Source organism: Campylobacter sp. 2014D-0258 (assembly GCF_008000495.1).
GTDB lineage: Bacteria > Campylobacterota > Campylobacteria > Campylobacterales > Campylobacteraceae > Campylobacter_D > Campylobacter_D jejuni.
This window is the reverse complement of record NZ_VOAR01000025.1, coordinates 287,948-339,145: the sequence shown is the minus strand read 5'-3', so window position 1 is coordinate 339,145 and position 51,198 is coordinate 287,948. Positions and strand designations below refer to the sequence as shown.

The following is a 51,198-nucleotide window of genomic DNA, read 5'->3' as shown; positions in this document are numbered from 1 at the left end:
ACATAATCGGGCTTAATATTATGCTTAGCTAAAATAGGATAAGAAGAATCCGCACAAAAAATCGTAGCTTTACTAGCATACTTTTTTAATAAAGGAAGTTGTTTAGTAAGAGATGGTCCTGTAGAAACAATGATAGCTGTATCACTTATACCCTTTCTTTTAGAAAGTAATTCTTTATAACTAGGATGGGTAATCATTTGAGGAAGATTATAAACAAATTGTTCTATGCCTTGAAGAGCATCAAGAGGATCATTACCATAAGAAACAATAGAATTTTTAAAATTTTCTGCTAATTTTTTATTCAATCCTAAAATATCTTCATGAAATCTTTCATAATAATGACTCATCAGTTCTAAAAAATAAATTCTAGAAAATTGAAAGAAAGGTTTGCTAGAGCAAAAATTAGAAAAAAATTCTATATCCAAAGAACTTGTATTCAAAATCATCAATCTTGCACTTTGTAATTCACTTGAAAAATCTAAGATATGAAATATCACCCAAATGATTTCTATATCTTTTTCAAAAACAACAATATGTTGATGATTTTTATTTTGCAATAAAGCTTTAAATAAAATTCCATTTCCAAAACCATAAAAATACAATACAGGATAAAGTAGGTATTTGTCATTATAGGTGTTTAGCATAGTTTGCAATTCTTTAATGGGATCTTGATAAAGTAAATTTTCATTATACCCCCCCCCATTATTTTTTATACTTGTATCTTTTAAATTGATATCTAGATTATCTTTACCTAAGATAAGTTCAAATTTACTTGATTTAATTTCTTTTAAACTTTCTTTTAAAAGAATATTACTTAAAGCCTCAATGTTTTTGTTAAAGAGTTCTTTTTGAGTAGGGGTGAAGGTCATTGGAAATCTCCTTGTTTTAAAGCATCGCCAAATTCTATATCTTTGCTAGCTTTTTTTCCTAAAAGTTCTTGATAAAATTTAGGGTGTAGTCCAAAAGAAGGACGCACGGATTTTACATTTTCTTCGCTGAAAATTTCACCTTTTTTGATATCCTTACTTGCATATAAGCTTCTTGCAAAAACACGGTTTTTAAGAGCTTTTTCATCTAAGTCTAACTTACCATCACCTAAAGCACTTTCAGCCTGTCTTACTGCATCTATCATAGCTTTAAATTCATCAAAATCAAGACTAAATTTACTGTCTTCGCTTTCTATGTTTTTGTCTAACATAAAATGCTTTTCTATCACTCTAGCTCCAAGTGCTACTGCCATAACAGGGGCTAAAAAACCAAAGCTATGATCACTTAGTCCCACTTCAACATTAAATTTTTCTTTTAAACTTGCTATGCCTTTTAAATTCATATCTTCTATGGCAGTAGGATAAGCTGAAGTGCATTTTAAAAAGATTAAATCAGGATTTTTTTCTTCTTTAAAAATTTCACAGATTTTAAAAAGTTCTTCTTCTGTAGCAATGCCCGTTGAAACGATGGTAGGTTTGTTTTCTTTGGCGATTAAACGCACGAAATTTTCATCATTGGCTTCAAAAGAGGCGATTTTATAGGCGATGGGATCAAAGCGTTTTAGAAATTCTAAATCTTCTTTGGCAAAAGGACTTGAAAAACAAAGTATTCCTTCATTTTGTGCGGTTTCAAAGATTTGAGAATGCCATTCATAGGGGGTTTTTGCGCTTTCGTAAAGCTCATAAAGTTTTCTTTTATCCCAAAGCCCACCCTTAATAATAAAATCTTCTTTGTTGCTATTTAGAGTCATGCTATCTGGAGTGTAAGTTTGAATTTTTATCGCATCAGCACCTGCTTCTTTGGCAGCTTTTATACTTTGAAGTGCCATCTCAAGACTTCCTGTGTGATTGGCGCTAAGTTCTGCTATGATAAAAACCTTTTTATCGGTGTTAAAATTTCCTATTTGCATGTTTTTCTTTCTTTGGTAAATTTCCTGACTAAAATGATATATAATTATATTATATATTTCTTCAATTTATATATTTATATTATATAAATATTACGACTTTGTTATGATTTTGCTTGGTTTCATTCAAAAAATGTCATATGGATTTAAATTATAGAATTCATTCATTTTTTAATTTTTATATAATATAAATATATAAAATCATAAAATAAAATTTAATTATAACGATATATATTTAAGACTAATTAAAGGAAATTTATGAGATTTTGTAAAAAATGTGTGATGCCAGATACAAAACCTGATTTACATTTTGATGAAGAAGGAATTTGCGATGCTTGTCGCTCTCAAGAAGCTAAAAATCAAAATATTAATTGGCAAGAAAGAGAAAAAGAATTTTTTGAGCTTATAAAAAAATACAAAAAACATCCTGTTTATGATTGTGTTATCGGAGTAAGTGGCGGAAAAGATTCTACTTTTCAAGTGGTTAAAATGCTTGAACTTGGACTTAATCCTTTGTGTGTGTGTTTTGAGCCTAGCGTACCTACGAAAATAGGGCGCAAAAATTTAGACAATTTAAATCATCTTGGCGTGGATTTGATCCATATCAAGCGTGATCCAAAAGTTTATCAAAAACTTGCCCGTGAAGCTTTTATAAGAACAGGGGATAATGAGTGGCAAAACCATTTGGGAATTTTTACTTCTGTTCCACGCATAGCGGTAAATTTTGGAGTGCCTTTGATCATCTGGGGAGAAAGTCCGCAGATAGAGTATGGCGGTCCTGCGAGTAGTAAAAATAAAAATATTTTAGGCAGAGAGTGGCTTGAAGAATTTGGCGGGCTTTTAGGAAATCGTGCTTCTGATATGCTTGGGGTAAATGGTATCACTGAAAAAGATTTGTTTTTATATACTTATCCAAGTGATGAAGAACTTCAAAGAGTAGGGGTTACTGGGCTATTTTTAGGGTATTATTTTAAATGGGATTATAAAAAAATTCTTGAAATTTCTAAAAAATATGGTTTTTTAACTCTAGATCATCCTGTTGAGACTACTTATGAAAATTTTGAAAATTTAGATTGTTATTCTAATCATGTGCATGATTATTTAAAATACTGCAAATACGGCTTTGGTAGAGCAACGGATAATGCTTGTTTGGATATTCGTTTAGGTTATATCAGCCGTGAAGAAGGGGTGCGTTTGGTACAAAAATACGATGGCAAGCCCCCTAAAAAGGCTATTAAAAAATACCTTGAATTCAGTGGTTTTAGCGAGGAAGAATTTCAAAAAATAGTAGATTCTTTTACCAATAAAAAAATTTTTAAACGTGATGAAAATGGTAAATTTATAAGAGATTATGATGGTTCTTTGGTAAGAAAAGACGAGTGTGTTTTAAAATGATAGCGCTCATTGATTACAAGGCGGGAAATTTAAACTCTGTTGCTAAGGCTTTTGAAAAAATAGGAGCTATAAATTTCATAGCTAAAAATCCAAAAGATTTGCAAAAAGCAGATAAATTGCTTTTACCTGGAGTGGGATCTTTTAAAGAAGCGATGAAAAATTTAAAAGAATTTGGTTTTATAGAAGCTTTAAAAGAGCAAGTTTTAGTACAAAAAAAACCTATTTTAGGCATTTGTTTGGGAATGCAGCTTTTTTTAGAAAGGGGCTATGAAGGTGGAGTTTGCGAAGGACTTGGTTTTATAGAAGGTGAAGTAGTCAAATTTGAAGAGGATTTAAATTTAAAAATCCCACATATGGGTTGGAATGAGCTTGAAATTTTAAAACAAGTTCCTTTGTATCAAGGCATAGATAATAAGAGTGATTTTTATTTTGTGCATTCTTTTTATGTGAAATGCAAAGATGAGTTTGTAAGTGCTAAAGCACAATACGGACATAAATTTGTTGCATCTTTACAAAAAGATCATATTTTTGCTACACAATTTCACCCCGAAAAAAGTCAAAATTTAGGCTTAAAACTTTTAGAAAATTTTATAAGGCTTTAAATGTTAAAAACTAGAATTATCCCTTGTGTTTTGTTAAAAAACGGACAACTTGTTAAAAGTATAGAATTTAAAGATTTTCGCACTATAGGGCATTTAACTTCAACAATGAGAATTTATAATGCACGCAATGTTGATGAGCTTATTATCTTAGATATAGATGCTTCAAAAAGTGGAGAAATAGATTTTGAAAGTATAGAAGATCTTGCTAAAGAATGTTTTATGCCTTTAACTATAGGTGGCGGGATAAAAACCCTTGAAGATATACAAAAGATTTTAAATTTAGGTGCGGATAAAATTTCTATCAATTCTAAGGCCTTAGAAGATATGGATTTTATAAGTAAAGCGGCTAATCGTTTTGGTTCTCAATGTATAGTTTGTTCTATAGATGTTAAAAGAAAAGGAGGGCAATTTTGTGTTTATGACAGGGGAAATTTACTTGAAAAAAGTCCTTTAGAACTTGCTTTAGAATATGAAAAAAAAGGAGCTGGAGAGCTTCTTTTAACCTCTGTGGATTTTGAAGGAAAAGCAAAGGGTTATGATTTAGAACTTTTAAAGATCTTTCAAAATAAACTTAAAATTCCTCTTATTATCAATGGAGGACTTAGCAATCCAAGTGATGGAGTTGAGGCTTTAAATTTAGGTGCTGATGCTTTAGCGGGTGCTTATATTTTTCATTTTTCTAAGTATACCCCTAAAGATGTAAAAGAAGAATTAGCTAGGCAAGGCTTTGCAGTCAGATTGCTTTAGGCAAATATGGTAAAAATCTTTATCTTCATCATAAATAGTAAAATGATTTTGTTGATATAATTTTAAAGCTTTGCGATTGTCTTTGAAAACATAAGCTTTAAGAGTATTTACTTTTAAGTTTTCAAAAGCGTATTTTATAATTTCATTCATTAAAATTTGTCCTACGCCTTTTAAATTAGGTTTTGCGTAAAGTCCAAATTCGCAAGATTTAGTTGTGATATTGACAAAATCAATTACGCCGATAATCTGTTCATCTTGAAAAACTAAAAAATATTTTTTGCTAGAATCTTGATGTAATTTTTTTAAAAATCTTAAATGTTCTTCAAAATCAATATATTTTGTTTTCATAAATTGATTGATATCGGGGTGATTGCGCCATTTAAAAATCAGCTCTATTTCTTGAGAATTAAGTTCTGTGAAATTTTTAAGTTTTATCAATACTTATACTCCACTTCATACCCTTTTTTAGCAAGCCAAGTTGCTGTAGATTCTTGATTTTTAACATAACAAATAGCTTTGAAATTTGCCTTTAAAAGCAAGGCTTCATTGACTAAAGAACTTGCACTAATGATGAGTTTATTGCTTTCATTCATCAATTTTGCAATATTTTCATGATCGATAAATAATCTAATATTGTTATGTAATTTTGCAAATTTTTGCAATTTTTTAAGATTAGGATTAGAAGAGCTGGTTGCAATGCTGATGATTTTTGTTTTAGGTAATTCGCTAGCAATTTGTAAAGAAAGGTTTTTTATATCAGTTCCACCCATGCAAATGAAAAAATCATATTTTTTTTCTCTATTTTCTTTGGCCTCTTGATAAAATTCTTCCCTGATTAAAGCATAAGAAAAACCACATCTTACTTCGCATTTAAAAGGCACTAAACCTTCATAATCACTTGCTTTTGCATAGGCATTGACATTGAGTAAAATATCACAATGATGAGGCTTTATTTCATCATCAAAGCTTAGAATTTTCACCCCTGTTTCAAGCTTGATCAGTTTTTCATCATCTACGCTGATGCCATAGTGATCAATGATAAGAAGTTCAAATTTTTCTTCTTTGATGAGATTGATAAGCTCGTAGATACTTTCGCTACTAAGCTCATAAACAGGATAAGGAATTTCATCGATCAAGGAGCCTTCTAAAGGCAAGCAAGCAAAACTTACATCGCTATATTGTTTAGCTAAGACTAGATCGCGTTTAATGTGTCCAAAGCCTATTTGACTGGAGCTATCGCTTCTAAAAAGCACTTTCATGATTTACCTTATAAAGTATTTTTGCAAATTCCAAATCTTGTATGGTGTCTATATCGCAAACTAAATTTCTTGGCAATACAAACACGCTAGAATGAGGTTTAAATATAAAATCTTCCTCAAGCCAAGCTTTGCTTGTACCAAAATAAAAAGCTCCTGCATCATGATAAGCTTTTGTTAGATCTTGTGAACGACTTTTATAATGTTTTTCATCAAACATATAAACTTGATTGTTTTCATTTAGATAAAATGCCCTTTGTATAGGATACTCAAACCCAGTAGCAGCAAATAAAAACTTGCTTTGATTTTGTATAAATTTTTCATAGGCTTGTTTTAAAATGTCTTTATTTAACAAAGGAGCAGTAGCATAAAGGCAGCAGACATGATCATAAATTTGATTTTGGCTTTGTAAAATTTCTATGGCATTTTGCACTACAGCAGTGCTTGAAGCATAATCATCGCTTAAATTTTTATCACGCACAAAAGGAGCTTTTGCACCGTATTTTAAGGCTACTTCTATGATTTCTTCATCATCGCTTGAAAGCACCACTTCATCAAAAATACCTGAATTTAAAGCATTTTCTATGCTATAAGAGATTAAAGGTTTACCTAGAAAATCAATGATATTTTTTCTAGGAATTCTTTTTGATCCACCACGAGCAGGGATTATGCAAAGATTTTTCATAGTTAAGCCTTGTTTTTGTGTTTTATTTTACTAAAATTTAAGTATAATTGTCTTTAAAATACAATAAAAGGCTTAAAATTGCTTATAAATCAAACCTTTGAAATTGATTCTTGTGATGATGTAGAATTAAATATAAAAAGAACTAGCAAACTTGAATACCGCATTAGCTATGATGATGAAAAAGATCTCAAAGCCATAGTTTTTATAGCGGGTGGTTTTGGAGCTAATGCAAATATTTCTTTTTTAGATTTTGATAGGGAATATATTGCTAAAAATTTTGATGTTGTAGTGGTACATGTTTTTTATCATTGTTTTTGTGCAAGACAAAGTATTGATCAAAAGTATAATCCAAAGCTTATTCCCAATCAAGATGATCTAGAGCGTGTAAATGGCATTTTAAAAAATATTAATTTAGGACATTTATTGATTAATAAAGATAATTTTGAACAAATTATTCCTCTTATAGAGCAAAAAGTTAATGAAATGAAACAAGCAGGTTTGGTTGATGAAAGCCAAAAAATAGAACTTTCTTGTGATTTTATCCCACCCAATGGAGATTATCAAAACTATGGCATTATGGCAGCTATTGATCATATCAATGCTTTAAAAGATTTAGTTAAACGCTTTCCAAAATTTGCAGATTTACCAAAAATTTATGGGGGGGGGGTCTTATGGAGGATACCTATCTTTACTCATAGCAAAAATAGCTCCTTGGTATGTGGATGGTGTGATTGATAATTCAGGTGTTTGCTTGCCATTTTTGGCGTGCATTTTAGGAAGAGAAATGAATCAAGGGGAATTTTATTTCGAAGGAAGTGGTTATAGACTTTATTGTTTTGTATATAAATACTGGAATAGAAATATGAATTCTTCTTATTATTTTGGTGATGAAAATTATTTAATCAGAGCAGTTTTAAATTCAAACCATCTTCAAATTCAATCAAATTTAAATAAAAATACCATTTTTGTAAGCTATCATAGTATACAAGATATGGGTGCGCCAGTGCAAAATAAAATAGAACTTTATAAGTGTTATCAGGAATTAGGATATGATGCAACTTTACATTTAATAAAGGATGAAAATGATATAGATGGTAGATTTGTAAAAAGTTTAGAGCATGGACTTAGAATGACTGATAGGGCTTTATTTAGAAAAGAACTTCCTTTAATGCTTGAAAAACTACAAGGAAGAAAATCTTTTATGCAAGAAAATTCTATCTCTTATCCTTGTGGGAATAAAGTATTTGTGTTTAAGGATTTAGAAGATAAATTTGAGTTAGAGATGATAAATTAAAATAAAGATAAAGGATATAAAATGACAGCATATTTACATATAGGAACTACTAATACAGGAAATCAAGAAAAACAAGGCTTCTTGATGCAAAACGAAGAAAAGCTTTTGCAAAAAGCTTATATTTACCCAAAAAGTCTTAGAGTGGCAAATAGGCATTGGGCTTTGGTGGATATGGTTTTAGAATTGGTTCAAAAAGAAGATATTTTAAAAAAAGAGAGTGTTTTAAGTCATATCACAAATGAAAGACTTCTTAGAGCTATAGAAAATTTTAAAAATGAAAGTGCTTTACATAAAGATAAAAAATTTATTTTTTCAGCTGAGGGTATAGTTTGGGATTTTTCTACCAAAAAACATGTAGAAATTTTAGAAAAGATTATGAGAGAGTTAGGTTTTACTCAAATTTATATTATTGTGTATTTTAGAGATACTTTGGGTTATTTAAACTCACATTGTTCTCAAGATCATAAAAACAATATGGGGTATTATTCTGCTGATTTTGCTCCGCAAGATCATCCTAGAAAATATATTTTTGACTATGAATGGATTTGCAAAACTCATGCTGAGGTATTTGGAGAAGAAAATTTGATAGTAAGACTTCTAAGGGAGGATTATGTAGGAGGGACTTTACTTAAGGATTTTGTTTATCATTTAGGACTTGAATGGGATGAAAGTTTTGTTTTAAAACAAACCAAAAATGAAAGTTTTAATCTTTTAGGAATGGAGCTTATGTCAAGATTAAACCAAAAAGATTTAAAGCAGGATAATCTTAATTCTTTGCTTTTTATGGCAAGAAGAAAATTTGAAGGCAGTAAAGAAAAAAGATTAAAATTTGCAGTACAAAAAGATATTGCTAAAGCTTATGTGGATTATTTTGCTTCTTCGCTTGAATGGGTAAAAAACAAATATTTCCCGCATAAAAATTCTCTTTTTACTCCTGTGAATTGGGAAGAATACGAACAAAATTATACTTTAACTCATACACTAAGTAAAGACTGGGATGATGTGGCGGATTTTATAGCGCAAATTATTGTTTCTAAAAATGAAATCATCAGCTCTTTAAAAGAGCAACTCGAACTTGCAAGGAAAGATTAGTCTTTCATTGCAATTTCAAGCATTTTTTTGATATTTTCAAAGCTTTCAAAATTTTCAGGTGTGATAAATTCTGCTTTTAAGGGTTTTTTATAAAATTTTTCTATTTCAGCAACCAAAGCCATGATATCGATACTATCGATAAAATCTTCACTTACTAGATTTTCCATACTCTCATTGATATCTGTTCTTTCTATATTGATAAAAAATTGTTTGATTTCTTGCATTTTTTCTCCTTTGGTTTTTTGAAATTATAAAATATTTATTTAAACAAGTTCTTTTAAAACTTTCCTATCAATTTTACCATTTTGATTGAGTTTAAATTTGTCAATTTTGATAAAATTTTTTGGGATCATATAAGAAGGTAATTTATCTTTTAAAAAAGCTTTAAAATTAATTTCATCTTTACTTTCATAAAAACAAATAATATCTTCTTTAAAAATACAAGCACTGTTTTTTACACTTGCATGAGAATTTATCACGCTTTCTATTTCTCCAAGTTCTATCCTATGTCCCATATATTTGATCTGATTATCTGCTCTTCCATAGCATAAAAGTTCGCCAAATTCATTATAAGAAACAATATCTCCTGTTTTATAGAGTAAATCCAAATAATTATCATGCAAAGGATTTTGTATAAAAGCTTGTTTGGTTTTTTCTTTGTCATTATAATACCCTAAAGACAAAGAAGTTCCACGCACGAAAAGTTCCCCTTTAACATCTATTTGTTTAGGATTTATGAAATTCATATTTTCATCAAAAACTAAAAGTTCTGTGTTTTTACATGCTTTACCTATAGGTAGAAGTTCTTCATCTTTAAAAGTGCGATTGATGATATAAAAAGAACACACATCAGTGATTTCTGTTGGACCATAAAGGTTGGCAAATAAAGCATTGGGTAAGTGTTTACGCCAAATATTTAGCTGTTTATTAGGCATGATTTCACCACAAAAAAGTATCTTTTTTAAGGTGTTTAAACTAAAATTATTCAAAGCTTCAGTATTTGCAAAATAAATCAGCACCGAAGGTACCCAAAATATAGTGCTTACTTTTTCTTTTTCAAGGCATTCTAAAATTTTATTTGGAAAGGCAAAAAGATGATTAGGTAAAAGATGTAAAGTCGCTCCTGATTTTACACTTGAAAAAATATCTAAAATGCTATTGTCAAAATAAAATGGCGCTTGATTGGCTAAAATTTCATTCTCATCAAATTTAAAAGTCTCACATACCCAAAAAGTATAATCAATCACACTCTTATGAGCTATACTTACTCCTTTAGGAATGCCTGTGCTCCCGCTAGTAAAGAAAACATAAAGTAAATTAGTATCTATGTGTTTTTCTTTTGCATTTTTTAGCAAACTTTCATCTATATTAAAACTTTCAAAGTCTTGTGTATAAAGCGTAGGCAAATCTAAATTAAAATTTAAATCCTTTGAAGTGATAAAAAGTTTAGGTTTTAAAACCTCTATGACTTTTTCTACTCTTTCTTTAGGACTTTTTTCATCTAAAAGGGTATAAAAATTTCCACTTAATGCCACTCCAAAAAATGAAATCAAACAATCAATCCCTTTAGGCAAGATGATTAAAACAGGAGCTTGAGTAGGATTATCATTTCCTAAAGTTTTTAAAATTTCACTGGCTAGTTTTTTGGAAAAAAGATCAAAGTCTTTATAAGTGATTTTTTTTCTTTCCTTGGCAAAAGGTTCTACAAAAGCAGTTTTTTCGCTAAATTTGATTAAACTTTTTTCTAAAAAATTGTAGATATGGGTTGTCATGGTTTGCCTTTTTAGTTTTTTGTAATATAATATCGATAAATTAATAAAAAAGGCCTTTATATGCTCATAAACCAAACCTTTGAAATCGATTCTTGTGATGATGTAGAACTAGATATTAAAAGAACTAGTAAGCTTGAATACCGTATAAGTTATGATGATGAAAAAGATATCAAAGCTATAGTTTTTATAGTGGGTGGTTTTGGAGCTAATGCAAATATTTCTTTTTTAGATTTTGATAGAGAATATATCGCTAAAAAATTTGATGTAGCGACAGTAAATGTTTTTTATCATTGTTTTTGTCATAGAAGATCAAATGTTGAGAAATACAGTGCATATAAATTTTTTCAAGATGAAGATATTGAAAATATTAAAAATTTATTAAATCAGTTTCAATTTTCTTATAATGAAATAAATAATGATAATGCACTTTTTTTAGCAAATTCTTTAGTAAAACATGTAGAAAATTTAAAAATGCAAAATAAACTCGATTATAACTTTAAGTTAAATTTTACCTCCACTATTATCCCACCTAATGGAGACTATCAAAACTATGGCATTATGGCAGCTATTGATCATATCAATGCTTTAAAAGATTTAGTTAAACGCTTTCCAAAATTTGCAGATTTACCAAAAATTTATGGGGGGGGGGTCTTATGGAGGATACCTATCTTTACTCATAGCAAAAATAGCTCCTTGGTATGTGGATGGCGTGATTGATAATTCGGGTTCGGCTGTTCCACCGCTTAATTATATTATTGGTAGAGAGTTGGAATTTAAAAGCAAAGATACTAATGGGGATATGTATATGCAGGGCGATCATTTTTTTGTGAGTTGTTTTCTAAAAACCCACTGGACGCGTAAAGAAAATTCACCTTATTTTTTTAATAATGAAAATTATTTTATTAGAACATTGTTAAATAAGGATCATTTGATTTTGCAAAGTCAAAAAAATAAAAATATTATTTATGTGAGTTATCATAGCGATAAAGATCCTCTAACGCCTGCCAATTTTAAACAACAAACCATGCAAATATTAAAAATTTTAGGTTACGATGTAAGCTTAAATTTGATAGATGAAAATAAAATTGATGGAAAATTTATTAAAAATTTAGATCATGGTTGTGGTATACCTGATAAAGCCTTATTTAGAAAAGAACTTCCTTTAATGCTTGAAAAACTACAAGGAAGAAAATCTTTCATGCAAGAAAATTCCATCTCTTATCCTTGTGGAAATAAAGTGTTTATATTTAAAGATGTGGGTGACAAATTTGAATTAGTGATAAAAAAAGATTAAAACCTTAAAGGTTTTAATCAAGCTTTGCTAAATTGATTAAATCACTTACTTTTTGACAATTTTTCAAGTCCTCGGCTGTGATTTTTAAAGTAAAAAGATTTTTATAAAGCACCATCACAGATACAAAAGCCAAACTATCCCACTCGTCTATATCATCAAGTAGCATATCTTCATTTAAGTCTTCATCTCTATGCATAGCTTCTTTAAGCTCTTCTAAAAATTCAGTTTTTGTCATTATTTCTCCTTTGTGTAAATTAAAATATCTTTTGTGTATAAATCTTTGAAATTCAACACCGCACTTCCCCAGCTAAGCCCTGCACCAAAAGCACTTAAACTCGCTTTAAATTCTTTTGGAGTATCTAGTTCGCAAAGTAGGGCAGGTAGTGAACAAGCGCTTAAATTAGCGTATTTTTCCATGATAAAATTAGGAACTTTATCATCATTAAGTTTTAATTCTTCTTTGATGCAATCAACCAAATACGCATTGGATTGATGAAAAAGATGAAAAGCAATGTCTTTTTCATCTACTTTAGAAAATTCTAAAATTTCTTTAAAGCTTTTAGGTTCGCATTCTAAAGCCATATTAAAAATATTTGCTCCGTCCATATAAAGATTTTCTAATTGTCTAAACTCCTCAGTTTGCATGAGTGAATCATCGTTGAAAATATCTGCTTTAGGTATTCTCATCGCACCTTTTGGAATGATGAGTTTATCAAAATATTTTCCATCGCTTCCAAGCTCAAAAAAAGCTTCGTTAAAATCCGTTTTTTCAATTAAAGTTGCACTTACTCCATCACCAAAAATAGGAGCTAAATTCATATTTTTAGGGTGGATGAATTTGCTTAAAGTATCTCCACAAATGAGTAAAATTTTACCTAAGCCACTTTGTATTAAAGAATGAGCGACAAATAAGCCGTATAAATACCCTGCACAAGCTTGCCCTAAATCAAAAGCTACAGTTTTGGAGCTTAAATTTAAAAGTTGGTGTAAATAACAAGCCGTAGAAGGCATGAAAAAATCAGGACTTTGAGTTACTACGATGAGTGCATCAAGGCTATTTTTATCTATATTTAAACCTTGTAAAAGTGTATTGGCTGCGTGTTTTCCAAGATCGCTTACGCAAGTGTTTTCATCGCAAATATAACGCGTGTTTAAACCTATGGCTTTTTTCATTCTTTTAAGGGTTTTGATATCGTTTGAAAAAACGCTTTCTAACTCATCATCAATGCAAATTTTATGTTCAGGTACGCTTACGCAAATGCCTGAAATTTTAGCTTTATCAAATCTAGTTTTCATGGATTATAAGTCCTTTGAAGTTTAAATTTTGAAATGGAATAAGGGCTGAGTTTTTTTCAAATTCTTTGGAAATTTGTTCTAAAAAGCTCAAAAATGGCATATTTCTTTCGCCTTTTTGATAGTAAAGCCTTGCATTATTGTTTTTAAGATCAAAGAAATGTAAAGCTAGTTCAAAGGCTTTAAAAAACATTCTAGTTTCAAGTTTTCTACCTAAAGCCCTACAAGAAATGCAAAGATCATCGATAAATAAATTTCCTTCTTTACAAGAAAAAACAAAAATGGCGATAATCCCACTATCGCTTAATTTATCACTCATACTCACACTTACAATGAGTTCTTTTTGCATGTGTTGTGCGACTTTTTCTTGATTTAAGCGTGTGTAATTAGCGATAAATTGATTGGTTTTGCCTAAAAGTTCGCTAATGCGAGGGATATTTTGTAGATCATTTTTGCTAAAATTTAAGCTGATTTCAAGATTTTGAAAATATTCTTCATCGCTTAAGCTTTTAAGCTCTTCTCTTAAAGCATTGGCTGCTATATCTTTGGCACGAATTTGATCTTCTTTGGTATTTGAAAGTTTTAAAAGATTAGGAAAAAGTTTGATTTTATAAAGTATATTTTCATCGCATAAAAGTGTTTTAACGCCTGTAAATTTGGTATTTTCAAGCTCGGCGATATTATCATCTATAAAAAGCATAGCGTTAGTATTTATATTAAATTTTTTAGCAATTTTTAAGATATTTTCACCCTTTGGCTCCCAATTAATCATTCTAGCATCAAAATCATCCCATTGTAAGATGAAATCTTTCCTTATTTCAAAAAGTTTTTTTGCGTCTTTTTCTTCATTTTTTGAAGCTAGGGCAAGTAAAAACCCTTGTTTTTTAAAAGTTTTAATTTTTTCTTGTAAGGTTTTGTGCAAAGGACTTAAATTAAGATTATCTATACCCTCTTCACCTAAAATTCCTTGATACAAGGTATTATCAAGATCAAGTACAAGAGCTTTAAGAGCGGGTTTTACGAGTGCAGGGATGAGACTGAGTCCTAAAATTTGTGCTAAAAAAATCAAGGCTTTATTATTAAGCTTAGAGCCTGTAAGTTCTTCTTTAGCTAAGTCTAAAATATCTTCTTCATCAAAATACTCTTTTATGAGTTTTTCTATGTTAAAAATTTCACAATTTAAAATTTTTTTATCTGTTTTAAATTCTCCTAAACTAAGAACTAAAATAGGGTTTTGTGAAATTTTTCTTAGTTCTAAAAGTCTTTCTTCTATAAAATTTTGCACATTATTTTTATAGCGGGTTAAATCTAGCCATAAAAGTTCTAAACTAGCTTCTTTAAAGTTATCAAAACTCAAGCTATCATCATAAGAGCTGAAATTAAACTCAGCTCTTAAATTAGCAAAATGTAAAAAAGGAGCAATGATACTTTGCACTCCTTCAAAAGCATGATTTCTATGGACATTAATAAGAAGATCTTGACTTTTACCAAAGTCTAACTCTTTGGCGAATTTTATAAGCTCATTGCGTTTTAAATGGGGTGAAAAAAGATTCATTTTAGCTCCTTGTTTAATAACATAGAGACGATAAGTTCGTCTGTTTCTTTTAAATCTTGTGGAATAAAACTTAGGGTTTGATTAGTTTTTGCTCTTGGAAATCTTGGTATTTTAATTTCTATATTTTTTGTTTTTTTAAGATATTTCATATAGATTTCCATGGCTGCTTTGGCTATACTATATTCTTTCATATCCAAGGGTAAATCTTCTACAAAAGAAGAAGAAGAAGAAGAAGAAGAAATTGGATTTGTAAAGCTTAAAATTTTTTCTAAACCAAAAATATAATAATCTAAAAAATCAAATAACATTTTGCGGTCAAGTTTGTTGTTTTGTGTTGAAATTTTTGGCGTTGCAAAATAATAAATATGAGTTGGATTAAATTTTTTAATTTTTTCTATGGAAATTTTACTAGGCTTTAGGACATTGTATTGTAAAAAATCGCAATTTGGAATATCTTCTTGTATATTTTTAGTGTGATAAGTGGCTAAAATTTTTGCTCCCCCTAATGCTAAAATTTTAGCACAAGCATTTCCAAGACCACTACTAGCTCCTATGACCAATGCCTTTTGTTCTTTAAAATTTTTATTTTCTGATATATTTGGATATTTTAAAACAAGACTTTTATAGTTTAAATTTTTTACAAGTTGCGGACGAATAAAAGCTTTAATAGAGCCTTTACAAGGGCTTATAAAGTCTATTAAATAGCACTCTATGGAGTGATGTTTTTCGTAGTTATAGATCAATTGCTTGTTTTCAATACTATCATTTGAAAAATTTAAATTTAAACTAGAATAAATGCTATGAAGACCCGGAATTTTCATACCTACTATACGCGTACTAGCGAGTAGTATAGCTATATTTTGTGGATTTAAATAATTTGCACATAATGGAAAAAGCTGTTTAAACAAAATAGTGTTATACTTTAACTCTTCTTTTGCATTTTTTTCTTTTGATAGAGGATTTGAAATGGCATCGTATTTATTAAACAAATTACTTTCATAAGGATTGTGTAATTTTAATTCTTCTTGAAATTCAAAATCAATTTTGCTCAAAATTTTATTTTTATTTATAATTTCATATTTTTTTAAAAAATTATTTTTGGATTTTATAGATTTTAGCTTAAAGTCTTCATTTTTGAAAAGTGGATTAATGAAATTAGCTTTGATTTTTTGAATTTTAATATTTTTTTGATTTTTTTTAAAAAAGTTTTCCAGCGTTAGAAAAACTTGATAAATTCCATAGATAACTTGATCGCCATAATAAGAATTTTTGGCAAATTTTTGATCCAAATGCAAAGGGTTGAAATCACCGCTTAATTTTGAAAAAAGTTCTAATTTTTTTTGAGAAATACTATTCATTTTTTAACTTTTTAATTTCTTTTAAAAGCATATTTTGTGAGTTTAATTCTGTAAGTTTTTCTTTATCAAATTTGATTTCAAATTCTTCTTCTAGGCTCATAATGATATCAATATGAGCTAAAGAATTCCATTCGGGACAATTATTCATACTTAAATTTGTATGTTCGTTAACTTCAATTTCTAGTATATTTTTTAAAATTTCATAAAATTGCTTTTCCATTTTTTTAATCCTTTCTTACTAAAATATATTTATCTGTATTTAAAGCTTGTGTGATAATTTTTTTAAAATCATTTGTATCTATTGCTGAAATACTTGTTCCACCAAATGGCTTCTTTTTAAGAGAGCCGCTTTCTTCTAAAAGTTTAGCAATGGTTGAAAGATTTAGTTCAGAGGGTTTGTCTAAGCATCTTACATAGTAATTTATTTTTTTTTCGTATTTTTGATTATTTTCATCTATTATATATCCTTGAAATGTTTTGAAATAGCGATAATCAACTCCAATTTGTTCTTCAATGTAGTGAATAAAGGTGTGTGCCCAGTCGGCACCTAGGTAGACTATTTTTGCATTATTTTTTGTAAGAATATCGTAACCAGAATTTTTTCCAAAGCAAGAATTACTTTCTACTTGAAATAAGTTGGCTTTAAGTCCGTATGCCGCAAAAGAAAAAATAGGATCATTACTCCGGGTAACTTCGGGTAGTTTACGAAAAAAATTATTTAATAATCCTACGGTGCATTTAGATTTATTTTTATCATAAATTTCATTTTTGCAAAAACTATAAGAAAATGTTGGCATAACCAAGGTGCCATTGTTTGTTAGAATTTCTAAAAAACATTCTATCAAAGCTTTTAAATATTCATTTTTTTTCAATAAAGGTATGCCTAAGTTAAAAATTTCCGTATGAACACAAATCATATCCCCGGCTTTTATTCCTATATCTATAAGACAGTTTTTAAAATCTTCTTTGGTTAAAATATTTGAATTATGCTCTATTAGTTTTTTGTTGATGTTTGATCCTTAATTTTTTGATATAATTTCATTTTATCAAGTAATATTATAACAAAATAAAAGGTAGTTTTAACTTATGAAATCCAATATACAACAAATATTTGATCATATTGAAAAATCAAATCCTATTCATGCGAAATATTTAAAAAAGGTAAATTTAAATGAAGAAGAGAAAGTAGAGTTTGAAAATTTGATTCGTTTTTATTTAAATCAAGGTTTTAGTATAAATAAACAAGCTAATGCTTATTTATTATTTCTGAATGATACTTTAAAAGAAATTTATTATTTTATTGAACATGGAACTTATAGATATTCAACATTAAAAGATGTTGAAGATAAAATTTATTTTAATCATGATTATATGGAAAATTATATGATAGGGCTTGCGATATCAAATTTTATATGGGATACGCATATTGCAATTAGAAGATATTTCGTTGATCTAATGCAGAATAATAATATTTTTGGCAAATATCTTGAAATTGGACCAGGGCATGGAAATTTTTTCTTACAATCGTTAAAATTTGGTCAATTTAGTAAACTATTAGGAGTTGATATTTCTCCAACAAGTTGTGAAATGACAAAAAAAATAGTTAGTTTTAATAATCATAAAGCAAAACAAAAATGCCAATTTATTTGTATGGATTTTCTTGAATATGATTTTAATGAGCAATTTGATTTTATTACAATAGGAGAGGTTTTAGAACATGTGGAAAATCCAAAGAATTTTTTAAATAAGGCTTGTAAAATTTTATCAGATGATGGAAATATTTTTATTACTGTACCTATAAATGGTCCGGCTGTTGATCATATCTATCTTTTTTCTCATCCTGATGAGGTTAAAAATATGATCAAAAATTGCGAGTTAGAGATTGTAAAAGAAGAATATTTTATGGCAAATAATTATTCATTACAAAAAGCCTTGGAAACAAGAAATGCAATCATTATGGTAGCTTTATTAAAAAAATTATAAAATAAGTTTATATTCTAAAATTTTTTCCAAAAGTTCTTTAAATTCATAAGCTTGCATATTTAAGATATTGGCTATATCGATGATATCATTCTCTCCATCGCAGTAAGCTAGAAAATTACAAGCCAAAGGAATGTCATTGGCAGTGCTAAGGGTATGATATAGTCCTCTTTTGCCAAGATTAGGTTCGCATACTATAGTGTTTTCATATACGGCGTTGATTTCTAGATTTAAAATCATTTCTTGCATGCTTTGAAGTCCACCCATTAAGCCTTTTTCAGAGATAAAATTGAGATCATCTTTGCTAGTGTGGTATTGTTCGTATTCTAAGTATCTTGTGCGACATACTCCTACTATGCCAAGATTTACAAGCGGAGCATTATATTGTCTTTCATCGCTTCCACGATCTAAAAAACTAAAAGCTTTGAAATTTTCTTTATTTTTAAGTGTATGCAGTGCAACTTTATCGCTTAGAGTATTTTCTTTAGGCGTGTGTATGAGTGAGTAAGCATGATCATCGCCTAAGCAAGAAAGCACAAAGCCTGCTTTAACATGTTTTTTTAAATGCTCTAAATGTTTGCTAAGATAGACTATAGAGCCTATGGTTTCAGGGATGATGACAAAGCGGTAATTATATTTTCTTTCTTTTAAACTTAAAAGCCATTTTGCTAAGAAAATAGCCACCACAGGGCCGCTAAGCTCATTATTTGCCATAGAAGGATGACAAAGATAGGTTGAAATTAAAATTTCATCTTTTGAATTTTGTGTGCTAGGTAGGATAAAATCAGCATAGTCCAAAACCCCATTTTCATCATGTTTTGCATCGATATAGACCTTGTATTTGCCTTTTTTGAGTTTTTTTCTTTCATTATGCGTGAGACAAAATCCCCAACGCCTTTTGTAATAACTCGTTACATAAGGAATAGCATCAGGCATTTTTTCTATGGAGTAAAGATGATTTTGAAGTTCTTCTAGTTCGATTTCTTGATCGATAGCTTCGCTATAGTTTAGAAGGTGTAAATTATGCTTTTTAAAATCACAAATTTTTTCTCCTTCTGGAGTGATGATATAAGCTTCTTTGGCGTTCCATTCATCAGGAATTATCCAGTCAAAAACCTTTGTACCACTTTTTATAGAGTGAAATTTGAGTATACCCCCCCCCCAGAGTTTTATTTAAAATTTCTAAGCTATCTCTAAAACCTTGCCCTGTGATGCTTCTAGGGATAGGAAAAAGTTCACAAGCTAGTTCATACATAGCCTTTCCAGTTTGGCTAAAATCTTGACTTCTAAAGTCTAGCTTATCCACAATATCCCTTTTTAACTTTTTCAAGAGTGCTAAATAAAGTATCTTTTACAAATTTTGCATCTTTTAGATTCATTTCTTGATGACAAGGTATGCTAAGCTCGGCTTTGTAAAAATTATCCGCATTTTGGAGTCTGATTTCTCCTAAGAGTTTTTTATAAAAACTAAACTCATAAGTCGGTTTGTAATGCACTTGTACACCAATTCCTGCATGAAGTAAGTTTTCAAAAAGTTCTTCTTTTTGACAATAAAATTCAGGAAAAAGCAAAATAGGATACAAATGTCTTGAGCTTTTTTTATAATCTTTGATTTTTATCGTGGAGAAATACGGATTTTTTTCAAATTCTTTATCATAAAATTTTGCGATTTCTTCTCTTTTTTCAAGATTGTGATCGAGTTTTTTAAGCTGACTTATCCCTAAAGCACAAGCAACATCACTTAAGCGGTAATTATAGCCAAGTTCTACCATATCGCTATCCCAAAGCCTTTTTTTAATTATGCCATGGCTTCTTAAAAGCTTGATTTTAGCGATAAGCTCTTCATTATCACTCACCACAGCTCCACCTTCAAAAGTGGTAATAGGCTTAACAGGGTGAAAAGAAAAGATAGAAAGATTAGCTTTTTTTCCTACTTTTTCACTTTTATACAAAGCACCCAAAGCATGGCTTGCATCATCGATTAAAGGGATATTGTATTTTTTAGCAAGGTTTGAAATTTCATCCATTTCAACGCTATTGCCCGCAAAATCCACTACGCTAATAGCTCCTATATTTTCACTATCTTTTAAAAGTCTTGCTTCTAGTTTTTTTTCATCGATATTGCCATCGTTTTTAATGTCGATAAACTCTACCTTAGCTCCAGCCATTAAGGCCGCATTAGCTGTAGCAGCGAAGGTTAAAGGAGTAGTTAAAACGATTTTTTCTTTGACGCCTAGTGCCGTGTAGGCAAGATGAAGGGCTGAAGTAGCTGAGTTTAATACACAAGCGTGTTTTACGCCCACATATTCACAAAGGGCTTCTTCAAATTCATTTACTTTTTTACCCCCTGTTAAAATTTCATCTTTTAAAGCTTTTGTAAGTGTATCTATATCGCTTTGATCGATGTTTTGATGAGAATAGGTAAGCATTTTAAAAACCTTCGGTGTGATTGATGATTTCTAAAAGTTCTTTTTCGCTTGCCCATAAAGGATTATTATCCGAACTATAAGAAAAACCATCTTTTACTTTTTGTCCTTTTTCGCCTAGGGCATTGATACTAAAGTCATTATCTTTATCTACAAATTTAATACTCGGGCTTATGGCATAGTAGTTTTCAAATTCATAGGTTAAATGACTATCATCGCTTGAAATCATGATTTCATGTAGTTTTTCTCCTGCTCTTATACCTATGATTTTATGGCTTAAATGAGGAGCTAAGGCATGAGCTAGATCAGTGATTTTCATCGAAGGAATTTTAGGGATGAAAATTTCTCCTCCGTGCATTCTTTCAAAATTACTCAGTACAAATTTTACTCCATCTTCAAGGCTGATCCAAAAACGAGTCATTCTTGTATCGGTGATAGGAAGTTCTTTAGCTCCTTCGCTGATGAGTTTTTTAAAGAAAGGCACTACCGATCCTCTTGAACCTACAACATTGCCATATCTTGTAACACCAAAGCGTGTTTGTTTGTTACCTGCTATATTGTTTGCAGCGACAAAAAGCTTGTCGCTTGCAAGTTTGGTTGCACCGTATAAATTTACAGGATTACAAGCCTTATCTGTGCTAAGAGCGATACATTTTTTAACCCCATTTTCAAAACAAGCGTCGATGACATTTTGCGCACCGTGGATGTTTGTTTTTATACATTCCATAGGGTTATATTCAGCAATAGGCACATGCTTCATCGCAGCAGCATGTATAACAAAATCCACATCACGCATAGCGGCACTTAAACGCTCTTTATCTCTTACATCTCCTATGAAATAACGCATACAAGGAGCATTAAAAACGCTTGCCATTTCAAATTGTTTGAGTTCATCACGAGAATAAATGATGATTTTATTAGGTTTATAGTTTTCTAGCAAAACTTTAGTATAGGTTTTTCCAAAAGAGCCTGTTCCGCCTGTGATTAAGATATTTTTTTCGTTAAACATTTTGCCTTCCTTTGCTTAAGTTTTTTAAAATTAAAGCAACAAGTGTTCCTATTTTAAAATTCTTGGCAAGGTTATGCCAGTTTGGGCTTGATACTTGCCTTTTTTATCTTTATAAGTGGTGTCGCATTTTTCATCGCCTTGTAAAAACAACACTTGTGCTATTCCTTCATTGGCATAAATTTTTGCAGGTAAAGGCGTAGTGTTTGAAATTTCTATAGTGATATGTCCTTCAAAACCCGGTTCAAAAGGGGTAACATTGACGATGATGCCACATCTTGCATAAGTGCTTTTGCCAAGACAAATAGCTAAGACATCATCAGGCATTTTAAAATACTCTATAGTTCTAGCTAGGGCAAAAGAATTTGCAGGAACTATACATACATCGCCTTCAAAATCTACTACATTTTCTTCTACGAAATTTTTTGGATCCACTACAGTTGAATTAACATTGGTAAAAATTTTAAACTCACGCCCTACGCGTATATCATAACCATAGCTTGAAAGTCCATAGCTTACTACACCTTTTCCTATATTTGCCTCGCAAAATGGCTCGATCATTTTGTGTTCTAATGCCATTTTTCTTATCCAGTTATCTGCTTTTAAACCCATTTTTAACCTTTTGGTTTTTGTAAATTTTTGCAGGAATTATAACCTAAAAATCTATATTTTTTATGATTTTTTTATTTTTTAAAGTTAAATTTCAAGTTTTTTTATATAATACAAGATTAAGTTCTTAAATTTTGTAGGAGAATTTTATGACAAAAGAAGAAATTAAAGAGTTAGTAAACCTTTTTGCTGAAGCAAATATTAGTAAAATTAAGATCAAAGAACAAGATGGTTTTGAAATAGAACTTGAAAGAGATATGTGCTGCGATGTTCCAGCTCCTGTTTGTCCTCCAGTTCCAGCTCCACAACCTATCAATGTAAGTGTTGTAAATGAAGCTCAACCTAGTCAAAGCGCAAAATCGAACAAACCAAGTATAAACAGCCCTATGGTAGGAACTTTCTATCAAGCTCCAAGCCCAGGTGCAGCACCTTTTGTAAAAGTAGGTAGTACAGTTAAAAAAGGCGATACTATAGCTATTATCGAAGCGATGAAAATCATGAATGAAATTGAAGCGGAATTTGATTGTAGAATCGCTGAAATTTTAGTTGCTGATGGTCAGCCTGTAGAATTTGGAATGCCTTTATTTGCGGTGGAGAAATTATAAAATGGAAATTAAAAGCATATTAATTGCTAATCGTGGAGAAATAGCACTGCGTGCTTTAAGAACGATTAAAGAAATGGGTAAAAAAGCAATTTGTGTGTATTCTGAAGCAGATAAAGATGCTTTATATTTAAAATACGCTGATGCAAGCATTTGTATAGGCAAAGCAAGAAGTTCTGAAAGTTATTTAAATATCCCAGCTATCATCACAGCAGCTGAAATTGCTGAAGCAGATGCGATTTTTCCAGGATATGGATTTTTAAGTGAAAATCAAAACTTTGTTGAAATTTGCGCTAAACATAACATCAAATTTATAGGTCCTTCTGTAGAAGCTATGAATTTAATGAGTGATAAATCAAAAGCAAAACAAGTTATGCAAAGAGCAGGTGTACCCGTAATCCCAGGAAGTGATGGAGCTTTAGCAGGAGCTGAAGCGGCTAAAAAACTGGCTAAAGAAATAGGTTATCCTGTGATTTTAAAAGCAGCTGCAGGTGGTGGCGGTCGTGGTATGCGTGTGGTTGAAAATGAAAAAGATCTTGAAAAAGCGTATTGGTCAGCTGAAAGTGAGGCTATGACAGCTTTTGGTGATGGTACTATGTATATGGAAAAATACATACAAAATCCACGCCATATAGAAGTGCAGGTTATAGGAGATAGTTTTGGTAATGTGATTCATGTGGGCGAAAGAGATTGTTCCATGCAAAGACGCCATCAAAAACTTATAGAAGAATCCCCTGCGATTTTGCTTGATGAAAAAACACGCACTAGGCTTCATGAAACTGCTATTAAGGCAGCTAAAGCTATAGGATATGAAGGTGCGGGAACTTTTGAGTTTTTAGTAGATAAAAATTTAGACTTTTATTTTATAGAAATGAATACGCGTTTGCAAGTTGAACACTGTGTAAGTGAAATGGTAAGTGGGATTGATATCATAGAACAAATGATTAAGGTAGCAGAAGGTTATGCCTTACCATCTCAAGAAAGTATTAAGCTAAATGGGCATTCTATAGAGTGTAGAATTACAGCTGAAGATTCTAAAACCTTCTTGCCAAGTCCAGGTAAGATCGCTAAATACATTCCACCAGCAGGACGCAATGTGAGAATGGAAAGTCATTGTTATCAAGATTATAGCGTGCCACCTTATTATGATTCTATGATAGGCAAGCTTGTAGTTTGGGCAGAAGATCGCAACAAAGCGATTGCAAAAATGAAAGTAGCTTTAGATGAGTTGCTTATAAGTGGGATAAAAACAACTAAAGATTTTCATCTTTCTATGATGGAAAATCCTGATTTTATTAATAATAATTACGATACAAATTATCTTGCAAGACATTAAAATTTCCCTATTAAAGGGAAATTTTAATTGTAATTTTTATCTTAAATATTCTATATTGATTTTAGAGCGGAGTTTATCAAAATAATCCTGTATAAAATTTTGTCTTTGTTCACTTACGTAAGCGTTTAAAACCTCATTTTTAACTTGTTCATATTCAGGAGTTTGCGCCCCATCTTTACTTTTAACTTCATAAAGCTCATAGTCATTTTTTCCATTTAAAACAGGGGAAAAGCCTCCAACAGGAATTTGCGATAAAAGCCCTAAAAGTCTTGGATCGGCATTGCTTGTGTTTAAAGATGCATTTTGTGGTTTAAGGATTGTTTTTTTTGTATTTTTGATATTTTCTAAAGTTTGAGGATTGTTTGATAGATAAATATTTGCATTAATTTGTGTATAAAAAGTGAATTTATCTTTATTTTGTTCGAAAAATTTTTTTGCTCCATCATCACTAAAATCAGTTTTTGCCATACTTGCGATTTTTTCATAAAGCTTTCTTTTTTCTAAATCTTTTTTAAAATTTGCACGAAATTGTTCATAGCTTTGATTTTTGGATTTTAAATTTGCTTTGAAAGCATTTAAAGTGGTTTTGTTTTGAGCAAGCATTTTGTTTATAGCATCATCAAGCTCTAGATCATTGACTACAATACCTAGTTGTTTCATTTGTGAAATTTCCATTTTTTCATTGATGAGTACGCCTAAAGCTTTATTTCTATCAATTTTAAGTGCTTTCATAGTTTGATCTATATCATAAGTTGTAATAGGCTCTTTGTCTACAACTACAGCTATAGCATTAATGGTATTTGCACTAGCTAAACTTGCAAAAAATGCAAAACTTAATAAAATTTTTTTCATTTCAAACCTTTATTTAAGTATAAATATCGCATTATATCAATAAAAATTTAAGAAAAGGCAAAAAATGCACGAAAAACTTACAACGCGTTTTGCTCCAAGCCCAACAGGGTATTTGCACATAGGTGGACTTAGAACAGCTCTTTATAATTATTTATACGCTAGAAAAAATGGTGGAAATTTTTTACTTCGTATTGAAGATACGGATTTAAAAAGAAATTCCAAAGAAGCTACTAAAGCAATTATCGAAGCTTTTAAATGGTGTGGTTTAGAACATGATGGAGAAGTAACTTACCAATCAGAGCGTTTTGATCTTTATAAAGAATATGTTAAAAAGCTTTTAGATGAAGGTAAAGCGTATTATTGTTATATGAGTAAAGAAGAATTAGAAGAATTGCGCGCCAAGCAAGAAGCCGCCAAAGAGCGCCCAAGATATGATGGAAGATATAGAGAATTTACAGGCACGCCACCTCAGGGTATAGAACCTGTTGTGCGTATTAAAGCGCCTCAAAGTGGCGAGATTGTTTTTGAAGATGGGGTTAAAGGCGAGGTAAGATTTAAAGCAGAGGATATAATGGATGATTTTATCATTGCAAGAAGTGATGGAACTCCAACTTATAATTTTACTGTTGTTATTGACGATGCTTTAATGGGGGTAAGTGATGTGATTCGCGGGGATGATCATCTTTCAAATACTCCTAAACAAATTGTGCTTTATGAGGCATTGGGTTTTAAAATTCCTAAATTTTTTCATGTGGCTATGATACATGGAGAAGATGGTAAAAAGCTTTCAAAAAGACATGGGGCAACTGATGTTATGGAATACAAAGAAATGGGAATTTTACCTCAAGCTTTGCTTAATTTTCTTGTGCGTTTAGGTTGGAGTCATGGCGATGACGAGGTTTTTTCGCTAGAAGATTTGAAAAAACTTTTTAATCCTTATCATATTAATAAAAGCGCATCTTGTTATAATGCTAAAAAGCTTGAATGGCTTAATGCTCATTATATTAAAACTTTACCTTTTGAAGAGATTAATCGTCAGCTTAAGGATCTTGGTTTTGATTTATCTGTTTATGAAAAGGCAGGATTTTTACTTGATTTATTAAGAGAGCGTGCAAAAACCTTGCATGATATTATCAATGGTGCAAAAAGCATAGTTAATGCACCGCAAAATTATGATGAAAATGCAGTGCAAAAATTTGTTAACGAAAATAATTTAGAATTGCTCCAAGCATTTGCTAATACACTTAAAGATCAAAAAACAGGTAAAGATTTTGAAGATTTTACAAATGATTTTTTAGAAAAAAAAGAAGCAAAGTTAAAAGATTTGGCTCAGCCTATACGCATAGCTTTAACAGGGGGTGCGGTAAGTCCTAGTATTTTTGAAGTATTAGAATTTTTAGGGGTTGATGAGTGTAAAAAAAGAATAGAAAATTTTTTAAAAGTTAGAGGAAAATAAAATGAATTTAAAAGAAGAAGCTTTAAAATACCATTTAGGTGGGAAAATTGATATTGTGCCAAGTAAGCCAATGGCTACAAGTCATGATCTATCTTTGGCGTATAGCCCAGGAGTTGCAGAACCTTGCCTTGAAATCGCTAAAGACGCAGATCTTGCTTATACTTATACAAATAAGGCTAATTTAGTAGCTATAGTAAGCGATGGTTCTGCTGTTTTAGGACTCGGAAACATAGGAGCACAGGCTTCAAAACCTGTTATGGAGGGTAAGGCTTGTTTGTTTAAAAAATTTGCCAATGTCAATGCTTATGATATAGAAATTGATGTTCATAGTATAGAAGAGATTGTAAATTTTTGCAAGGCTTTGGCTCCAACTGTGGGCGGGATAAATTTAGAAGATATAGCTGCTCCAAAATGTTTTGAAATCGAAGCGGCTTTGCAAGATTTAGGAATTCCTGTAATGCATGATGATCAGCACGGAACAGCTATTATTTCAACTGCAGGGCTTATGAATGCTATGGAGATAAGTGGTAAAAAATTTAAAGATACTAAGGTGGTTGTAAGTGGCGCAGGTGCCGCAGGTATAGCAAGTGCTAAGATGTATAGAAATTTAGGGGTTGAAAATATTATTTTAGTAGATAGTAAAGGAGTGATTTCTAAAGATAGAAATGATTTAACTCCTCAAAAACTTGAATTTGCTGTTGATTCTAAGGAAAAGACTTTAAAAGAAGTTTTAAAAGGAGCTGATGTTTTCCTAGGACTTAGTGCGCCAAAAATTCTTGATGATGAAATGGTTTTAAGCATGGCAAAAGATCCTGTGATTTTTGCTTTGGCAAATCCTATCCCTGAAGTGATGCCTGAAGATGTGGCTAGACTTAGAAAAGATGCGATTGTAGGAACAGGAAGAAGTGATTATGCTAATCAAATCAATAATGTTTTAGGTTTTCCTTTTATTTTCCGTGGGGCTTTAGATGTGCGTGCAAGTAAAATCACTGAAAATATGAAAGTAGCGGCTGCTAAAGCATTAGCAGATCTTGCAAAACTTCCTGTAAGCGATGCGGTTAAAAAAGCTTATAATTTAAGCACTTTAGAATTTGGAAGAGATTATGTTATACCAAAACCTTTTGATGAAAGAGTAAAAGCTGCAGTAAGTACAGCTGTAGCAGCAGCTGCGGTAAAAGATGGTGTGGCTAAGGTGAAAAATTTTGATGAGAAAGCTTATTTTGAAAGCTTAAAATGAAAAATATTCATTGTATCAATCATCCATTGATCGAACATAAATTAGGAATTTTAAGGGCTAAAGAGACAAAGCCCTTTCAATTTCGTATGTTAATCGATGAAATTTCATCTTTTTTGCTTTTTGAAGCGAGTAAAGATTTTTCTTTAAAAGAAATTGAAATTTCAACACCTATACAAAAAACTACAGTAAAAAAACTTGATGAAAAGATTATGATTTGTCCTATTTTAAGAGCTGCATTAGGAATGCTTGAAAGTGTTTTTAAGATGATTCCTGATGCAAGTGTTGGGTTTTTGGGGTTTGTGAGAAATGAAGAAACTTTAAAGGCGGATTTTTATTTTCAAAAACTCCCCAAAGATGCAAAAAAACGCACTGCTATTGTTATAGATCCTATGTTTGCTACAGGTGGGACTACTATAGAGGCTTGTAATTTTTTAAAAAGCCAAGGAGTTAAAAAAATAAAATTTATATCCATACTTGCTGCTCCACAAGGTTTGAAAAAATTTAGCCAAATGCATGATGATGTAGAAGTTTTTGTGGCTTGTATTGATGAAGGTTTAAATGAAAAAGGTTATATTATCCCAGGGCTTGGAGATGCAGGAGATAGAGTGTTTAACACTCTTTAAAAGAGATGATTTTTGGAAAAATTGATTATATTAATCTTTTACCTTTGCATATATATCTTAAAAAATATCCCTTACCCAATGGTTATAAAGCAAGTATGGAGTATAAAAAAGGAGTTCCAAGTAAGCTAAATAAAGATTTATTTTATAGAAGAATTGATGCAGCTATCATTTCAAGCATAGAAAGCGCTAGAAAAAAATATAAAAATTTAGATTTGGGTATTTGTGCTAATAAAAGAGTTTCAAGTGTATTAGTAGAAAAAAATACATCAAATGCCAAAGATCCAAGTTCAGCAACTTCAAATGCTTTAGCTAAAGTATTAAAACAAGATGGAAAAGTAATTATAGGTGATAAGGCTTTAAAGCTTTATCTAAAAGATCCTTCTAAATATATCGATTTATGTGCAAAATGGCACGAAAAAACAGGATTGCCTTTTGTTTTTGCTAGATTTTCTTGTGTGCAAAAAAAAGCTTTATATAAACAAATTTTGAAAAAATTTCCAAAAATAAAGATTAAAATTCCTTATTATATACTGCAAAATTATGCTAAAACAAGAGATTTAGATATAAAAGATGTTAGATATTATTTAGATGAAGTTATATATCATAAAATTTCTACCAAAGAAAAAGTAGCCTTAAAGCGTTTTGTAAAGGCTTGCAAGGCTTTAAATCTTGCTTAGTGTTCAAATTCTCTAAGCTCTTTAACTGTTCCAAGGAGTATTACAACATCTCCACTATAAACTGTCGTGGTTTCTAAATCAGGTAGTATTTCCCAGTCGCTATTTAATTTTTTATAAGAAATTACTTTCATATTTTGTGCTACATGTTTTAAAGAATTTCCTGCTAATTTTTCATCTATATTGATCTTAATAGCTCGTATAGTATTTGCTGAAAGATCAAAAACTTCATAATCAGCATCTTTGGTTAAAAATTCTTTTACTAGTCTTTTAGCGCTTTCTTTTTCAGGATAAATAACCTTTGTTGCACCTAACTTAGAAAGAATTTGACCATGGATATTAGAGGTTGCTTTAGCAATGATATTTTTAACACCTATATCTTTAAGCGCCATAAGAGTAAGGATTGATTTTTCAACATTTTCTCCTATGCTAACAATAACAACTTCAACATCATGAAAGCCTGCTTCTTTTAGGGCTGAAATATTTGTAGAATCTAAAATATAAGCATAGCTTGGAGGATTTTGTATGCTTTTTAAAGCTTCCTCATCTTTATCTGCAACGATAACAGTGTGACCTCCAGCAATGAGTTCATCTGCTACAACTGAGCCAAATTTTCCAAGTCCTATGATTCCATAATTAAGATTTTTCACGATTTTACCTTTATAAATTAACCTTTCCTTCAGGGAATTTTAAATGAATAGCTTTGTCTTGTTTGAATACCGAGAGTAAAAAAGCAAAAACACCTATCCTGCCACTTAGCATCATAATGATGATAATCACCTTACTAGGATCACTAAATAAAGCACATAAAGATAAAGTTCCACCATTTCCCACTGAAATTCCTACGGTTGCAAAAGCCGAAGAAGTTTCAAAAAGCAAGGCTATAAAATCAAATTTTGACTCTAGCAAGGAAAGCAAAATAACAGCTATTACTATATAAACAGCTGAACCTACAGCTATAATAAAAGCTTTAGATATAGTTTCTCTTGGAATTTCATGTCCAAAAATTCTAACTCTTCCATCGCGGATACTCCAATAAGCATAGAGCAATAAAACCATTACAGTTGTTACTTTCATACCCCCAGCTGTTCCACCTGGTGCACCACCAATAACCATAAACAATGATCCAAAAAATAAGCTTGCATCATGCAAATGTCCCATATCTAAGGTGTTAAATCCTGCTGTGCGGTAATTAATAGCGATAAAATATGAGCTTAAAATTTTATCAAAAAATGAAAAATGTCCTATAGTTTGAGGATTTGAGTATTCAAAAGCAAAAATAATAAGCGTTGAAGAGAAAATAAGAAAAATACTTGCAACAACAACCATTTTTGTATGTAGGCTTAAATTTTGCAATTTTTTTCTTTGAAAAAAGTATAATTCAACCAAAACAAAATATCCAAGCCCTCCAATAATAATCAAAGAAGTGATAATAAGATTAATTGCTATATCATGTTTATAAGCTATAAGTCCATGTTCAAATATAGTAAATCCAGAATTATTAAAAGCACTAATAGAATGAAAAATTCCAAACCATAAAGCTTTCTTAAAATTCATTTCAAGGGCAAAACGCATGGTAAGAAGTATAGCACCTATCAATTCTATAGTAAAAATGAACAGCAAAACCTTTTTAAAAAATTTAAATAAACCATCCATTGATGGATAAAATAAAGACTCTTTTAGTAAATTTCTTGCACTAAAACCAACTTTTTTGCGTATGAGTATATAAACAAATAAACCTATACCCATATATCCCAAGCCTCCAATTTGCACCAAAGCTAAGATAATAATTTGCCCTGCTAAGGTAAAATCAACCGCAGTGTTCTTAACTACTAATCCTGTCATACTAACAGCAGATGTGCTTGTAAAAAAGGCATCTAAAAAATCAATAGGAGTTGTATGTGCCCAGCTTGAATGTAGCAATAAAGCCCCAAACAATGCAATAATAATATAACCAGCTAGTAAAATTTTAAAAGTTCGTCTATCTAGTCCAAATTGTTTCAAAAAATTTCCATTTGATAATGATCTAAAGCGGGTATTCTATCTTATTAAAACTTTAAGGGAAATAAAATTTTATTTTTGTATTTAAACTTAAATTAAAGAAAAAAAGATACAATTACATTTTTACTTTATCAAATCATTGTGGTTGGATAGCTCAGTCGGTAGAGCAGCAGACTGAAAATCTGCGTGTCGGCAGTTCGATTCTGCCTCTAACCACCACTTTATCTTTCAAAAAATCACATCACATACTTTTTTATATAAGATTGAAATATTTAAAGAACTAAAAGTTATTTTTTAAAGAAAGAGTCTATAGCTTATATGTAGAATGGTGGATTTAGCAGGACTCGAACCTGCGACCAACCGGTTATGAGCCGGTTGCTCTAACCAACTGAGCTATAAATCCGCCTAAGTTGAATTAAAAGATAAAATTATATCTTATTAATGCTTAAAAATATTTTATTTAGCCTTTATATCCGTCCAAAAATATCTAAAAGTGATTAAATGCTGTAAAATTCCAAAAAAAATCATAAAAATAGTAAAAGAACTTCCACCATAACTAAAAAAAGGCAAAGGGATCCCAACTACTGGTGCAAAACCTATAGTCATTGAGATATTTACTGCCGCATAAATAAAAATAAATAATGCAACACAATTAATAGCAACTCTAGCAAAATAATCATCTTTAAGCTTATAATTTAAACTAAGTAGATGAAAAATAAGTAAAATATAAAATATAATTAATGTCAATCCCCCAATAAATCCAAATCTTTCTATCATGTAAGCGAAAATAAAATCACTAGTTGAAATAGGTAAAAATTTAAAATGAGTTTGCGTAGCTTCATCTTGAGATTTTCCGGTTAAACCACCATTTCCAATAGCTATCATTGATTGGGCTACTTGATAACTTGGTTTTTCTGAAATAAAATCATGAATTCTTTGCTTTTGGTAGGGCTTTAAAAGATGTGTATAAATAATAGGAGAGCTAACACTTATAGCTATAACAATACTTAACCAAATTTTATAATGAACTCCCATGATAAAAAGCACTCCAAAACCAACAAGTAGTAAAACCATAGCACTTCCTAAATCAGGTTCTTTTGCAATTAGCAAAAAAGGCAAGATGATGTAAAAGCTAAGTTTGATGAATTGTTTAAGTTTGTATCCATTTTTTGGAGGAGGATTTTGATAAATAAGATAGGCAAGCATTAAAATAAAACTAGGTTTAAAAATTTCAGAAGGTTGTATAGTAAAGTGAGTAAAAGGAATTTCAAGCCATCTTTTAGCACCTAATTTTTCAACCCCAAAAATATCTACGCTTAGCAATAAAAAAATATTAATCCAATAAGCAACAGGAATAATCCAAATAAATTTCCTTATGGGAAAGAAGAAAAAAACCATAAAAGCAAGCAATCCCACACAGGCATAAACAAACTGTTTTTCTGCTAAAAAAGGATTAGCTTCAAAGATTAAGAAAAATGAAATAAGAATTATGGGTAAAAATAAAATGGGTTGCATATAGTCAAAATGAGTTAAAATTCTTCTATCTAATCTAAACAAAATTTGCCTTCAGTTGGTAATATAAAGCTATAATTATAAACTAAAATTTTAAATTTATCAAAACCTCTAAGGAAAAAATGCAAACTTTTTTAGTAGATGAAAATTCAAGGCTTGATGTATTTTTGGCTAAAAAATTAAACCAAAGTCGCAATCAAGTTGCTTTACTTATAGAAAAAGATTGCGTACAGGTTAATGATAAAATTCAAGATAAAAATTCATTTAAGCTTAAAAATGGTGATATTATTTCTATTGCAAGTTTAAAGCTTTGCAATGAGATAAAACCTCAGTTTGAAGTGGATTTTGATATTGATGTGTTATACGAAGATGAAGACTTACTTGTTTTAAATAAACCTTCAAATTTAGTCGTTCATGGAGCAAGTAGCGTTAAAAATGCCACTTTGGTGGATTGGTTAATAGAAAAAAAATATACTTTATCAAATTTAGGAGGAGAGATAAGAGCTGGTCTTGTTCATAGATTAGATAAAGATACAAGCGGAGCTATACTGATAGCGAAAAATAATTTCACCCATCAAAAATTAAGCGAACAGCTTGCAGATAAAAGCATGGGAAGAATTTACCTTGCGTTAATTGATTTGCCACTAAAAGAAGATAAAATTATAGTAGAAAAATTTTTAATGCGTTCGCCTTCTAATGCTATTAAAAAAATAGCCATAGATAAGGAAAATAAATTCAGTAAAAACGCAAAATCAGCTTTTATAAATGTAGTAAAAACTGAAAATTTAACTTTGATGGCTGCTAAGCTTTTTACAGGAAGAACTCATCAAATTAGAGCGCATTTGGCTAGTTTAAATCGCTATATTTTAGGTGATAGTTTGTATGGTTATAAGGGTAAGTATGATTGTAGGATAATGTTACATGCTTATTTTTTGTATTTTATCCATCCAAAAACCAAAGAACAAATTTTTGTTAAAGCACCTTTGATGGAAGATTTTAAAAATATTATGTTTGAACAAATTAATTTAGGAGAGAATGATGAAAAGATTTCGCTTGAGTTTTTACTTGAGTTTTTTAACTCTTTTGCTTAGCGCTTGTAGTGTTTCGCAAATGAATTCGCTAGCTTCAAGTAAAGAGCCTGCTGTAAATGAAAGCTTGCCAAAGGTTGAAAGTTTAAAAAGTCTTAGTGATATGAGTAATATTGCTTTTGAATGGGAGCCTTTATATAATGAAAATATTAAAGGATTTTATTTGTATCGTTCTAGTGATGAAAATCCTGATTTTAAACTTGTAGGCACTATTAAAGATAAGTTTCAAACTCATTATGTAGATACTAAATTAGAGCCTGGTACTAAGTATCGTTATATGATGAAAAGCTTTAATGAGCAAGGACAAATTTCAGAAGATGGCAAGGTTATAGAAGTGAGCACAGCTCCAAGACTTGAAGCTGTTCCTTTTGTTCAAGCTGTGACTAATTTGCCTAATCGTATTAAACTTATTTGGCGTCCGCATCCTGATTTTAGGGTTGATTCTTATATTATTGAAAGAACCAAAGGTGATGATAAAGAATTTAAAAAAATTGCAGAAGTAAAAAATCGTTTAAACGCTGAATACATCGATAGTGATTTAAAGCCTAATGAAAATTCAAGTTATAGAATTATTGCTGTGAGTTTTAATGGGATAAAGAGTGGGTCAAGTCAAGTTGTAAGTTCTACAAGCAAGGCTTTACCTCCTCAAGTTGAGCATTTAAGTGCTAGCACAGATGGTTCTAGTAAAATCATTTTAACTTGGGATGCTCCTACGTATGAAGATTTTTCTTATTATAAAGTTTATTCTACGAGCTCAAGCTTCCTTCCTTTTAGTGTTTTGGCAAAGACTGATAAAAATTCTTATGAGGATATAGTAGAAGGAGCAGGTAAAAGCAAGTATTATAAAGTAACAATGGTGGATAAAGATGGTCTTGAAAGTCCTATGCCAAAAGATGGTGTAGAAGGTAAAACTTTAGGCAACCCTTTGGCTCCTAGTATTATTTTGGCTCAAAGTACAAGCGAAGGGATAAATTTAGAATGGAGTGATAATGATACTAGAGCTGTTGAGTATGAAGTAAGACGCTATGGCGGGGAGCAAAATGCAGTTTTTAAAGGCATTAAAGAAAAGCGATTAAAAGATGTAAAAGCTTTGCCAGGGGTGGAATATAGTTATGAAGTTATTGCTATTGATTCAGCCGGGCTTCGTTCAGAACCTTCAAGCAAAGTTAAGGCGGCTCAGTAGTGCCAAATTTTAAAAGTAAAAAGATCAAAGAAATAAATCTGCCTTATAGTAAGGATGATGTTGAATTTCTTTGGCTTGCTAAGAATGATAATGTTAGTCTTATTTATACAAAGGTTCAAGAAGAGAGTTTTTTTCTGCAGATTAAAAAAGCACAAAATGGTTTTGTGATTAAAGGCGATAAACATACAAAACCTTCTAAAATAGGTTATTTGCAAAAGGCTTTAAAAATCTTTAAAGAAGGTTTTTGTGAGGATATTATCAATGAAGCTTTTGGACTTAAAAATAATGCTTTAATTGAAAAAACACCATTTATCGTTGATAATTTTGATGAGCTTTTATCTAGACTTCAAGGTAAAATTTATATAGAAATAGGCTTTGGATCAGGAAGACATTTGCTTTATCAAGCAAAAGAAAATCCAAATGTTTTAATTTTAGGGGTGGAAATTTACAACCCAGCTTTAACTCAAGTGGCTAAACTTGCTAAAGCACAAAATGTAAATAATATTTTGCTAATCCAAAGTGATGCGAGATTGTTATTGAGTGTATTAAAATCAAAATCAGTTGAAAAGATTTTTCTACATTTTCCTGTTCCTTGGGACAAAAAGCCTCATAGGCGAGTTATTGGGAAAGATTTTTGCAAAGAATGTGCTAGGGTTTTAACCCAAAATGGTCGTTTTGAGCTTAGAACAGATAGTTTTGAGTATTTTAATTTTACTCTAGAACAATTTTTGACTTTTCCTGCTCCAAAATTTAGTCTTAGAAAAAATGAAAATTTAGAAATTTCAAGCAAATATGAAGATAGGTGGAAAAAGCAAGAAAAAAATATATATGATCTTTGGGTGTGGAATTTTAACCAAGAGTGTAAAAACTATGAGTTAAATGAATTTAATCTCTCATCGGTTGAATTTTCTAAAGAGGATTTGAAAAAAATAGAGCAGAATTTTAAAAATATTACTATAAAAAAAGATGATTTTTTCTTGCATTTTGAAAGCATCTATAAACAAGATGAGAATTTGCTTTTAAAGGTTGCTTTTGGAGCTTTTAATAAGCCTGAACATTGTTATTTACATCTTGATAAAACGATTGATTTTGTTTTTAAAGAACCATTTAAAATTCAAGAAAATATTAAAGCGATAAATGAATTAAAAGAAATTTTAAAAGTTCAGTTTAAAATATAATTTTTCTTGAAAATTAAGCAAAAATAAAGCATAATTTAAAAATTTAAAAAGGGAAATTAAGGAAAAAGGATGCCTAATTTAATCCAAGCAAATAAACTTACTTTAGGTTATGATGAACTAGTTATTAAAGAAGCGAGTTTTGCTTTTAAGGATGATGATTTTGTTTTTATTACGGGTAAAAGTGGGAGTGGTAAGAGTACGCTTTTAAAGTCTTTTTATGGAGATTTAGAACCTATTTCTGGTAAACTTGAAGTATGTGGATCTTTGATGAATAAAATTGGAAATTTAGAACTTTTAAAATTACGTCAAAGAATAGGGATTATTTTTCAAGATTATAAACTTGTACAAGAATATAGTGTTGAAAAAAATGTTATGTTGCCTTTAATGATTAAAGGTTATAGCAAAAAAGTATGCCATGATCAAGCTACTAAGCTTTTAAAGCATGTAAATTTAACTTTTAAAGCAGATAAATTACCTAATCAACTTAGCGGTGGTGAGCAACAACGCGTCGCTATGGCTAGGGCTTTAGCTCATAATCCAAAGCTTTTGCTTTGCGATGAGCCAACGGGAAATTTGGACGAGTATTCTTCTGATATTATATGGACTCTTTTAAAGTCTGCTAGAGAGCTTTTAGGAACTTGTGTTATAGTGGTAACACATAGAATTCCTAGTAATTTAAGAGTGGATTATCGTCGTTTTAATATAGAAAATGGAAAAATGAATGAAATTTTTTAAAACACATTTATCTTTAATTTTACCTTTACTTTTTATGATGTTTGCTTTTGAATTTATTTTGATTACAAATGCAACTTTGAAGCATTATGAAGAACTTGTTAATAAAGATTATAATATTATAGTTGTCAGCAAAACTGAACTTGATCAGAATGTAGTAAAAACAAAAGTACCATTTTTTGCTGGACTTGAATCTTTAGATCCTAAGGATTTAATTGATCGTTTGAAAAATGATGTTTCTGAAAAGAATTTGAAAGTTTTAAAAGATTCTCTGCCAAAATTTTATACTTTAAAATTAAATTCTTTACCCGATCAAAATGAACTAAATTCGATTAAAAATCAACTTTTAAATATTGTAGGTGTTAGTAAGGTTGAAACTTTTTCCAAAACCCATGATAAGATATACTCTTTGCTTATTTTGATGAAATTTGTTTTTTGGTTATTTTTGTTTATCATTATTTTACTTGCCTTTGTTTTGTTTTTAAAACAGATGAGAATTTGGCTTTATGAACATACCGATCGTATTGAAATTATGTGTTTATTTGGAGCTCCGTTTTGGTTTAGATCTTTTATGCTTTATAAGGTGGTTGTGGTTGATTGTTTTATTGCTTTTGTTATTTTACTTGCCTTTTTTACCCAAATTTTTGATCTTTCTATTATCCAAGAAAGTTTAAAGGCTGTAGATATTATTTTTCCACCTATTAATTTTATTTTACATTTGACTTTAATTTTTTTAGCTACTTTGTTTATTTGCTTGTTGTGTGTAAATACGGTTATGTTTAAGGTTAAAAGATGAGAAAAAATATTCTTATCTTTTTTTGTTTTTTTTTGTTTGTTGATATAAGTTTAGCAAACGCTATAAATGAAAAAACAAAAAGTTTAGAAGAAAATAAACGCATACAAGAACAGTTAAATAAAAAACTTGAAGATTTGGCTAGCGACATTTTAAATGGTGAAAAAAGTTTGAAAGATCTAAGTTTGCAAATTGAAAGCTTAAATTCACAAACTTCTAAGCTTGAAGCAAGTGCTAAGGCTCAAAATCAAGAGTTAAACACCCTTACAAGCCAAAATGAAGATTTGCTTAAAAGTAAATCAAATATGGAAGGTAAGCTTATATCTTTAATGGCCAAAGATTTTGCTTATGATTTACCTATCCCTCAAGGCTATATTGAAAGTGAAGAAAGTTTTATGGCTTTTGAAATTTTAGGAAGTTTAAACAAAGTTTTAAATGAAGAAATTTTTAAAATTTCTAAAGATTATGAGGGAGTAAGCAGGCTTATTGATGATAAACAAGCTCAGATTAATAAAATTAATGAAAGTCTTAAGGATTACAACGCTCAATTAGCCAAGCTTCAAAGTTTAAAACAAAAACAAATTAGCGAAATTAATAAACAAAAAACAGATCGAGCTATATATGCAAAAAAACTCGATGATTTGCAAGCTCAGCAAGAAGAGCTTAGAAAAACATTAAATCAATTAAAAATTATTAATGATAAAGAAGATGCAAATTCAAACAAAAATGATACTAAAATAGTAAAAAATAATCAAAAAATAAGACAATTAGGTTCAAGCTATCAAGGAAGTTCAGTCAAGCGTTACACAGGAAAAAAAACCATAGCTCCATTGGATTCTTTTACTGTGAAGCAAAAATTTGGAAATTATGTTGATCCTGTTTACAATCTTAAAATTTTTAACGAGAATGTAGTTTTAAGAAGCAATAAAAGCGATGCAGTTGTTAAAAATGTGCTAGATGGAAAAATAGTTTTTGCCAAAGATACTAGTATGTTAGCTCGAGTTGTTATTGTTGAACATGATAATGGCATACATACAATATACGCACATTTAGATAAGATTGCTCCTAATATTAAAGTTGGTAAGAATATTAAAAAAGGTGCCGTAGTGGGTAGAATAAAAAATGATCTTACTTTTGAAGTAACTCAAAAAAATTTTCATATCAATCCTTTGGAACTCATTAGCTTAAATTAGCTAAATTTAATGGAATTTAAAATATAATTTCAAGTTAAATAAGGAGAAATAATGCAAGAGAGAAAAAGAGTTTTAGTAAAATTTTCAGGAGAGGCTTTAGCAGGTGAAAATGGCTTTGGTATAGAAAATTCTATTTTAAAATTCATAGCTTCAGAGATTAAAGAACTTATAAAAAATCAAATAGAAGTAGGCATAGTTATAGGCGGTGGTAATATTATTCGCGGAGTAAGTGCTGCTAAGGGCGGATTGATTAAAAGGACAAGTGGAGATCATATGGGAATGCTTGCTACGGTTATCAATGCTATTGCTATACAAGAAGCTTTAGAAAGCTCTGGACTTGAAGTTAGGGTTCAAAGCGCCATTCAGATGGAAGCATTTTGTGAAACTTATATTATGAGAAGAGCGCAAAGACACTTAGAAAAGGGTCGTGTTGTGGTTTTTGCCGCAGGTACTGGAAACCCTTATTTTACTACAGATACAACAGCTATTTTAAGAGCTGTGGAAATTGATGCAGATATGGTAATAAAAGCTACAAAAGTTAATGGAGTTTATGATAAAGATCCAAAACAATTTGATGATGCAGTATTTTTAAATACTTTAAGTTATGATGAGGCTATGCAAGATAATATTAAAGTGATGGATGATACAGCTATAGCTTTAGCTAAAGATAACAAACTTCCTATTGTGGTTTGTAATATGTTTGAAGAGGGTAATTTACTTAAAATCATACAAGGTGATACTAGCCTTTGTTCAATCGTTAAAAATAATTAAGGAGAAAATTATGGATAAAAGAATAGAAGAAGTAGCGGCAAAAGCTTTGGAAAAAATGGGTAATAATAGATATCGCCTTTCTTTAGTGGTAGCAAAAAGAGCGGAACAATTGGCAAATGGAGCAACCCCTTTGGTAGACTTTGATAAAAATAAAAATAAACTTGCAGATATAGCTTTATATGAAATTGCAGAAAATAAAATCACTTTAGAGGGTTTAGTTGAAACCAATCGATGAAGAATTATTGCTTGAACAATTAATCGATAATGTAAAAAATTGTAAAGATTTAGAAGCTGCTAAGGCTTTGCTTTTCGAAATTTGTGGCCATGATGCCATTCTTGAAAAAGCGGTAGATTACTGTATATTTTGCCATGAAGGGCAGTTTAGAAAAAGTGGAGAGCCTTATGCGGTACATCCTATTTTAGTGGCAACACTGGTTGGATTTTTAAGTGAAAATAAAAGCAATATTTTAGCTGCTTTATTGCATGATGTGATTGAAGATACAAACTGCACTGAAGAAGAACTTAGAGAGCAGTTTGGTTCTGAGGTTTTAAAACTTGTTTTAGGACTTACTAAAATTATAGAAATTAGAGAAGATAATCTCATTTCATCAAAATCTAAAAAAAGTTTAACTAAATCAGCCTTGACTTTCAGAAATATGCTTTTAGCAAGCATTGAAGATGTTGGGGTTTTGATTGTGAAGTTATGTGATAGGCTGCATAATATGCTTACTCTTGATATTCTAAGAGAAGATAAGCAAAAAAGAATCAGCGAAGAAACTTTAGTTGTATATGCTCCAATAGCCCATAGACTCGGTATTTCAAGCATAAAAAATTATTTGGAAGATCTTAGTTTTAAATATCTTATGCCAGATGAGTATAAGCTTATTGACAATTATATCAACTCCAATAATCAAGAAATGCAATTAGGTTTAAATGAATTTATTTCCAAAATCGAACTTTTATTTTTGAGCAATGGCTTTAGACAAGGTAGTTTTGAAATTCAAAAACGCATTAAACATAGCTATTCTATTTATCTTAAAATGCAAAGAAAAGGCATTGGTATTGAAGAAGTTCTTGATTTGCTTGGGGTAAGAATTTTGGTTGAAAAAGTAAGTGATTGTTATTTAGCTTTGGGAATTTTACATACACATTTTAACCCCTTGGTTTCGCGTTTTAAGGATTATATAGCCTTGCCTAAACAAAATGGTTATCAAACCATACATACCACACTTTTTGATGCTAAAAGTATTATAGAAGCACAAATTCGAACTTTTGATATGCATAAAATTGCGGAATTTGGTATAGCAGCGCATTGGAAATATAAAGAAGATGGCAGTGTGGTTGCGCCTCGTCTTGATTGGCTTACAGATATTTCAATGCAAAGTATAAACAATCTTGAAAATGCAGAAGATTATAATGCTATTGAACTTTATGAATATGCTAAAGATAGTCTTTATGTTGAAGATGTCGCAGTTTATTCTCCTAAGGGAGAAATTTTCACTTTGCCTCGTGGTGCAACGGTTCTTGATTTTGCCTATGAAGTGCATACCAAAGTAGGGCTTCATGCAAAAAGTGCTTATGTAAATCGTATTAAAGTACCTTTGTTAACCGAGCTTAAAAATGGCGATATTGTGCGAGTGGTTACTAGTAATGATAAATTTTATCGCTGTTCTTGGATAGATAGTGTTAAAACAGGAAAAGCAAAAGCAAGTATAAGGGAATTTTGTAAGCAAAAAATCAGAGAGATTAATCTAGCAAGTTCTATTAATATGTTAAGTTTTATTTTTGGAGTTGATAAAAACAGAATTGAAACTTGGATAGAAAAAGAAAATTTAGCCAGACGTATTAGACAAGTAGCAACAGATAGTGCTTATTTAAAAGATATAGTTAATGGTCTTAAAAAATACGCCAAGAAGTCATATTGGTTTGATAAATATGAGATTAAAGAACAAAAAATAGGAAATTTTACTCTATATTGCAACCATAAAATCGCTAATGTGGATTTTGATTTTTGTTGCCATCCAAAAAGAGGTGATGCTGTTTTAGCTTTTGTTAAAGGTGGTAACGCTATTGTCCATCATAAGCTTTGCGATAGAGCTGATAAAATGATAGATAATAATCAAGATATGGTATTTATAAAATGGGATTCTAACATCCCTAAATCTTATAAATTGATTTTTTCTTTGGAAAATAAAAAAGGTGTTTTAGCGGAATTTTTGGCATTTTTAGCTAAAATGCAGATAAATTTATTAACAATTAATTTATCAAGTGATTTAAATTCGGCGGTAGATTATTTTGAGATTACAATGGAAATTCCTGATAATATCAACCCAGATAGTGTCAAGGATAGGTTAAAATCTCGTTGTAAAATTTTAGATTTTACATCTTTAAATGATGCTTATAAAGAAGGTTAAAAAGGTTTATTATGGATATAAAAAAAATATTAGCAGAAGTTAAGCGTGGCTGTGCAGAGCTTATTGATGAAGAAAGAATAGAAAATTTAATTAAAAATTATTATGAAAAGGGTGAAAATTTCTTCATAAAGGCAGGGTTTGATCCTACAGCACCTGATTTACATTTAGGTCATAGCGTGGTTTTAACAAAAATGGCTTTTTTGCAAAAACATGGAGCTATTGTGCAATTTTTGATTGGGGATTTTACAGGACAAATTGGCGATCCAAGTGGAAAAAGTGCAACGCGTAAAAAGCTGGATAAAGAGCAAGTTTTAATCAATGCTAAAACTTATGAAACGCAGGTTTTTAAGGTTTTGGATAAAGAAAAAACACAGATTAAGTTTAATTCTACTTGGCTTAATGAACTTGGAGCTGCGGGTATAGTAGAGCTTACTTCAACTTTTAGTGTAGCTAGAATGCTTGAGCGTGACGATTTTACCAAGAGATTTAAAGAGCAAAGCCCTATTTCGATTTGCGAGTTTTTGTATCCTTTACTTCAAGGATATGATAGCGTGGCTTTAAAAAGCGATATTGAAATGGGCGGAACGGATCAAAAATTTAATCTTTTAATGGGAAGACAGCTTCAAAGGGTTTATAATATAGGAAAAGAACAAGCTGTGATTATGATGCCTTTACTCGAAGGTTTAGATGGTGTAAACAAAATGAGTAAGAGTTTAAATAATTACATTGGTGTTACAGAAAAAGCTAATGATATGTATGCTAAAATTTTAAGTATTAGTGATGAATTGATGTTTAGATATTATGAACTTTTAAGTCAAAAAAGTCTAGAAGAAATCGCGCAAATAAAAAAAGATATAGAACAAGGCAATTTACATCCTAAAAAAGCTAAAGAAAATTTAGCTTTAGAGATTACGGAGCGTTTTCACTCCAAAGAAGAGGCTAATAATGCTAAGTCTGAATTTGATAGGATTCATTCTCAAAATGCTTTACCAAGTGATATGGCTGAGTTTGAAATACAAGGAAAAATTTGGCTTGCTAAGGCTTTGGTTGAATGTGGTTTGGAAAGTTCTACTTCTGCGGCAAGAAGAAGCATCAGTGCTAATGCAGTAAGTGTAAATTCTCAAAAAGTTAGCGACGAGCAAATGCATTTAGAACAAGGAGAATACATCTTACAAATAGGTAAAAGAAAATTTGCAAAATTAAAGGTAAAAGAATGAATTTACAACCCTTACAAATAGGAAAACATACTATAAAATATCCCATTTTTCAAGGGGGAATGGGACTAGGCATAAGCTGGGATAGATTAGCTTCTGCAGTTTCTTTAAATGGTGGACTTGGGATCATTTCTTCTGTGGGAACAGGATATTATGAAGAAAGAAAGTATGCAAGTAAAGAATTAAATGCTAAGCCTTATGGAAGTGAAAATTTTTACTCACGCAAGGGTTTGCAAGCTTTGATTAATAATGCAAGAAAAGTTTGTGGCGATGCACCTTTAGGGTGTAATATCTTATGTGCAAGTAATGATTATGCAAGAATAGCACGCGATGCTTGTGAAGTTGGTTTTAATGTGATTGTTTCAGGTGCTGGACTTCCCACAAATTTACCTGAATTTACTGCAGATTTTCCTGATGTGGCTTTAGTGCCTATCATTTCATCTGCAAAGGCTTTAAAAATTATTTGCAAAAGATGGCAAAGCCGTTACAATCGCTTGCCTGATGCAGTGGTTTTAGAAGGGCCAAAAAGTGGAGGTCATCAAGGTTTTACTTATGAGCAGTGCTTAGATCCAAATTATCAGCTAGAAAAATTAATCGCTCCTGTGGTAGAAGAGGCTAAAAATTGGGGGTCTTTTCCTGTGATTGCTGCAGGTGGAATTTGGGATAAAAAAGATATAGAAAACGCTATTTCTTTAGGGGCTAGTGGTGTTCAAATGGGAACGCGTTTCATAGGAACTTTTGAATGTGATGCAAGCGAAGAATTTAAAAGCGTTTTACTAGCTTCTAAAGAAGAAGATATAGAGCTTATTAAATCTCCTGTGGGCTATCCTGCACGTGGGGTTAGAACCAATCTTTTAAATTTGGTAGATAAAAGAATAGGTCCAAAGATCAATTGTATAAGCAATTGTGTAGCGCCTTGTGGACGCGGAAAAGAGGCAACTAAAGTAGGGTATTGTATAGCAGATAGGCTTTTTGATGCGTGGTCAGGTAAAAAAGAAACAGGGCTTTTCTTTACAGGTGCAAATGGATATCGTTTAGATAAGCTTATCAGTGTTAAAGAACTTATGGAAAAATTGGTTAATGGTGAATAATGGCTAAAATTTTTGTATTTTTAGTATTTGCTTTCACAACTCTTTTTGGAGCTTATGAAAATGAACTTGCAAATTTCGATAAAAATTTTATCGGTTCTAAAAGCGAAGTGCAAGTAAAATTTCACCATCAGCTTAAAAGCCTTTATATACAAAGTGTTATTAATGAAGATGAAAAAACTAAAATTGAAATTTTAAAAAGATTGATCATCAGTTCAAATACTTTAAATTTAGATGACAAGTCATATGCTAATGAGTTAAAAGAAAGTGGTATAAGTGAAGCAAGTATCAATGCTTTAAGAAAGGCTGTTATTAAAGATATTAAGGTTCAAAATATTTCTCAAGACACTGAAAAATCAACTTTTGAACCTATAAAAACAGTTCAAAAAAATGAAAAAAAATCATCTAACGAACAAATAAAAAATACAGAAAAAACAAATTCTAAAACTTCGCAAGCACCAAAGAGCAGTATCGTTTCTAAAGCAAAAAGCGATGATAAAATTTATGTTTTAAAGTCAAGTAAAACAAACCAAGGTGTAGAGTTTGAACTAAATGCAGATTTGGATAAGGATCAATTAAAAAGTTTTGCTTTAGACGAAAAAGGAAACTATCGTTTTATTAGTGATTTTGATGGGGTTTTAGAAGGGGGTAAAAAAGAGTTTAAATTTGATGACTATCGTTTAGTGATTTCACAATTTAATCCCAAAACCATACGCATAGTGGTTTATGCTAAAGAAAAAATTCCTATTGATATATCTTTTAAAGAAGAAAAAATAATTTTTTCAAAAGAAACTACTAGCCAAAAAAAGACTGAGCAAGTTAGTAAAATTTCAGAGAAAAAGCAAGATCAAAAAACAGAAATTAAAACCAAAGTTTTAGAAACAAAAAAACAAGATAAAAAAACCAATAATGAAAAAGAAAATCAAGAACCTTTATATGTTTTAGATGTGGATAAAATTTCTAATGCTGTGGTGTTAAATTTAAGCGATGATTTAGATGAAAAAGAAATAGCAGTATTTGATACCAAAGATCAAAAATTCCGATATGTTGTAAGTTTTAAGGGTGTGTTAGAAGGTAATAGAAAAAGCTTTACTTTTGGACAAAATGTGATTACAGTTACTCAATACAATCCAAAAACCGTTCGTGTGGTTTTGAGTGCTCCTAAAGAATTTAAACTTTTAAAGGAGTTGGATAATAATAATCTCACTTTAGGTTTTTATATACAAACTACAAATCAAAATGCAAACAAAAAAGCAGCTCAAAGTTCTAGTAAAACTTTAAATACAAATTACAAATCAGGAAAGCTTGTGGTTATCGATGCGGGGCATGGTGGAAAAGATAGCGGTGCTTTAAGTGATAAAAAAGGAAGTTTAAAAGAAAAAGATATAGTTTTAAGTACGGCTTTAAAACTTGGAAATGAACTTAAAAAACGCGGTTATAAAGTGCTTTATACTAGAAGTTCGGATAAATTTATCAATCTTCGTGATAGAACCAAATATGCCAATGATAAAAGAGCGGATTTATTTATTTCTATACATGCTAACGCAGCACCAAATGCCACAAAAGCCAAAAGTAGCGAAGGCGTGGAAACTTTCTTTTTAAGTCCTGCAAGAAGTGAAAGAAGTAAAAAGGCAGCAGAAAAAGAAAATCAAGGGGATTTTGAAGAGATTAATTATTTCTCAAGACAAAGTATTTTAAATTTCTTAAATCGTGAAAAAATCGTTGCTTCAAATAAACTAGCCATTGATGTACAAAAAAATATACTCACTCAAACACGCAAAAAGTATAAAATTGTAGATGGCGGTGTAAGAGAAGCACCTTTTTGGGTTTTAGTAGGTGCGCAAATGCCTGCAATTTTGATTGAAATTGGCTATATTACACATCCAAATGAAGGTAAAAGAATCGCCAATAAAGCTTTTCAAGATTTATTGGTTAAGGGTATTGCCGATGGAGTTGAGAGTTATTTTTATAATAACCGATGAAAAAAGCTAAGCTAATTTTTAAGGATAATACTCCTTTTTCTTTGGATTTTGATGATTTTTATTTTAATTCCAAAGATGGCTTAAATGAAAGCAAATTTGTTTACACTCATTCTTTTGAATGGAAAAATCAAGAAAATTTCATTATCGCAGAGAGTGGTTTTGGCATAGGTTTAAATTTTTTTCTTACCTTGAAACGCTTTTTAGAAACCACTCCTTCTAAGCGTCCTAAAAAACTTTTTTATATCAGTATAGAAGCTTTTTATATCGAAAAAGAACAATTAAGAGAAATTTATCAAAAACTAGGATTTTATGAAGAGTTTAAAGAGCTTTTAGAACAATTTTTAAAATTTTATCCTAAAGCTAAAGAAGGGATTTATCGTTTTTATTTTGAAGACTGTTTTTTAGATCTTGTTTTTGAAGATATTACTATTTTAAAAGAATTGGATTTTAAAGCTGATATTTGGTATTTAGATGGATTTTCTCCAAATAAAAATTCGCAAATGTTTGATGAAAATTTAATTTTTGAAGTGGCAAGACTTTCTAAAAAAAATACACAAATTTGTACCTTTTCTTCGGCAAGTTTTTTACAAAAAAATTTAAAAAAATATGGCTTTAGAGTAGAAAAAACCAAAGGTTTTAGAAAAAGAGAAATGATTAAAGCTTATTTGGAAAATGAGCTTGAGTTTAAAGACAAAGAAGCGTATTTTTCAAGAACATTTTCATCTTTAAAAAATAAAAAAGTAGCTATTATTGGTGCAGGTATATCAAGCGCTGTTTTAGCTTATGAGCTTAGTTTAAGAGGTTTTGAGATAGATGTTTTTGAAAAACATTTAGAATTAGGCAAGGGTGCAAGTGGAAATGAAAGTGGAATTTTAAGCTCTTTAATCTTAAAACCTAAGGTAAATTTAGGGGAGTTTTCAGAGCTTTCTTTTATAGAAGCAAGCCGTTTTTATAGACAAATTTTAGATTTAGAATTTAAGGGTGTGGTGGAGTTTGCACATAATGATTTGATGCAAGAAAGATTTGACACACAAAGAGAAAATGTTTTGTTTAAAATTTCAAAAAATCAAGCTTTTTTAGAAGAGGGTGGAGTGATTTTTCCAAAAAATTTGGTTAAAAATCTTTTTGAAAAAAGTAAAGCTTGTATATATTTTAATCATGAATTTCAAGCTTATAAATTTGAAAATGAGTGTTTTACTTTAAAATTTAAAAATGATATTGTTAAAAGTGATTATGCGGTTTTGATTTATGCTATGGGTGCAGATACAAAAGATTTTGTTTTTTATGATGAGATGAAATTAAGCAAAGTAAGAGGTCAAGTTACACATCTAAAACCTTTTTTAAATACTCCATTTCCTTTATCTTCTAAGGCTTATATTTGCCCTGTAAAAGATGATTTGCAAGTGATTGGAGCAAGTTATGATAGGCTTGATGCAAGTTTAGAATCAAAAGAAGAAGATGATAAACAAAATATAGAAAATATAGCCGAATTTATAGATAAAAATACAAAATTAGAAATCATAGGTTCTAAGGTAGGCTTTAGATCTTATTCGAGTGATCGCTTTATGATAGTTGGAAATGCCTATGATGAAGTGTTTTATAAAGAAGAATATAAAGCTTTATTATGGACAAAAAACAAGGAGCAAAAGCTAGCTAAAATATCTTGTAATTTGTATTTTAATTTTGCTCATGGATCAAGGGGTTTTAGCACAAGTGTTTTAGCGGCAAGGTATTTGTGTGCATTGATAAATAATGAACCCTTGTATTTAGAAAAAAAATACATCCACGCTATTCACCCTGCAAGATTTTTGATTCGAAAACTCAAAAAAGGCTTATGATTAAGCTTTAATTAAGAGTAATACTAATATTTGCTTATGAGAGTAAGTTTTTAACTTTATTTTAACTTCCTTTATTTTATTATTATAGAGAATAAATTTCATGTTATAAAGGAAATATAATGATTGATTATCATCAAATAGAGTCGCGTTTATCGACTCTTGAAAAGCTTCCTTCTTTGAAAGACAATGATAGTATTACAAAAGCATTAGAAAAGTCAGGTTTTTCTAGAAGGGATTTTATGAAATGGGCAGGTGCTATGACGGCATTTTTGGCTTTGCCAGCGAGTTTTACTCCTATGGTGGCAAAAGCTGCTGAGCTTGCTGATAGGCTTCCTGTTGTGTGGCTTCATATGGCTGAGTGTACAGGCTGTAGTGAGAGTTTGTTAAGAAGTGATACTCCAACGATTGATAGTTTGATTTTTGATTATATTTCTTTAGAATATCACGAAACAGTGATGGCTGCAGCAGGTTGGCAAGCTGAAGAAAATTTAGAAAGTGCCATTCAAAAGCATAAAAATAAATACATTTTAATGGTTGAAGGTGGTATCCCTATGGGTGATACGGAGCATTTTTTAACCATAGGTGCACATGGAAAAACAGGCTATGAGCTTTCAAAAATGGCAAGTGAAAATGCTTTGGCGATTTTTGCTATAGGAACCTGTTCTAGCTTTGGAGGAATTCAAGCTGCAAGACCAAATCCTAGCAACGCGCAGCCTTTAAGCAAAGTAACAAGTAAAACTGTGATCAATGTTCCAGGCTGTCCTCCAAGTGAAAAAAATATAGTGGGTAATGTGCTTCATTATTTATTATTTGGTGAGTTACCAGCACTTGATGTGTATAATAGACCAAAATGGGCTTATGGTTTAAGAATTCATGATCTTTGTGAAAGACGCGGACATTTTGATGCAGGTGAATTTGTACATGCTTTTGGAGATGAAGGAGCAAAACAAGGTTTTTGTCTTTATAAAGTAGGTTGTAAAGGACCTTATACTTTTAATAACTGCTCAAGAGAGAGATTTAACCAGCACACTTCTTGGCCTATTCAAGCAGGGCATGGTTGTATAGGTTGTTCTGAGCCTAATTTTTGGGATACTATGGGACCTTTTGAAGAGCCTATGGCTAGTCGTAAATTTGATACTGTTTTTGGTTTGGGTGCGGATAGTGTTTCAGATAAAATCGGTATAGGTGTGCTTACACTCACAGGCGTTGCTATAGCAGCACACGCAGTTATATCTTCCATGCAAAAAGATAAGGAATAAAAATGAGTCAAAAAATAATCGTAGATCCTATTACAAGAATTGAAGGGCATTTAAGAGTTGAAGTTGTTGTTGATGATAACAATGTGGTAAAAGAAGCTTATGCGGGCTCTACTTTGTGGCGTGGTATTGAAACCATAGTAAAAGGGCGTGATCCAAGAGATGCGGGTTTTATGACGCAAAGAATTTGCGGAGTTTGTACTTTTTCACATTATAAAGCAGGTATAGTTGCTGTTGAAAATGCTTTAGGTATTACTCCGCCTTTAAATGCGCTTTTAACAAGAACTTTAATGAATGCGGCTTTATTTTTACACGATCATATTGTGCATTTTTATCAACTTCATGGGCTTGATTGGGCTGATGTGGTAAGTGCTTTAAGTGCTGATGTTAAAAAAGCAAGCGATGAAGCTTTTAAATACACTTCAAATCCTTATGCAACAGGTGCAGATAAACTTCTTGAAGTGCAACAAAGACTTAAAACTTTTGTAGATAAAGGAAATTTAGGACCTTTTGCTAATGCGTACTATGGTCATCCAACTTATCGTTTAACTCCTGAGCAAAATTTAATCGTTCTTTCTCACTATCTAGAATGTTTAAGAATTCAAAGAATCATTGCTCAATGTATGGCGATTTTTGGAGCTAAAAACCCACATCCACAAAGCTTAACCGTTGGTGGTGTAACTTGCGTTATGGATTTACTTGATCCTGCAAGAATGGGTGAATATATGGTTAAATTCCAAGAAGTGCAAGACTTTGTTAATCGTGCGTATTATCCTGATCTTGTGATGGCAGGAAAAGCTTATGCACATGAAGCAAGTGTTTTAAATGATATAGGGGTAAATAATCTTTACACCTTTAAAGAATTTCAAATCGGAAGAGATGAATGGCTTTTTGAAAGTGGTATTATCAAAAATGGAGATTTAAGCAAGGTTTATGAAGTAGAAGAAGATAAGATTACTGAAGAGGCAACTCATTCTTGGTATGCAGACAATGAACCTTTACATCCTTATGACGGCAAAACAAATCCAAATTATACAGGACTTGTAGATGGGGAAAGCGTAGATCATCATGGAAATAATGTTCATTCTAAAGTGTTTGATACTAAGGGTAAATATAGTTGGATTAAAGCTCCACGCTATGAAGGAAACCCTATGCAAGTAGGACCTTTAGCAAATATCGTTGTAAATTATGCTAAAGGTAATCAAAATGTTGTTCCTGTAGTAGATGAGTTCTTAAAAGAAACAGGACTTCCTTTAAATGCTGTATTTAGTACACTTGGAAGAACAGCTGCTCGTTGTATTGAAGCAAAAATCGTTGCAAATAATGCTTTAAAAGCGTTTAATAATTTAGTTGAAAATTTAAAAGTAGACCAGAGTACTTGTGCTCCTTATGTGATCGATAATTCTAAAGAATACAAAGGACGCTATATGGGGCATGTGCCACGCGGAACATTAAGCCATTGGTGTAGAATTAAAAATGGTGTTATTGAAAATTGGCAAGCTGTGGTGCCTTCTACTTGGAATGCAAGTCCAAAAGACGCAAATGGCGTAGGTGGAAGTTATGAGCAATGTTTGATAGGACTTAAAATCGCTGATGTAAAACAACCACTTGAAATCATTAGAAAAATTCACTCTTATGATCCTTGTATTGCTTGTGCGGTGCATGTAATGGATACTAAGGGCAATAATCTAAGTGAATATAAAGTGAATGTCAATTTATAAGGAGGCTTTCATGCAAAACAAAGAAGAAAAATTGCAAAGAAAAGCTGAATATGAATTTAGCATAGGTTTGCGTTTAACGCACTGGGTAAGAGCTATTGCTATAGTGATTCTTATTGGCACAGGGTATTATCTTTCCTATGTGTTCCAAAGCCCTATTAGTAACGGTGAACCCGTAAATTTTATGCAAGCAAAATAC

47 protein-coding genes, 2 tRNA genes and 3 pseudogenes (1 of these 52 running past the window's edge) are annotated in these 51,198 nt (G+C 30.7%); 30 read left to right on the top strand and 22 right to left on the bottom strand.

Annotated elements, in window-relative coordinates; genetic code table 11:
* Both SR62_RS06505 and pseI read right to left on the bottom strand, forming a co-directional pair.
* A partial coding sequence (locus SR62_RS06505) for a motility associated factor glycosyltransferase family protein (protein WP_147502323.1) occupies nt 1-869 on the bottom strand: 869 nt, incomplete at its 3' end.
* Complete coding sequence (gene pseI, locus SR62_RS06500; protein ID WP_100621838.1) at nt 866-1,897, bottom strand: pseudaminic acid synthase; 1,032 nt, start codon at nt 1,895-1,897, stop codon at nt 866-868. The genes pseI and SR62_RS06505, both read right to left, overlap by 4 nt.
* A gap of 255 nt (nt 1,898-2,152) precedes the next feature.
* Here pseI and pseA point away from each other — a divergent pair, with 255 nt between their 5' ends.
* Genes pseA through wbuZ form a run of 3 tightly spaced genes read left to right on the top strand, consistent with a single transcriptional unit; the run spans nt 2,153 to nt 4,638 of the window.
* Nucleotides 2,153-3,289 carry a pseudaminic acid biosynthesis protein PseA gene (pseA, locus tag SR62_RS06495; RefSeq protein ID WP_002794827.1) on the top strand — a complete coding sequence of 379 codons (1,137 nt, stop codon included), beginning with the start codon at nt 2,153-2,155 and terminating at the stop codon, nt 3,287-3,289.
* Entirely contained in the window at nt 3,286-3,891 is a 606-nt protein-coding gene (gene hisH, locus SR62_RS06490) for an imidazole glycerol phosphate synthase subunit HisH (protein WP_002864311.1), read from the top strand. The genes pseA and hisH overlap by 4 nt, the downstream gene beginning before the upstream one ends.
* Nucleotides 3,892-4,638, top strand: a complete 747-nt coding sequence (gene wbuZ / locus SR62_RS06485) for a glycosyl amidation-associated protein WbuZ (RefSeq protein WP_002872861.1) — start codon at nt 3,892-3,894, stop codon at nt 4,636-4,638.
* On the opposite strand, the gene pseH is transcribed toward wbuZ, so the two are convergent.
* From pseH to pseF, 3 genes are read right to left on the bottom strand one after another with little or no spacing between them, the layout of a single operon-like run.
* On the bottom strand, nt 4,603-5,076 hold the full coding sequence (gene pseH / locus SR62_RS06480) for a UDP-4-amino-4,6-dideoxy-N-acetyl-beta-L-altrosamine N-acetyltransferase (protein ID WP_002781802.1): 474 nt from the start codon (nt 5,074-5,076) through the stop codon (nt 4,603-4,605). The two genes, wbuZ and pseH, sit on opposite strands and share 36 nt — an antisense overlap.
* The gene (gene pseG / locus SR62_RS06475; protein ID WP_002830499.1) at nt 5,073-5,897 is read right to left on the bottom strand and encodes a UDP-2,4-diacetamido-2,4,6-trideoxy-beta-L-altropyranose hydrolase; all 825 of its coding nucleotides are present in this window, start codon (nt 5,895-5,897) and stop codon (nt 5,073-5,075) included. The genes pseH and pseG overlap by 4 nt, the downstream gene beginning before the upstream one ends.
* Nucleotides 5,881-6,579 carry a pseudaminic acid cytidylyltransferase gene (pseF, locus tag SR62_RS06470; RefSeq protein WP_002872860.1) on the bottom strand — a complete coding sequence of 233 codons (699 nt, stop codon included), beginning with the start codon at nt 6,577-6,579 and terminating at the stop codon, nt 5,881-5,883. Before pseF ends, pseG begins: the two co-directional genes overlap by 17 nt.
* A gap of 78 nt (nt 6,580-6,657) precedes the next feature.
* Here pseF and SR62_RS09370 point away from each other — a divergent pair.
* Both SR62_RS09370 and SR62_RS06455 read left to right on the top strand, forming a co-directional pair.
* A pseudogene (locus SR62_RS09370) lies at nt 6,658-7,873 on the top strand (DUF2920 family protein).
* A 21-nt stretch (nt 7,874-7,894) separates the two neighbouring features.
* Nucleotides 7,895-8,965: an acyl carrier protein gene (locus SR62_RS06455; protein WP_147502239.1), complete on the top strand. Its 1,071-nt coding sequence runs from the start codon at nt 7,895-7,897 to the stop codon at nt 8,963-8,965.
* On the opposite strand, the gene SR62_RS06450 is transcribed toward SR62_RS06455, so the two are convergent.
* Nucleotides 8,962-9,189 carry a hypothetical protein gene (locus tag SR62_RS06450; RefSeq protein WP_002875378.1) on the bottom strand — a complete coding sequence of 76 codons (228 nt, stop codon included), beginning with the start codon at nt 9,187-9,189 and terminating at the stop codon, nt 8,962-8,964. The genes SR62_RS06455 and SR62_RS06450 overlap by 4 nt on opposite strands.
* A gap of 39 nt (nt 9,190-9,228) precedes the next feature.
* The gene (locus tag SR62_RS06445) at nt 9,229-10,737 is read right to left on the bottom strand and encodes an AMP-binding protein (protein WP_002878164.1); all 1,509 of its coding nucleotides are present in this window, start codon (nt 10,735-10,737) and stop codon (nt 9,229-9,231) included.
* Between the two features lie 60 nt (nt 10,738-10,797).
* Here SR62_RS06445 and SR62_RS09365 point away from each other — a divergent pair.
* A pseudogene (locus SR62_RS09365) lies at nt 10,798-12,031 on the top strand (DUF2920 family protein).
* A 13-nt stretch (nt 12,032-12,044) separates the two neighbouring features.
* Here the strand turns inward: SR62_RS09365 and SR62_RS06430 are convergent.
* From SR62_RS06430 to SR62_RS06405, 6 genes are read right to left on the bottom strand one after another with little or no spacing between them, the layout of a single operon-like run.
* Nucleotides 12,045-12,266, bottom strand: coding sequence for an acyl carrier protein (locus tag SR62_RS06430; protein ID WP_002789840.1), 222 nt, complete (start codon nt 12,264-12,266; stop codon nt 12,045-12,047).
* A complete protein-coding gene (locus tag SR62_RS06425; protein ID WP_002869985.1) occupies nt 12,266-13,327 on the bottom strand; it encodes a beta-ketoacyl-ACP synthase III in 1,062 nt (353 codons plus the stop codon). The genes SR62_RS06430 and SR62_RS06425 overlap by 1 nt, the downstream gene beginning before the upstream one ends.
* Entirely contained in the window at nt 13,317-14,879 is a 1,563-nt protein-coding gene (locus SR62_RS06420) for an HAD family hydrolase (protein WP_058001088.1), read from the bottom strand. Before SR62_RS06420 ends, SR62_RS06425 begins: the two co-directional genes overlap by 11 nt.
* Nucleotides 14,876-16,237, bottom strand: a complete 1,362-nt coding sequence (locus tag SR62_RS06415; RefSeq protein ID WP_002876735.1) for a MaoC/PaaZ C-terminal domain-containing protein — start codon at nt 16,235-16,237, stop codon at nt 14,876-14,878. The genes SR62_RS06420 and SR62_RS06415 overlap by 4 nt, the downstream gene beginning before the upstream one ends.
* Entirely contained in the window at nt 16,230-16,457 is a 228-nt protein-coding gene (locus tag SR62_RS06410; protein ID WP_002807223.1) for an acyl carrier protein, read from the bottom strand. The genes SR62_RS06415 and SR62_RS06410 overlap by 8 nt, the downstream gene beginning before the upstream one ends.
* Before the next feature lie 4 nt (nt 16,458-16,461).
* On the bottom strand, nt 16,462-17,154 hold the full coding sequence (locus SR62_RS06405; protein WP_257841199.1) for an AAC(3) family N-acetyltransferase: 693 nt from the start codon (nt 17,152-17,154) through the stop codon (nt 16,462-16,464).
* A gap of 169 nt (nt 17,155-17,323) precedes the next feature.
* Between SR62_RS06405 and SR62_RS06400 the strand changes: the two genes are divergently transcribed.
* The gene (locus tag SR62_RS06400; RefSeq protein WP_002876739.1) at nt 17,324-18,220 is read left to right on the top strand and encodes a class I SAM-dependent methyltransferase; all 897 of its coding nucleotides are present in this window, start codon (nt 17,324-17,326) and stop codon (nt 18,218-18,220) included.
* On the opposite strand, the pseudogene SR62_RS06395 reads toward SR62_RS06400, so the two are convergent.
* The 4 genes and pseudogenes from SR62_RS06395 to dcd form a co-directional block, all read right to left on the bottom strand.
* A pseudogene (locus SR62_RS06395) lies at nt 18,215-19,523 on the bottom strand (DUF4910 domain-containing protein). The gene SR62_RS06400 and the pseudogene SR62_RS06395 sit on opposite strands and share 6 nt — an antisense overlap.
* A complete protein-coding gene (gene pseC / locus SR62_RS06390; RefSeq protein ID WP_147502311.1) occupies nt 19,516-20,646 on the bottom strand; it encodes a UDP-4-amino-4,6-dideoxy-N-acetyl-beta-L-altrosamine transaminase in 1,131 nt (376 codons plus the stop codon). Before pseC ends, SR62_RS06395 begins: the two are co-directional and overlap by 8 nt.
* Nucleotide 20,647: 1 nt before the next feature.
* Nucleotides 20,648-21,652, bottom strand: a complete 1,005-nt coding sequence (pseB, locus tag SR62_RS06385; protein ID WP_002892583.1) for a UDP-N-acetylglucosamine 4,6-dehydratase (inverting) — start codon at nt 21,650-21,652, stop codon at nt 20,648-20,650.
* A 48-nt stretch (nt 21,653-21,700) separates the two neighbouring features.
* On the bottom strand, nt 21,701-22,261 hold the full coding sequence (gene dcd / locus SR62_RS06380) for a dCTP deaminase (RefSeq protein WP_002869981.1): 561 nt from the start codon (nt 22,259-22,261) through the stop codon (nt 21,701-21,703).
* Nucleotides 22,262-22,407: 146 nt separating this feature from the next.
* Between dcd and accB the strand changes: the two genes are divergently transcribed.
* Together accB and SR62_RS06370 are read left to right on the top strand one after the other, a co-directional pair.
* Nucleotides 22,408-22,863: an acetyl-CoA carboxylase biotin carboxyl carrier protein gene (accB, locus tag SR62_RS06375; protein WP_002866271.1), complete on the top strand. Its 456-nt coding sequence runs from the start codon at nt 22,408-22,410 to the stop codon at nt 22,861-22,863.
* Between the two features lies 1 nt (nt 22,864).
* Complete coding sequence (locus SR62_RS06370; protein WP_002881298.1) at nt 22,865-24,196, top strand: acetyl-CoA carboxylase biotin carboxylase subunit; 1,332 nt, start codon at nt 22,865-22,867, stop codon at nt 24,194-24,196.
* Nucleotides 24,197-24,232: 36 nt separating this feature from the next.
* Here the strand turns inward: SR62_RS06370 and salC are convergent, their stop codons facing one another.
* The gene (gene salC / locus SR62_RS06365) at nt 24,233-25,048 is read right to left on the bottom strand and encodes a peptidylprolyl isomerase SalC (protein ID WP_002881304.1); all 816 of its coding nucleotides are present in this window, start codon (nt 25,046-25,048) and stop codon (nt 24,233-24,235) included.
* A 64-nt stretch (nt 25,049-25,112) separates the two neighbouring features.
* Between salC and gltX the strand changes: the two genes are divergently transcribed.
* From gltX to SR62_RS06345, 4 genes are read left to right on the top strand one after another with little or no spacing between them, the layout of a single operon-like run.
* Nucleotides 25,113-26,504, top strand: a complete 1,392-nt coding sequence (gltX, locus tag SR62_RS06360) for a glutamate--tRNA ligase (protein WP_002881306.1) — start codon at nt 25,113-25,115, stop codon at nt 26,502-26,504.
* A 1-nt stretch (nt 26,505) separates the two neighbouring features.
* Entirely contained in the window at nt 26,506-27,741 is a 1,236-nt protein-coding gene (locus SR62_RS06355; protein ID WP_002881308.1) for a malic enzyme-like NAD(P)-binding protein, read from the top strand.
* Entirely contained in the window at nt 27,738-28,364 is a 627-nt protein-coding gene (gene upp / locus SR62_RS06350) for a uracil phosphoribosyltransferase (protein WP_002892587.1), read from the top strand. Before SR62_RS06355 ends, upp begins: the two co-directional genes overlap by 4 nt.
* Before the next feature lie 5 nt (nt 28,365-28,369).
* Nucleotides 28,370-29,041, top strand: coding sequence for an MqnA/MqnD/SBP family protein (locus SR62_RS06345; RefSeq protein ID WP_002892588.1), 672 nt, complete (start codon nt 28,370-28,372; stop codon nt 29,039-29,041).
* On the opposite strand, the gene SR62_RS06340 is transcribed toward SR62_RS06345, so the two are convergent.
* Together SR62_RS06340 and SR62_RS06335 are read right to left on the bottom strand one after the other, a co-directional pair.
* Nucleotides 29,038-29,688, bottom strand: coding sequence for a potassium channel family protein (locus SR62_RS06340; RefSeq protein WP_002853664.1), 651 nt, complete (start codon nt 29,686-29,688; stop codon nt 29,038-29,040). The genes SR62_RS06345 and SR62_RS06340 overlap by 4 nt on opposite strands.
* Before the next feature lie 10 nt (nt 29,689-29,698).
* On the bottom strand, nt 29,699-31,042 hold the full coding sequence (locus SR62_RS06335) for a TrkH family potassium uptake protein (protein WP_002876757.1): 1,344 nt from the start codon (nt 31,040-31,042) through the stop codon (nt 29,699-29,701).
* A gap of 140 nt (nt 31,043-31,182) precedes the next feature.
* Here SR62_RS06335 and SR62_RS06330 point away from each other — a divergent pair.
* Nucleotides 31,183-31,258 (top strand) — tRNA-Phe (locus SR62_RS06330).
* 107 nt (nt 31,259-31,365) lie between these two features.
* Here SR62_RS06330 and SR62_RS06325 read toward each other — a convergent pair.
* A tRNA-Ile gene (locus SR62_RS06325) sits at nt 31,366-31,442 on the bottom strand.
* Nucleotides 31,443-31,495: 53 nt separating this feature from the next.
* On the bottom strand, nt 31,496-32,596 hold the full coding sequence (locus tag SR62_RS06320) for an FtsW/RodA/SpoVE family cell cycle protein (RefSeq protein WP_002892590.1): 1,101 nt from the start codon (nt 32,594-32,596) through the stop codon (nt 31,496-31,498).
* Between the two features lie 77 nt (nt 32,597-32,673).
* Between SR62_RS06320 and SR62_RS06315 the strand changes: the two genes are divergently transcribed.
* The 16 genes from SR62_RS06315 to cybH all read left to right on the top strand — a co-directional run.
* Nucleotides 32,674-33,642 (top strand): RluA family pseudouridine synthase, encoded by a 969-nt coding sequence (locus SR62_RS06315; protein WP_002858282.1) that lies wholly within the window; start codon nt 32,674-32,676, stop codon nt 33,640-33,642.
* Entirely contained in the window at nt 33,587-34,822 is a 1,236-nt protein-coding gene (locus SR62_RS06310) for a fibronectin type III domain-containing protein (protein WP_010891920.1), read from the top strand. Before SR62_RS06315 ends, SR62_RS06310 begins: the two co-directional genes overlap by 56 nt.
* Entirely contained in the window at nt 34,822-36,000 is a 1,179-nt protein-coding gene (gene trmB, locus SR62_RS06305) for a tRNA (guanosine(46)-N7)-methyltransferase TrmB (RefSeq protein WP_004313926.1), read from the top strand. Before SR62_RS06310 ends, trmB begins: the two co-directional genes overlap by 1 nt.
* A gap of 69 nt (nt 36,001-36,069) precedes the next feature.
* On the top strand, nt 36,070-36,735 hold the full coding sequence (locus tag SR62_RS06300) for a cell division ATP-binding protein FtsE (protein WP_002853534.1): 666 nt from the start codon (nt 36,070-36,072) through the stop codon (nt 36,733-36,735).
* Nucleotides 36,722-37,528 carry an FtsX-like permease family protein gene (locus SR62_RS06295; RefSeq protein ID WP_002853622.1) on the top strand — a complete coding sequence of 269 codons (807 nt, stop codon included), beginning with the start codon at nt 36,722-36,724 and terminating at the stop codon, nt 37,526-37,528. The genes SR62_RS06300 and SR62_RS06295 overlap by 14 nt, the downstream gene beginning before the upstream one ends.
* A complete protein-coding gene (locus SR62_RS06290) occupies nt 37,525-38,718 on the top strand; it encodes a murein hydrolase activator EnvC family protein (RefSeq protein ID WP_002866266.1) in 1,194 nt (397 codons plus the stop codon). Before SR62_RS06295 ends, SR62_RS06290 begins: the two co-directional genes overlap by 4 nt.
* Before the next feature lie 51 nt (nt 38,719-38,769).
* A complete protein-coding gene (gene pyrH / locus SR62_RS06285; protein WP_002854049.1) occupies nt 38,770-39,489 on the top strand; it encodes a UMP kinase in 720 nt (239 codons plus the stop codon).
* A gap of 10 nt (nt 39,490-39,499) precedes the next feature.
* Entirely contained in the window at nt 39,500-39,724 is a 225-nt protein-coding gene (locus SR62_RS06280) for a DNA-directed RNA polymerase subunit omega (protein ID WP_147502310.1), read from the top strand.
* Complete coding sequence (locus SR62_RS06275) at nt 39,708-41,903, top strand: RelA/SpoT family protein (RefSeq protein WP_002866265.1); 2,196 nt, start codon at nt 39,708-39,710, stop codon at nt 41,901-41,903. Before SR62_RS06280 ends, SR62_RS06275 begins: the two co-directional genes overlap by 17 nt.
* Nucleotides 41,904-41,914: 11 nt before the next feature.
* Entirely contained in the window at nt 41,915-43,120 is a 1,206-nt protein-coding gene (tyrS, locus tag SR62_RS06270) for a tyrosine--tRNA ligase (RefSeq protein ID WP_002856563.1), read from the top strand.
* Complete coding sequence (locus tag SR62_RS06265; protein ID WP_002866264.1) at nt 43,117-44,208, top strand: nitronate monooxygenase; 1,092 nt, start codon at nt 43,117-43,119, stop codon at nt 44,206-44,208. Before tyrS ends, SR62_RS06265 begins: the two co-directional genes overlap by 4 nt.
* Entirely contained in the window at nt 44,208-46,187 is a 1,980-nt protein-coding gene (locus tag SR62_RS06260; RefSeq protein WP_002892783.1) for an N-acetylmuramoyl-L-alanine amidase, read from the top strand. The genes SR62_RS06265 and SR62_RS06260 overlap by 1 nt, the downstream gene beginning before the upstream one ends.
* Complete coding sequence (gene mnmC, locus SR62_RS06255) at nt 46,184-48,025, top strand: bifunctional tRNA (5-methylaminomethyl-2-thiouridine)(34)-methyltransferase MnmD/FAD-dependent 5-carboxymethylaminomethyl-2-thiouridine(34) oxidoreductase MnmC (RefSeq protein WP_002892782.1); 1,842 nt, start codon at nt 46,184-46,186, stop codon at nt 48,023-48,025. The genes SR62_RS06260 and mnmC overlap by 4 nt, the downstream gene beginning before the upstream one ends.
* Before the next feature lie 119 nt (nt 48,026-48,144).
* On the top strand, nt 48,145-49,284 hold the full coding sequence (locus SR62_RS06250; protein WP_002860472.1) for a hydrogenase small subunit: 1,140 nt from the start codon (nt 48,145-48,147) through the stop codon (nt 49,282-49,284).
* Nucleotides 49,285-49,286: 2 nt separating this feature from the next.
* Nucleotides 49,287-51,002 (top strand): nickel-dependent hydrogenase large subunit, encoded by a 1,716-nt coding sequence (locus SR62_RS06245; RefSeq protein ID WP_002860471.1) that lies wholly within the window; start codon nt 49,287-49,289, stop codon nt 51,000-51,002.
* A 10-nt stretch (nt 51,003-51,012) separates the two neighbouring features.
* On the top strand, nt 51,013-51,198 hold the beginning of the coding sequence (gene cybH, locus SR62_RS06240; protein WP_002855770.1) for a Ni/Fe-hydrogenase, b-type cytochrome subunit. The gene runs 507 nt beyond the window's last position; only the first 186 of its 693 coding nucleotides appear in the window; its start codon is at nt 51,013-51,015; the stop codon falls past the right edge of the window.

Bases quoted from the DNA above. Each gene is read 5' to 3' on its own strand.
- upp (WP_002892587.1), top strand. From the start codon at position 27,738: ATGAAAAATATTCATTGTATCAATCATCCATTGATCGAACATAAATTA.
- wbuZ (WP_002872861.1), top strand. From the start codon at position 3,892: ATGTTAAAAACTAGAATTATCCCTTGTGTTTTGTTAAAAAACGGACAA.
- gltX (WP_002881306.1), top strand. From the start codon at position 25,113: ATGCACGAAAAACTTACAACGCGTTTTGCTCCAAGCCCAACAGGGTAT.
- tyrS (WP_002856563.1), top strand. From the start codon at position 41,915: ATGGATATAAAAAAAATATTAGCAGAAGTTAAGCGTGGCTGTGCAGAG.
- SR62_RS06455 (WP_147502239.1), top strand. From the start codon at position 7,895: ATGACAGCATATTTACATATAGGAACTACTAATACAGGAAATCAAGAA.
- pyrH (WP_002854049.1), top strand. From the start codon at position 38,770: ATGCAAGAGAGAAAAAGAGTTTTAGTAAAATTTTCAGGAGAGGCTTTA.
- SR62_RS06345 (WP_002892588.1), top strand. From the start codon at position 28,370: ATGATTTTTGGAAAAATTGATTATATTAATCTTTTACCTTTGCATATA.
- SR62_RS06310 (WP_010891920.1), top strand. From the start codon at position 33,587: ATGATGAAAAGATTTCGCTTGAGTTTTTACTTGAGTTTTTTAACTCTT.
- mnmC (WP_002892782.1), top strand. From the start codon at position 46,184: ATGAAAAAAGCTAAGCTAATTTTTAAGGATAATACTCCTTTTTCTTTG.
- SR62_RS06420 (WP_058001088.1), bottom strand. From the start codon at position 14,879: ATGAATCTTTTTTCACCCCATTTAAAACGCAATGAGCTTATAAAATTC.
- SR62_RS06265 (WP_002866264.1), top strand. From the start codon at position 43,117: ATGAATTTACAACCCTTACAAATAGGAAAACATACTATAAAATATCCC.
- pseF (WP_002872860.1), bottom strand. From the start codon at position 6,579: ATGAAAAATCTTTGCATAATCCCTGCTCGTGGTGGATCAAAAAGAATT.
- SR62_RS06295 (WP_002853622.1), top strand. From the start codon at position 36,722: ATGAAATTTTTTAAAACACATTTATCTTTAATTTTACCTTTACTTTTT.
- SR62_RS06410 (WP_002807223.1), bottom strand. From the start codon at position 16,457: ATGGAAAAGCAATTTTATGAAATTTTAAAAAATATACTAGAAATTGAA.
- pseC (WP_147502311.1), bottom strand. From the start codon at position 20,646: ATGCTTACCTATTCTCATCAAAACATCGATCAAAGCGATATAGATACA.
- salC (WP_002881304.1), bottom strand. From the start codon at position 25,048: ATGAAAAAAATTTTATTAAGTTTTGCATTTTTTGCAAGTTTAGCTAGT.
- SR62_RS06290 (WP_002866266.1), top strand. From the start codon at position 37,525: ATGAGAAAAAATATTCTTATCTTTTTTTGTTTTTTTTTGTTTGTTGAT.
- pseA (WP_002794827.1), top strand. From the start codon at position 2,153: ATGAGATTTTGTAAAAAATGTGTGATGCCAGATACAAAACCTGATTTA.
- SR62_RS06250 (WP_002860472.1), top strand. From the start codon at position 48,145: ATGATTGATTATCATCAAATAGAGTCGCGTTTATCGACTCTTGAAAAG.
- pseI (WP_100621838.1), bottom strand. From the start codon at position 1,897: ATGCAAATAGGAAATTTTAACACCGATAAAAAGGTTTTTATCATAGCA.
- pseB (WP_002892583.1), bottom strand. From the start codon at position 21,652: ATGTTTAACGAAAAAAATATCTTAATCACAGGCGGAACAGGCTCTTTT.
- SR62_RS06425 (WP_002869985.1), bottom strand. From the start codon at position 13,327: ATGAAAACTAGATTTGATAAAGCTAAAATTTCAGGCATTTGCGTAAGC.
- SR62_RS06300 (WP_002853534.1), top strand. From the start codon at position 36,070: ATGCCTAATTTAATCCAAGCAAATAAACTTACTTTAGGTTATGATGAA.
- SR62_RS06405 (WP_257841199.1), bottom strand. From the start codon at position 17,154: ATGATTTGTGTTCATACGGAAATTTTTAACTTAGGCATACCTTTATTG.
- SR62_RS06315 (WP_002858282.1), top strand. From the start codon at position 32,674: ATGCAAACTTTTTTAGTAGATGAAAATTCAAGGCTTGATGTATTTTTG.
- SR62_RS06400 (WP_002876739.1), top strand. From the start codon at position 17,324: ATGAAATCCAATATACAACAAATATTTGATCATATTGAAAAATCAAAT.
- pseG (WP_002830499.1), bottom strand. From the start codon at position 5,897: ATGAAAGTGCTTTTTAGAAGCGATAGCTCCAGTCAAATAGGCTTTGGA.
- hisH (WP_002864311.1), top strand. From the start codon at position 3,286: ATGATAGCGCTCATTGATTACAAGGCGGGAAATTTAAACTCTGTTGCT.
- dcd (WP_002869981.1), bottom strand. From the start codon at position 22,261: ATGGGTTTAAAAGCAGATAACTGGATAAGAAAAATGGCATTAGAACAC.
- SR62_RS06280 (WP_147502310.1), top strand. From the start codon at position 39,500: ATGGATAAAAGAATAGAAGAAGTAGCGGCAAAAGCTTTGGAAAAAATG.
- SR62_RS06415 (WP_002876735.1), bottom strand. From the start codon at position 16,237: ATGAATAGTATTTCTCAAAAAAAATTAGAACTTTTTTCAAAATTAAGC.
- SR62_RS06430 (WP_002789840.1), bottom strand. From the start codon at position 12,266: ATGACAAAAACTGAATTTTTAGAAGAGCTTAAAGAAGCTATGCATAGA.
- SR62_RS06260 (WP_002892783.1), top strand. From the start codon at position 44,208: ATGGCTAAAATTTTTGTATTTTTAGTATTTGCTTTCACAACTCTTTTT.
- accB (WP_002866271.1), top strand. From the start codon at position 22,408: ATGACAAAAGAAGAAATTAAAGAGTTAGTAAACCTTTTTGCTGAAGCA.
- SR62_RS06450 (WP_002875378.1), bottom strand. From the start codon at position 9,189: ATGCAAGAAATCAAACAATTTTTTATCAATATAGAAAGAACAGATATC.
- SR62_RS06370 (WP_002881298.1), top strand. From the start codon at position 22,865: ATGGAAATTAAAAGCATATTAATTGCTAATCGTGGAGAAATAGCACTG.
- SR62_RS06245 (WP_002860471.1), top strand. From the start codon at position 49,287: ATGAGTCAAAAAATAATCGTAGATCCTATTACAAGAATTGAAGGGCAT.
- SR62_RS06355 (WP_002881308.1), top strand. From the start codon at position 26,506: ATGAATTTAAAAGAAGAAGCTTTAAAATACCATTTAGGTGGGAAAATT.
- SR62_RS06445 (WP_002878164.1), bottom strand. From the start codon at position 10,737: ATGACAACCCATATCTACAATTTTTTAGAAAAAAGTTTAATCAAATTT.